The organism is Umezawaea sp. (assembly GCF_036375055.1).
In the GTDB taxonomy this organism is placed as follows: domain Bacteria; phylum Actinomycetota; class Actinomycetes; order Mycobacteriales; family Pseudonocardiaceae; genus Umezawaea.
The window spans coordinates 1-57,671 of record NZ_DASUSQ010000145.1 but is presented as its reverse complement, the minus strand read 5'-3'; the positions used below and the strand labels follow the sequence as shown (position 1 = coordinate 57,671).

54 protein-coding genes, 1 tRNA gene and 1 pseudogene (1 of these 56 running past the window's edge) are annotated in these 57,671 nt (G+C 70.4%); 40 read left to right on the top strand and 16 right to left on the bottom strand.

Annotated elements, in window-relative coordinates; translation table 11 throughout:
- On the top strand, positions 1-165 hold the 3' portion of the coding sequence (locus VFZ92_RS35570) for a DUF4229 domain-containing protein (RefSeq protein ID WP_330881210.1). Its footprint begins 93 nt before the window's first position; only the last 165 of its 258 coding nucleotides appear in the window; its start codon lies beyond the left edge, outside the window; its stop codon occupies positions 163-165.
- A 219-nt stretch (positions 166-384) separates the two neighbouring features.
- On the opposite strand, the gene VFZ92_RS35565 is transcribed toward VFZ92_RS35570, so the two are convergent.
- A complete protein-coding gene (locus VFZ92_RS35565; RefSeq protein WP_330881208.1) occupies positions 385-1,371 on the bottom strand; it encodes an ADP-ribosylglycohydrolase family protein in 987 nt (328 codons plus the stop codon).
- 33 nt (positions 1,372-1,404) lie between these two features.
- Between VFZ92_RS35565 and VFZ92_RS35560 the strand changes: the two genes are divergently transcribed.
- Entirely contained in the window at positions 1,405-2,493 is a 1,089-nt protein-coding gene (locus VFZ92_RS35560) for a PLP-dependent cysteine synthase family protein (protein WP_330881206.1), read from the top strand.
- A gap of 60 nt (positions 2,494-2,553) precedes the next feature.
- A complete protein-coding gene (locus tag VFZ92_RS35555) occupies positions 2,554-2,952 on the top strand; it encodes a hypothetical protein (protein WP_330881204.1) in 399 nt (132 codons plus the stop codon).
- Between the two features lie 259 nt (positions 2,953-3,211).
- Here the strand turns inward: VFZ92_RS35555 and VFZ92_RS35550 are convergent, their stop codons facing one another.
- The 4 genes from VFZ92_RS35550 to VFZ92_RS35535 form a co-directional block, all read right to left on the bottom strand.
- Positions 3,212-4,084 (bottom strand): 1,4-dihydroxy-2-naphthoate polyprenyltransferase, encoded by an 873-nt coding sequence (locus tag VFZ92_RS35550; protein WP_330881202.1) that lies wholly within the window; start codon positions 4,082-4,084, stop codon positions 3,212-3,214.
- Positions 4,085-4,250: 166 nt separating this feature from the next.
- Positions 4,251-4,997 (bottom strand): hypothetical protein, encoded by a 747-nt coding sequence (locus VFZ92_RS35545; protein WP_330881200.1) that lies wholly within the window; start codon positions 4,995-4,997, stop codon positions 4,251-4,253.
- Positions 4,998-5,039: 42 nt separating this feature from the next.
- Positions 5,040-6,134: an o-succinylbenzoate--CoA ligase gene (menE, locus tag VFZ92_RS35540; RefSeq protein WP_330881269.1), complete on the bottom strand. Its 1,095-nt coding sequence runs from the start codon at positions 6,132-6,134 to the stop codon at positions 5,040-5,042.
- A gap of 1,043 nt (positions 6,135-7,177) precedes the next feature.
- The gene (locus VFZ92_RS35535) at positions 7,178-8,092 is read right to left on the bottom strand and encodes a 1,4-dihydroxy-2-naphthoyl-CoA synthase (protein WP_330881198.1); all 915 of its coding nucleotides are present in this window, start codon (positions 8,090-8,092) and stop codon (positions 7,178-7,180) included.
- Between the two features lie 171 nt (positions 8,093-8,263).
- On the opposite strand from VFZ92_RS35535, the gene menD reads away from it, so the two are divergent.
- On the top strand, positions 8,264-9,907 hold the full coding sequence (gene menD / locus VFZ92_RS35530; protein WP_330881196.1) for a 2-succinyl-5-enolpyruvyl-6-hydroxy-3-cyclohexene-1-carboxylic-acid synthase: 1,644 nt from the start codon (positions 8,264-8,266) through the stop codon (positions 9,905-9,907).
- A 52-nt stretch (positions 9,908-9,959) separates the two neighbouring features.
- Complete coding sequence (locus VFZ92_RS35525; RefSeq protein WP_330881194.1) at positions 9,960-11,462, top strand: M1 family metallopeptidase; 1,503 nt, start codon at positions 9,960-9,962, stop codon at positions 11,460-11,462.
- A 67-nt stretch (positions 11,463-11,529) separates the two neighbouring features.
- Here the strand turns inward: VFZ92_RS35525 and VFZ92_RS35520 are convergent, their stop codons facing one another.
- Positions 11,530-12,759 carry an isochorismate synthase gene (locus tag VFZ92_RS35520; RefSeq protein WP_330881192.1) on the bottom strand — a complete coding sequence of 410 codons (1,230 nt, stop codon included), beginning with the start codon at positions 12,757-12,759 and terminating at the stop codon, positions 11,530-11,532.
- A 62-nt stretch (positions 12,760-12,821) separates the two neighbouring features.
- Here VFZ92_RS35520 and VFZ92_RS35515 point away from each other — a divergent pair, with 62 nt between their 5' ends.
- From VFZ92_RS35515 to VFZ92_RS35485, 7 genes are read left to right on the top strand one after another with little or no spacing between them, the layout of a single operon-like run.
- Complete coding sequence (locus tag VFZ92_RS35515; RefSeq protein ID WP_330881190.1) at positions 12,822-13,277, top strand: DUF3592 domain-containing protein; 456 nt, start codon at positions 12,822-12,824, stop codon at positions 13,275-13,277.
- 42 nt (positions 13,278-13,319) lie between these two features.
- A complete protein-coding gene (gene paaA, locus VFZ92_RS35510; protein WP_330881188.1) occupies positions 13,320-14,261 on the top strand; it encodes a 1,2-phenylacetyl-CoA epoxidase subunit PaaA in 942 nt (313 codons plus the stop codon).
- Positions 14,258-14,542, top strand: coding sequence for a 1,2-phenylacetyl-CoA epoxidase subunit PaaB (paaB, locus tag VFZ92_RS35505; RefSeq protein WP_330881186.1), 285 nt, complete (start codon positions 14,258-14,260; stop codon positions 14,540-14,542). Before paaA ends, paaB begins: the two co-directional genes overlap by 4 nt.
- A 31-nt stretch (positions 14,543-14,573) precedes the next feature.
- Positions 14,574-15,464, top strand: a complete 891-nt coding sequence (gene paaC, locus VFZ92_RS35500; protein WP_330881184.1) for a 1,2-phenylacetyl-CoA epoxidase subunit PaaC — start codon at positions 14,574-14,576, stop codon at positions 15,462-15,464.
- Positions 15,461-15,952 (top strand): 1,2-phenylacetyl-CoA epoxidase subunit PaaD, encoded by a 492-nt coding sequence (gene paaD / locus VFZ92_RS35495; protein WP_414720102.1) that lies wholly within the window; start codon positions 15,461-15,463, stop codon positions 15,950-15,952. Before paaC ends, paaD begins: the two co-directional genes overlap by 4 nt.
- The gene (gene paaE, locus VFZ92_RS35490; protein WP_330881180.1) at positions 15,952-17,013 is read left to right on the top strand and encodes a 1,2-phenylacetyl-CoA epoxidase subunit PaaE; all 1,062 of its coding nucleotides are present in this window, start codon (positions 15,952-15,954) and stop codon (positions 17,011-17,013) included. The genes paaD and paaE overlap by 1 nt, the downstream gene beginning before the upstream one ends.
- A 37-nt stretch (positions 17,014-17,050) precedes the next feature.
- Positions 17,051-17,674 carry a hypothetical protein gene (locus VFZ92_RS35485; protein ID WP_330881178.1) on the top strand — a complete coding sequence of 208 codons (624 nt, stop codon included), beginning with the start codon at positions 17,051-17,053 and terminating at the stop codon, positions 17,672-17,674.
- On the opposite strand, the gene VFZ92_RS35480 is transcribed toward VFZ92_RS35485, so the two are convergent.
- Entirely contained in the window at positions 17,671-18,489 is an 819-nt protein-coding gene (locus VFZ92_RS35480) for an inositol monophosphatase (protein ID WP_330881176.1), read from the bottom strand. The two genes, VFZ92_RS35485 and VFZ92_RS35480, sit on opposite strands and share 4 nt — an antisense overlap.
- Positions 18,490-18,643: 154 nt before the next feature.
- Here VFZ92_RS35480 and VFZ92_RS35475 point away from each other — a divergent pair, with 154 nt between their 5' ends.
- From VFZ92_RS35475 to VFZ92_RS35390, 18 genes are all read left to right on the top strand, one after another.
- Positions 18,644-19,744 carry a glycosyltransferase family 1 protein gene (locus VFZ92_RS35475; RefSeq protein WP_330881174.1) on the top strand — a complete coding sequence of 367 codons (1,101 nt, stop codon included), beginning with the start codon at positions 18,644-18,646 and terminating at the stop codon, positions 19,742-19,744.
- A gap of 58 nt (positions 19,745-19,802) precedes the next feature.
- Complete coding sequence (locus VFZ92_RS35470; RefSeq protein ID WP_330881172.1) at positions 19,803-20,492, top strand: demethylmenaquinone methyltransferase; 690 nt, start codon at positions 19,803-19,805, stop codon at positions 20,490-20,492.
- A gap of 71 nt (positions 20,493-20,563) precedes the next feature.
- Positions 20,564-21,859 (top strand): geranylgeranyl reductase family protein, encoded by a 1,296-nt coding sequence (locus VFZ92_RS35465; protein WP_330881170.1) that lies wholly within the window; start codon positions 20,564-20,566, stop codon positions 21,857-21,859.
- Between the two features lie 510 nt (positions 21,860-22,369).
- Positions 22,370-22,735, top strand: coding sequence for an NADH-quinone oxidoreductase subunit A (locus VFZ92_RS35460; RefSeq protein WP_106187047.1), 366 nt, complete (start codon positions 22,370-22,372; stop codon positions 22,733-22,735).
- A 21-nt stretch (positions 22,736-22,756) separates the two neighbouring features.
- Positions 22,757-23,308 carry a NuoB/complex I 20 kDa subunit family protein gene (locus VFZ92_RS35455; protein ID WP_259629824.1) on the top strand — a complete coding sequence of 184 codons (552 nt, stop codon included), beginning with the start codon at positions 22,757-22,759 and terminating at the stop codon, positions 23,306-23,308.
- 7 nt (positions 23,309-23,315) lie between these two features.
- A complete protein-coding gene (locus tag VFZ92_RS35450; protein WP_330881167.1) occupies positions 23,316-24,077 on the top strand; it encodes an NADH-quinone oxidoreductase subunit C in 762 nt (253 codons plus the stop codon).
- Between the two features lie 65 nt (positions 24,078-24,142).
- Positions 24,143-25,585, top strand: a complete 1,443-nt coding sequence (locus VFZ92_RS35445) for an NADH-quinone oxidoreductase subunit D (RefSeq protein WP_330881267.1) — start codon at positions 24,143-24,145, stop codon at positions 25,583-25,585.
- The gene (gene nuoE, locus VFZ92_RS35440; protein WP_330881165.1) at positions 25,582-26,331 is read left to right on the top strand and encodes an NADH-quinone oxidoreductase subunit NuoE; all 750 of its coding nucleotides are present in this window, start codon (positions 25,582-25,584) and stop codon (positions 26,329-26,331) included. Before VFZ92_RS35445 ends, nuoE begins: the two co-directional genes overlap by 4 nt.
- An 8-nt stretch (positions 26,332-26,339) precedes the next feature.
- A complete protein-coding gene (gene nuoF / locus VFZ92_RS35435) occupies positions 26,340-27,617 on the top strand; it encodes an NADH-quinone oxidoreductase subunit NuoF (RefSeq protein ID WP_330881163.1) in 1,278 nt (425 codons plus the stop codon).
- Positions 27,617-30,058: an NADH-quinone oxidoreductase subunit G gene (locus tag VFZ92_RS35430; RefSeq protein ID WP_330881161.1), complete on the top strand. Its 2,442-nt coding sequence runs from the start codon at positions 27,617-27,619 to the stop codon at positions 30,056-30,058. The genes nuoF and VFZ92_RS35430 overlap by 1 nt, the downstream gene beginning before the upstream one ends.
- The gene (gene nuoH / locus VFZ92_RS35425; RefSeq protein ID WP_330881159.1) at positions 30,055-31,344 is read left to right on the top strand and encodes an NADH-quinone oxidoreductase subunit NuoH; all 1,290 of its coding nucleotides are present in this window, start codon (positions 30,055-30,057) and stop codon (positions 31,342-31,344) included. The genes VFZ92_RS35430 and nuoH overlap by 4 nt, the downstream gene beginning before the upstream one ends.
- A complete protein-coding gene (nuoI, locus tag VFZ92_RS35420) occupies positions 31,331-31,858 on the top strand; it encodes an NADH-quinone oxidoreductase subunit NuoI (RefSeq protein ID WP_259629831.1) in 528 nt (175 codons plus the stop codon). The genes nuoH and nuoI overlap by 14 nt, the downstream gene beginning before the upstream one ends.
- Before the next feature lie 77 nt (positions 31,859-31,935).
- A complete protein-coding gene (locus VFZ92_RS35415) occupies positions 31,936-32,739 on the top strand; it encodes an NADH-quinone oxidoreductase subunit J (protein ID WP_330881265.1) in 804 nt (267 codons plus the stop codon).
- A complete protein-coding gene (gene nuoK, locus VFZ92_RS35410) occupies positions 32,736-33,035 on the top strand; it encodes an NADH-quinone oxidoreductase subunit NuoK (RefSeq protein ID WP_106187055.1) in 300 nt (99 codons plus the stop codon). The genes VFZ92_RS35415 and nuoK overlap by 4 nt, the downstream gene beginning before the upstream one ends.
- A gap of 10 nt (positions 33,036-33,045) precedes the next feature.
- Positions 33,046-34,983 carry an NADH-quinone oxidoreductase subunit L gene (gene nuoL, locus VFZ92_RS35405; RefSeq protein WP_330881154.1) on the top strand — a complete coding sequence of 646 codons (1,938 nt, stop codon included), beginning with the start codon at positions 33,046-33,048 and terminating at the stop codon, positions 34,981-34,983.
- On the top strand, positions 34,980-36,545 hold the full coding sequence (locus VFZ92_RS35400; RefSeq protein WP_330881152.1) for an NADH-quinone oxidoreductase subunit M: 1,566 nt from the start codon (positions 34,980-34,982) through the stop codon (positions 36,543-36,545). Before nuoL ends, VFZ92_RS35400 begins: the two co-directional genes overlap by 4 nt.
- Before the next feature lies 1 nt (position 36,546).
- The gene (gene nuoN / locus VFZ92_RS35395; RefSeq protein WP_330881150.1) at positions 36,547-38,112 is read left to right on the top strand and encodes an NADH-quinone oxidoreductase subunit NuoN; all 1,566 of its coding nucleotides are present in this window, start codon (positions 36,547-36,549) and stop codon (positions 38,110-38,112) included.
- A 19-nt stretch (positions 38,113-38,131) separates the two neighbouring features.
- A complete protein-coding gene (locus tag VFZ92_RS35390) occupies positions 38,132-39,139 on the top strand; it encodes a polyprenyl synthetase family protein (protein ID WP_414720101.1) in 1,008 nt (335 codons plus the stop codon).
- A 30-nt stretch (positions 39,140-39,169) separates the two neighbouring features.
- Here the strand turns inward: VFZ92_RS35390 and rarD are convergent, their stop codons facing one another.
- The gene (gene rarD / locus VFZ92_RS35385; protein WP_330881261.1) at positions 39,170-40,084 is read right to left on the bottom strand and encodes an EamA family transporter RarD; all 915 of its coding nucleotides are present in this window, start codon (positions 40,082-40,084) and stop codon (positions 39,170-39,172) included.
- 244 nt (positions 40,085-40,328) lie between these two features.
- Here rarD and VFZ92_RS35380 point away from each other — a divergent pair, with 244 nt between their 5' ends.
- The gene (locus tag VFZ92_RS35380; protein WP_330881148.1) at positions 40,329-42,590 is read left to right on the top strand and encodes a hypothetical protein; all 2,262 of its coding nucleotides are present in this window, start codon (positions 40,329-40,331) and stop codon (positions 42,588-42,590) included.
- Between the two features lie 58 nt (positions 42,591-42,648).
- Here VFZ92_RS35380 and VFZ92_RS35375 read toward each other — a convergent pair whose 3' ends face one another.
- The 4 genes from VFZ92_RS35375 to VFZ92_RS35360 form a co-directional block, all read right to left on the bottom strand.
- On the bottom strand, positions 42,649-43,719 hold the full coding sequence (locus VFZ92_RS35375; protein ID WP_330881146.1) for a 2-oxoacid:ferredoxin oxidoreductase subunit beta: 1,071 nt from the start codon (positions 43,717-43,719) through the stop codon (positions 42,649-42,651).
- Entirely contained in the window at positions 43,716-45,605 is a 1,890-nt protein-coding gene (locus tag VFZ92_RS35370; RefSeq protein WP_330881144.1) for a 2-oxoacid:acceptor oxidoreductase subunit alpha, read from the bottom strand. The genes VFZ92_RS35375 and VFZ92_RS35370 overlap by 4 nt, the downstream gene beginning before the upstream one ends.
- 262 nt (positions 45,606-45,867) lie before the next feature.
- Positions 45,868-46,620: an enoyl-CoA hydratase gene (locus VFZ92_RS35365; RefSeq protein WP_330881141.1), complete on the bottom strand. Its 753-nt coding sequence runs from the start codon at positions 46,618-46,620 to the stop codon at positions 45,868-45,870.
- Between the two features lie 27 nt (positions 46,621-46,647).
- Positions 46,648-47,088: an Lrp/AsnC family transcriptional regulator gene (locus VFZ92_RS35360; protein ID WP_330881139.1), complete on the bottom strand. Its 441-nt coding sequence runs from the start codon at positions 47,086-47,088 to the stop codon at positions 46,648-46,650.
- A gap of 75 nt (positions 47,089-47,163) precedes the next feature.
- Here VFZ92_RS35360 and ddaH point away from each other — a divergent pair, with 75 nt between their 5' ends.
- The 4 genes from ddaH (at position 47,164) to VFZ92_RS35340 (ending at position 51,847) form a co-directional block, all read left to right on the top strand.
- A complete protein-coding gene (ddaH, locus tag VFZ92_RS35355; protein ID WP_333783780.1) occupies positions 47,164-48,054 on the top strand; it encodes a dimethylargininase in 891 nt (296 codons plus the stop codon).
- Between the two features lie 1,405 nt (positions 48,055-49,459).
- Positions 49,460-50,251, top strand: coding sequence for an alpha/beta hydrolase (locus VFZ92_RS35350; RefSeq protein ID WP_330881137.1), 792 nt, complete (start codon positions 49,460-49,462; stop codon positions 50,249-50,251).
- A 254-nt stretch (positions 50,252-50,505) separates the two neighbouring features.
- Positions 50,506-51,465: a hypothetical protein gene (locus VFZ92_RS35345; RefSeq protein ID WP_330881135.1), complete on the top strand. Its 960-nt coding sequence runs from the start codon at positions 50,506-50,508 to the stop codon at positions 51,463-51,465.
- A gap of 232 nt (positions 51,466-51,697) precedes the next feature.
- Positions 51,698-51,847, top strand: a complete 150-nt coding sequence (locus tag VFZ92_RS35340) for a hypothetical protein (protein ID WP_330881133.1) — start codon at positions 51,698-51,700, stop codon at positions 51,845-51,847.
- Between the two features lie 60 nt (positions 51,848-51,907).
- On the opposite strand, the gene VFZ92_RS35335 is transcribed toward VFZ92_RS35340, so the two are convergent.
- Entirely contained in the window at positions 51,908-52,942 is a 1,035-nt protein-coding gene (locus VFZ92_RS35335) for a LysR family transcriptional regulator (protein ID WP_330881131.1), read from the bottom strand.
- A gap of 254 nt (positions 52,943-53,196) precedes the next feature.
- Here VFZ92_RS35335 and VFZ92_RS35330 point away from each other — a divergent pair, with 254 nt between their 5' ends.
- From VFZ92_RS35330 to htpX, 4 genes are read left to right on the top strand one after another with little or no spacing between them, the layout of a single operon-like run.
- Positions 53,197-53,640, top strand: coding sequence for an NADH-quinone oxidoreductase subunit NuoB (locus VFZ92_RS35330; RefSeq protein ID WP_330881129.1), 444 nt, complete (start codon positions 53,197-53,199; stop codon positions 53,638-53,640).
- Positions 53,637-54,209: an NADH-quinone oxidoreductase subunit C gene (locus tag VFZ92_RS35325; protein WP_330881127.1), complete on the top strand. Its 573-nt coding sequence runs from the start codon at positions 53,637-53,639 to the stop codon at positions 54,207-54,209. Before VFZ92_RS35330 ends, VFZ92_RS35325 begins: the two co-directional genes overlap by 4 nt.
- The gene (locus VFZ92_RS35320; RefSeq protein ID WP_330881125.1) at positions 54,206-54,685 is read left to right on the top strand and encodes a 4Fe-4S binding protein; all 480 of its coding nucleotides are present in this window, start codon (positions 54,206-54,208) and stop codon (positions 54,683-54,685) included. The genes VFZ92_RS35325 and VFZ92_RS35320 overlap by 4 nt, the downstream gene beginning before the upstream one ends.
- 18 nt (positions 54,686-54,703) lie before the next feature.
- On the top strand, positions 54,704-55,564 hold the full coding sequence (gene htpX, locus VFZ92_RS35315; RefSeq protein WP_330881122.1) for a zinc metalloprotease HtpX: 861 nt from the start codon (positions 54,704-54,706) through the stop codon (positions 55,562-55,564).
- Here the strand turns inward: htpX and rfbA are convergent, their stop codons facing one another.
- Together rfbA and VFZ92_RS35305 are read right to left on the bottom strand one after the other, a co-directional pair.
- Entirely contained in the window at positions 55,565-56,446 is an 882-nt protein-coding gene (gene rfbA / locus VFZ92_RS35310; RefSeq protein ID WP_330881120.1) for a glucose-1-phosphate thymidylyltransferase RfbA, read from the bottom strand.
- Positions 56,447-56,450: 4 nt separating this feature from the next.
- A complete protein-coding gene (locus tag VFZ92_RS35305; RefSeq protein ID WP_259627862.1) occupies positions 56,451-56,942 on the bottom strand; it encodes a YajQ family cyclic di-GMP-binding protein in 492 nt (163 codons plus the stop codon).
- A gap of 122 nt (positions 56,943-57,064) precedes the next feature.
- On the opposite strand from VFZ92_RS35305, the gene VFZ92_RS35300 reads away from it, so the two are divergent.
- Positions 57,065-57,147, top strand: a tRNA-Tyr gene (locus VFZ92_RS35300).
- 145 nt (positions 57,148-57,292) lie between these two features.
- On the opposite strand, the pseudogene VFZ92_RS35295 reads toward VFZ92_RS35300, so the two are convergent.
- Positions 57,293-57,671, bottom strand: a pseudogene (locus VFZ92_RS35295) (integrase); the annotation flags it as partial.

Sequence of the window (57,671 nt, the reverse complement as noted above, 5' to 3'; positions counted from 1 at the left end):
CTGCTCGTGGCGATGGCAGTAGGCGTGGTGGTAGCCCTGCCGCTGTCCCTCTTCGTGCTGCGCGGCATGCGCACCCGAGTGGCCGAGGGCCTCAACGAACGCGGAGCGGTCCGCAAGGCGGAACGCGACCGCCTGCGAGCCCAACTGAGGGGCGAAACCGCCTGAAGCCCCAACAAAGGCGACCCACGACAAAAGCGAGCCACGAGCTTTCCCTGAACCGAGGCCGATCTTGCTCGGGGGATCTGTCCCTTGCCCCGGTAGACCGGCAGGTGGCCACCACCTGCCCTTGAGTCCGATCACAGGGTCACATCGAGGGGTCCCCGAGTCACACCGGCCACCCCGCTGGGACCGGCAGCTACCCGATTCGCCGGAACCGCCCAGCCCTCACCCGTAAACCCCAAAGGTCCCAGCGGCCTCGTCAGCGGACCGGTGCAACAGGTCCACCATCTCCACCCCTTCCAGCCACCGCGAAGGAATGCCCTCCACCCCGTCCCGAGCCCCGAGAATATTCCCGCAAATAGACCCGGTCGAATCACTGTCACCGGATATGTTGACCGCGATCAACAACCCGTCCTCCAACGACTCCCCGGCCAACGCCGCCAACAACCCGATGGCCAGGGCCTCTTCCCCGACCCACCCCCCACCGAACAGGGTCTCGATCAACTCCGGGGTGGGCCGCTTCCCCCGACTCCCCAGCTGCACGGCCAGGTCCAACAGCTCCAGCTGCTCCTCGTGCTCGTCCCACCGGATCAGCTCCTCCCGCGCCTCGGCGGCGGCCTCCAGCACCGAAGCCCCGGCCAGCACCTGCTGCACGATCACCGCCAGCACCCCGGCCGACAGGAACCCGCTCGGATGCCCGTGCGTGATGGCGGCGGTGCCCGCGGCCAGCGCGAACACCTCGTCCACGTCCTCGGACCACAGGGCGACGGGCGCCGCCCGCATCACCCCGCCGCAGCCCTTGGAGTTGTTGATGTGGTCGCTGGTGGTCCCGAAGGCGTCCCTGTCGTACAGCGCCCCGAGGCACGTCGTACCCGGCGCACGCTGCGAGAACAGTCCCGGCTCGTCCAGCAGCCACCCCTCGGCCCGCACCGGGGGGCCACCCTGGGTGTGCAGCCACCGCCCGTACGCGGCCCGCACGTCCCACAGCGGGTCCGTCCCGTGCTTCCTGGCGATGACCAACCCCTCGAGGGTGAAGAGCGTCATCTGCGTGTCGTCCGTGATCGCGCCGACCTTGCCGTAGGCCGGGGCGAAGTCGGTCAGGCCGTCGGGGCCGAAGCGGGCGCGGATGGCGTCGATGTGCTCGAACTCGACGGCCCCGCCCAGGGCGTCCCCGACGGCGCCTGCGAGAAGTGACCCGCGAAACTTGTCCACGGCGGACCAGTGTCCTCGAAGTTATCGTGCGCCGTGACCATTTCCCTTGACCGATGTTGCAGCCGCACCAGGGACTGGGTCCGCGAGGCCGTCCGGATCATCGACGCCGACGCGAACCGCAGTGCCGACACGCACCTGCTCCACTTCCCGCTGCCCCTCGAATGGGGCATCGACCTGTACCTGAAGGACGAGTCGACCCACCCGACCGGCTCGTTGAAGCACCGCCTCGCCCGGTCGCTGTTCCTGTACGCGATCTGCAACGGGTGGGTCGTCGGCGGCACGCCGGTCATCGAGGCCTCGTCCGGTTCGACGGCCGTGTCGGAGGCGTACTTCGCCCGGCTGCTGGGGCTGCCGTTCATCGCGGTCATGCCCCGCTCGACCAGTCCGGAGAAGATCGCCCTGATCGAGCGCCAGGACGGCAGGTGCCACTTCGTGGACGAGCCGGGCGCCATCTACGACGAGTCTCGCCGCCTCGCCGCCGAGCTGAACGGCCACTACATGGACCAGTTCACGCACGCCGAGCGCGCCACCGACTGGCGGGGCAACAACAACATCGCCGAGTCGATCTTCCAGCAGATGGAGCTGGAGGCGACGCCGGAACCGGACTGGGTCGTCGTAGGAGCGGGCACCGGCGGCACCAGCGCGACCATCGGCCGCTTCATCCACTACCGCAGGCTGAAGACCCGCCTCGCGGTCGTGGACCCGGAGCACTCGGTGTTCTTCGACGCGTGGCGCGACAGCGACCCGACCCTCGTCGGCACCCGCGGTTCCCGCATCGAGGGCATCGGACGGCCGCGCGTCGAACCGTCGTTCGTCGGCCAGGTCATCGACCGGATGATCAAGGTGCCGGACGCCGCGTCCATCGCCGTCATCCGGCACGTCGAGGCCGTCCTCGGCCGCAGGGTCGGCGGCTCGACCGGCACGAACCTGTGGGGCGCGTTCCAGATCATCGCCGAGATGCGGGCGTCGCGGGCGCGCGGCAGCGTCGTCACGCTGCTCTGCGACGGCGGTGAGCGGTACGCCAACACCTACTACGACGACGGTTGGGTGGCCGCCCAGGACATGGACCTCGCACCCCACCTGGAGCGGTTGGAGAAGTTCCGCCGCACCGGTGCCTGGTAGCGGGAACGGGACGGACACCTGCTGCGTCGCAGCAGGTGTCCAGTCGGAAGGGGATTCTCGGTGAGTTGGCGGACCGCGGAGGTGTTGGCGGCCGAGGACGTCTTGGCCAGGTCGATCGCCGACGCCGAGAAGTCCATGCGCCAGGCGGAGAAACTGCGCGCGGCGGGCCGCGAACCCTCGGCGGAGGACATCCGCAGGGTGATCGCGTTCGCCAAGTCGCCCGCGGCGTCGATGGCGCTCCAGGCGTTGCAGCGCAGGATCGCGGGCGGCCACCTGAGCTGGCGCCAGGTCCTCAGCGGCGAAGCGGGCCACGACCAGGGCGTGCGCGCGGCCCTGGACGCCGACCGCGAACACATCGCCGCCCTCTGCCTGGGCGAAGCACCCCCGCCCCCGCCCGTGCGGCGGCGGCGTGACGATGACGACGACGAACAGATCGCCATCACCGAGGACGCGTGGTAGTTCATCGACAGCGACGGCCGGCTAGCTCGCGGGTGTGGGATCGGCCGGCGGTTCAGCTCTGCCGTGCCGCTGGTCGAGCGGCCAGCGGCACGGCGCATCCTCGCGGCCAGCGTTACGGCTCGACCTTGCGGCCAGCGTTACGGCTCGACCTCGCGGCCGGCGGCACGGCTCGACCCTGGCGACCCGCTGATCGCCATCCCGCCGCCAGCACGACCAGCGGCGCGGCTCAACCTCACCCGGCCTCGGGACGGTAGGCGGATCAGCTCACCATCAGCGCGCCACCGACCACGGCGGCCCACAGCAGCATCGCCAGACCCGTGTCCCGCAGCACCGGGATCAGGTGCAGACCGGTCATCCCCCGCACCACCCGCCGAGCACCGAGCACGGCGAGCGGCAGCGCCAGCAGCCCGAGCAGCGTGCCCGGCACGCGGACGCCGATCACCAGCGTGATGAGGAACGGCGCCACCACCAGCGCCAGGTAGAGCCGCCGGGTGTCCTTGTCGCCGAGGAGGACGGCCAGCGTCCGCTTCCCCGACTTCGTGTCGGTCGGGATGTCCCGCAGGTTGTTCGCCACCAGCACCGCCGTCGAGAAGCACCCGACCGCCACAGCGGCCCCGATGCCGATCCCGGTCACCTCACCGGTCTGCACGAACAGCGTGCCCAGCACCCCGGCGGGCCCGAAGAACAGGAACACCGCCACTTCCCCGAACCCGGAGTACCCGTACGGCTTCGACCCGCCGGTGTAGAACCAGGCACCCGCGATGCACAGCACCCCGAACGCCACGAGCCACCAGTACCCGGACATCGCGATCAGCACGATCCCCGCGAGCGACGCGACGCCGAGGCACGCGAACGCCGCGTTCCGCACCGTCTTCGGGTCAGCCGCACCCGACCCGACCAGCCGGAACGGCCCGACCCGGTGGTCGTCCGTCCCGCGGATGCCGTCGGAGTAGTCGTTGGCGAAGTTCACCCCGATCTGCAACGCGATGGACACCACCAGCGCCAGCAGCGACATGGGGAGCGAGAACGCGTCGATGTTCTGCGCGGCGCCCGCGCCGACCAGCACCGGAGCGATCGAGTTGGGCAGTGTGCGCGGACGAGTTCCCTCAACCCACTGGGTGACTGTGGCCATGGGGTCATCTTCGGCCATGACCCTCTGACCACTGCGGACGGGGGACCACATCGCACGCTCCCCACCACCGTCCCCCGCGCACGACCTCCTCACTGCCTGGGCCCCCACGAACCGCACGGCGGCCACCCGCGAGGAGCGGCGCGGTCCGTCGTGCGGCGAACCCGTGTCAGCACGCGTCCACGGCCGGTGCTCCGGCGATGTGCGCGGCACCCAGGTACTTGCCGGTCGACAGCCGGTACCAGGTGGTCGACGTCCCCTCGGTACCCGTGGCGCTCTCACCGTCCACGGAACACGCCAGCGGCACCCGCGCGTACGGGGCCGCCAACCCCACCTCGGTCGCGGAGTCGCGGGGCGCGTTGCGCACCACCGACAGCGCGCGCACGGTCCCGTGCGGCGCCGATCCGGTCCACAGGAACTGCACCGTGACCCACGAGTTGGTCGTCAACCGCAGCCCGTCCCAGAACGTGCCGTCGGCCAGGTCGATCGCCGCCGGGTTCCCGACCTTGCGCCCGAACTGGTCCTTCCCACCGTTGTGACCGTCCTCGAAGGCCGCCTGCGCCTGAGGCTTCCCGACGGGCAGGTCGGTCCACATCTCCCGGCTGTCGTTCCAGTAGTCGTCCTTCACGTTCCACGGCCCGACGTCCCAGACCGGTGCCCACTCGCAGCGGCCGTTGTTCGCGCACACGCGCACGGTGCGGTCGCCCGAGTCGCGCCCGGCCAGTCCCCGCCGCGACGGCAGGGCGACGAAGTGGTCGCGGTCCTTGATCACGTGACCGTTCGCCGTGGTGCCGCCGACCAGACCTTCACGAGTGGCGTAGACCCGGTGCAGGCTCGCCGCGGTCGCGGCCTGCGCGGGAATGACCTGTGCCACGGCCAGCAGCACCACGATGATCACCAGCAGGCGTCTCGTCATTCGCCAGAGCCAAGCGGGGCCCGACCGCCCGCGCAGGCGGAGTCACCCGAACGAGCGGGCCACCGCGGCGCGGTCGACCTTTCCAGGACCACGCGTGGGCAGTTCCGGCAGGAACAGCACGCGCTTGGGCACGGCCGCCCGTCCGACGGCCGCTCGCACGACCTCCCGCAACACCTCCTCGGACGGCGCCACCCCACCGGCAACCACCGCGGCCACGACCACCTGCCCCCACTCGGGGTCCGGCACCCCGACCACGCACACCTCCCGCACTCCCGGCACACCCGCCAGAGCCCGTTCCACCAGCACCGGGGGCACCTTCTCGCCACCGGTGACGATCACGTCGTCCGCCCGCCCCAGCACCTCCAGCGTCCCGTCCACCCGGAACCGCCCGAGATCACCGGTCCGGAACCACCCGTCAGCGAACCGCTCCCCCCGGTACCCCAACGCCAACGTCGGCCCGGCCACCTCGATCCGCCCGTCGACGAGCCTCACCTCAACCCCGTCGAGCGGCACCCCGTCGTACACGCACCCACCGGCGGTCTCGCTCATCCCGTACGTGGTCACGACCCGCACCCCGGCCGCCAACGCCGCGTCCAGCAGCGGTCTCGGTGTCGCCGCACCACCGAGCAGCACACCGTCGAACTCCTTCAACACCGACACGTCCTCGGCCACCAGCCGAGCCAGTTGGGTGGGCACCAACGCCGTGTAGTGCGGCCCCGACGTCGCCAACAACGGCCGCGCGACCTCGGCGAACCGCTCAGCCCGAAACCCCGGCGCGAGATCCAGCACGGCGGGCGACGTCCCCGCCACCAGCGACCGAACCAGCACCTGCACACCCGCGATGTGCGTCGCGGGCAACGCCAACAACCACCGCCCCGGCCCGCCCAACCGAGCGTGCGTCGCCTCGGCGGACGCCCGGAGCGCCGACGCCGACAGCAACACCGACTTCGGTACACCGGTCGACCCGGAGGTGGTGATCACCAACGCCGTCTCCCGCTCCCAGCCGTCCAGCGGAACGGGCGCCACGACCTGTCCGACCGGTACCGGCACCACGGCGGGTCCCGTGCCGTCCAAGGCCGCCCGCAGGGGTGGGATCAGTTCGAGCGCTTCGAACGAGACAGGGACTGCCTCGACCATGTCGGCCATCAGTTTTCCCAGCTGGTTGGGGGAGTGGGGGCGGTTGCAGGTGGTCAGGCTCGTGTTGGGGAGGTGGTGGGCGGGAAGGAGGGGGTGTCGTGGCTGAGCAGGCTTGCGGTGGGGAGGTGGGGCGGTGAGGGATGGGCCTGGGAAGGCGGAGAGCTTGAGGGAGGTGGTGGAGTTGTGATTGGGGTAGAGAAGAGGTTGGCCTCGGGGCAGTGTCGCGGCCGAGCCGTTTTGCTGCCGGAGAACGGGGCGGATGTGGTCTCGGTGTCCGAGGCGGGTTAGGACCGCTTCGACCGTGGTGGCGACTCGGTGGCTGTCTGTCGCCCTGGGAGCACTTCGATGCCCGAGGTCAGGGCTGTGGTTGAGGTGTCCCGAGCTTGGACCGCCTCAACCCTGGAGGCCACCGCGCCAGCCCTGACCACAGAGCAGCCTGGTTGCGCAGGCAGCCCCGCCTGAGATCGGCTGCGCCCGAAGCCGCTGGCTGTGGAGGCCGCTGGCTGTGGAGGCCGCTGGCTGTGGAGGCCGCTGGTTGTGAGGCCGCTGGTTGTGGAAGCCGTCCCATCGCTGAAGTAACCCGGTGTCTGTGGCTGGCTGCGTCCGAAGCACCCCGAGCCCCGCACGGACCTGGGCTGCCCCGGACCAGCCCTGAACGAGCCTTCGACGGACCCGAACGAGTCCTGGGCGGGCCTTTGACAGACCCGGACAAGCCCTGGACGGACCCGAACGCGCCCTGGACAGGCTCGAATGAGCCTTCCACGGACCTGGACGCGCCCCGCAGGACCTGGGCGGCCTCGGACGAGCCCTGGACGAGCCTTCGACGGACCCGGATGAGCCTTGGGCGGACCCGGCCGAGCCTTCGACGGACCGGATAAGCCTTGGGGCCCAGACCGAGCCCGGACCGAGCCCGGACCGAGCCCGGACCGAGCCTGGGCCGAGCCCGGACCGAGCCCGGACAGGCCTCGGACAAGGTCTGGGCGGGGTTTCGAAAAGAGGCCGGACTGGTTGGGCGCAGCGCGCGTCTGGGGTGCGTGCCGGTTTCAGAAGTAGTACGGGAAATCGGACCAGTCCGGCGCCCGCTTCTCCAGGAACGCGTCGCGGCCCTCCACCGCCTCGTCCGTCATGTACGCCAGCCTGGTCGTCTCGCCCGCGAAGATCTGCTGGCCCACCAAGCCGTCGTCGATGAGGTTGAACGAGTACTTCAGCATCCGCTGGGCCGTGGGGGACTTGCCGTTGATCTCCCGTGCCCACTGCAACGCCGTGTTCTCCAGTTCGGCGTGCGGGACGACCTCGTTCACCGCTCCCATCCGCTGCATCTCGGCCGCGCCGTAGGTGCGGCCGAGGAAGAAGATCTCGCGCGCGAACTTCTGGCCGACCTGGCGGGCCAGGTACGCCGAGCCGTAGCCGCCGTCGAAGCTGCCGACGTCGGCGTCGGTCTGCTTGAACTTCGCGTGCTCGGCGCTCGCGATGGTGAGGTCGCACACGACGTGCAGGCTGTGGCCGCCGCCCGCCGCCCAGCCGGGCACGACGGCGATGACGACCTTCGGCATGAACCGGATCAGGCGCTGGCACTCCAGGATGTGCAGCCGCCCCGCTCGGGCCGGGTCGACCGTGTCCGCGGTCTCCCCCGCGGCGTACTGGTATCCCGACCGGCCGCGGATGCGCTGGTCGCCGCCGGAGCAGAACGCCCAGCCGCCGTCGCGGGGGGACGGGCCGTTGCCGGTGAGCAGGACGCAGCCCACGTCGGACGACATGCGGGCGTGGTCCAGCGCCCGGTGCAGCTCGTCGACCGTGTGCGGGCGGAAGGCGTTGCGCACCTCGGGCCGGTTGAACGCGATCCGCACCGTGCCCTGGTCCACCGCGCGGTGGTAGGTGATGTCCGTGAGGGAGTCGAAGCCGGGGATCGGCTTCCACCGGGACGCGTCGAACAACTCGGAGATTTCCTGGTCTGCCACGCCCGCGACAATAAGGGGACCCGGTGCGGCGCTCGAACCGCAGGCAGGTGGGCCCCCGGGACGGTCATGATCAGGATCACTCCGATGGTGTAGTTCATGGGTTGAACTTAGAACACGTGTTCGAATGCGCAAGGGGAATCACCCCATCGTGCGCTGGGGGAGAATGGGGCCGTGAACCCGTCCACCGCGCAAGCCCTGGTGTTCGTCGACGAGCTCGTCCGCAACGGCGTGCGGCACGTCGTCCTGAGCCCCGGCTCGCGCAACGCGCCCCTGTCCTTCGCGCTGCACGAGGCGGAGGTCGACGGGCGGTTGACGCTGCACGTGCGCGTCGACGAGCGCGGCGCCGGGTTCCTGGCGCTGGGCCTGGCGAAGGCGGACGGGATCACGGCGGTGGTCTGCACGTCCGGCACGGCCGTCGCGAACCTGCACCCCGCGGTGCTGGAGGCCAGGCACTCGGGCACGGGGCTGCTGGTGATCACGGCGGACCGGCCGGTCGAGCTGTACCGGACGGGCGCGAGCCAGACCGTCGACCAGCACGGGATCTTCGGCGCGGCGGCGGACACCCTGCACTTCCCGGTGGCCGAGCGGCGGGCCGGGCAGAACGCGATGTGGCGGTCGCTGGTGTGCCGGGCGGTCTCGACGGCCAGGTCGGGCAGGCCGGTGCACGTCAACGTGCCGCTGCGCGAGCCCCTGGTGCCCGACCACGAGGGCGACTGGCCGGAGGCGCTGGACGGCAGGCACTTCGACGTGCCGTGGACGCGCGTCGAGCCGCGCACCACCAGGTCCGTCTCGACGGTCGAGCACCTCGGGCCGCGCACGCTGGTCGTGGTCGGCGACTCGCTGGTCGGGGAGACCGCCGAGCTGGCGTGGCACGCGGGGTGGCCGATCGTCGCGGAGCCGACGGCGGGCTCGGACGGCCCGGTGCTGCGGCACGGGACGCTGCTGCTGAACTCGGGTGAGCTGCCGTCCGAGCTGCGGCCGACCGCGGTGCTGGTCGTGGGCCGGGCGACGCTGTCGCGCGGGGTGCTCAAGCTCATCGCGCGGACGCCGGTCGTGCACGTGCTCACGCCGGACCTGGACTGGCCGGACCCGTCGTTCGCCGCGACGCACACCTCCACCGACCTGGAGGCGGGTGAGCTGGAGGTCGACCCCTCGTGGCTCGCGGCCTGGCAGGACGCGGACAAGGCGGCCGCCGGGCTCGTCGAGGAGGTGCTGCACGACGTGCCGTGGCCGACCGGGCTGCACGTGGCCCGCGAGATGGTCGCGGCGCTGCCGTGGGGCTCGATGCTGTTCCTCGGGTCGTCGAACCCGGTGCGCGACGTGGACCTGGTCGCCCACCCGCGCGCCGACCTCGTGGTGCACGCCAACCGGGGCGGCGCGGGCATCGACGGCAGCCTGTCGACCGCGATCGGCCTGGCGCTCGCCGAGGGGCCGGGGTTCGCGCTCGTCGGCGACCTGACGTTCCTGCACGACCTCAACGGCCTGCTGATCGGTCCGGACGAGGCGCGGCCGGACCTGACGATCGTCGTGCTCAACGACGACGGCGGCGGGATCTTCTCGCTCCTGGAGCAGGGCGCCCGCGAGTTCGCGCCGTCGTTCGAGCGGGTCTTCGGCACCCCGCACGGCGCCGACCTGGCCGCGCTGTGCGCCGGTTACCGGGTGCCGCACGTGCTGGCGGAATCGGCGGAGCAATTCCGCGACGCGCTCGCGCAGCCCTCCGGGATCACGGTTGTGGAGATTCGTGCGAATCGTTCCGGATTGCGCGATTTGCACGCCGCACTGCGCCTTGCCGTGTCAACGGGTTCCAGGTCGTAGGAGCCTACGTACGGGGGTGTTCGCGTCAGGGAGACCTGGCTAGTTTCCAGCCATGTCCATCAGAGCGAAGATCACGGTCGGGGCGGCGACGGCCTGCGCGCTCGCGCTGCTCGCGGGCCCCGCAGGCGCCGCCGCGGCGCCTGGAGCACCCGGTATCGGTGATCCGTACTACCCGAACTCGGGAAACGGTGGCTACGACGTCTCCCACTACGACATCCGGCTGAACTACCAGCCGTCGAACGACACCCTGTCCGGCACCACGACGATTCTGGCGAAAGCGACGCAGGACCTCTCGCGGTTCAACCTCGATTTCCTGCTCAAGGTCAGGACGGTGCGGGTGAACAACAGGGTCGCGTCGTTCACCCAGGACGGCGGTGAGCTGGTCGTCGACCCGAGGGGCACCCTCGCCAAGGGCGGCGACGTCACCGTGGTCGTCACCTACGACGACAAGCCGTCCACGAAGTCCGTCGACGGCTACACGGCGTGGAAGAGGACGCCGACCGGTGCGCTCGCGATCGACGAGCCCGACATCGCGCCGTGGTGGTACCCGAGCAACAACCACCCGACCGACAAGGCCACGTTCGACGTCTCGGTGGCCGTGCCGGACGGCGTCGAGGTGATCTCCAACGGCAGGCTCACCGGCACGACGAAGCAGATCAACGGCTGGACGCGCTGGAACTGGCGGAGCACCAAGCCGCAGAACACCTACTCGACGTTCGTGTCGATCGGCCAGTTCGAGGTCCGCCAGTCGACGTCCCCGAGCGGCCTGCCCGTGGTGAACGCCTACGCGGAGGGCCTCGGCGAGTTCGAGGGCGCCGCCAAGGCGAGCGTCGAGCGGACGTCGGAGGTCATCGACTTCGAGGACGACTTCTTCGGCCCGTACCCGTTCGAGGCGCAGGGCGGTGTGGTCACCGGCGGCATCGGCTTCGCGCTGGAGAACCAGACCCGGCCCAACTACGACACCGCGTTCTTCCGCCGCGGCACGAACACCTACGTCGTCGCGCACGAGTTGGCCCACCAGTGGTTCGGCGACTCGGTGTCGGTGCACGGCTGGAAGGACATCTGGCTGAACGAGGGCTTCGCGAGCTACGCCGAGTGGCTGTGGTCGGAGCACGTCGGCGAGGGCACCGCGCAGGAGAACTCGGACTTCACCTACGAGTCCTACCCGGCCGACTCGGACTTCTGGGACGTCCTGCCCGGCGATCCCGGTGCGGCGAACCAGTTCGACGGCGCCGTGTACGACCGCGGGGCGCTCACGCTGCACGCGCTGCGGTCGGCCGTGGGTGACGACGCGTTCTTCACGACGCTGCGGAAGTGGACGAAGCAGCACGAGTACGGCGACGCGTCGATCGACCAGTTCACCGCGCTGGCGGAGGAGGTGTCCGGCAAGCAGCTGGACGACCTGTTCACGACGTGGCTGTTCACCAAGGGCAAGCCCGCGACGGCGCCCGGCGCCGACGCCGCCGTGGCCGCGAGGAAGGCCCCCACCGCGGAGCCCAAGTCGCGGCAGAAGATCAAGGAGACGCACGAGCTGCTCGCGGCGGGCGAGCGCTGAGGCCGGGTGGGGCGCCCCTCCGCGCGAGAGGGGCGCCCCACCGAGCGCCACGGCGGTCTCGTCGGGTCTAGCGGCCTTCGAGCGCGTCCCGCATCGGCCGCATCTTGGCGTGCGCCTCGCACACCTCGCTGTCCGGATCGGACTCCGCCACGAGCCCGCAGCCCGCGAACAGCCGGGCCGTGTTGCCCTCCACCCTGGCGCACCGCAGCGCGATGCCGAGTTCGCCGTCGCCGTTGCCGTCGATCCAGCCGACCGGGCCGGCGTACCGGCCGCGGTCCATGCCCTCCAGCTCCTCGATGACGCGGATCGCTTCGGCGCGGGGCGTGCCGCCGACCGCGGCCGTCGGGTGCAGCGCCTCGCCGAGCCGCAGCAGCGACGGCGAACCGCTCAGCGTGCCGATCACGTCGCTGGACAGGTGCGACACGTTCGGCAGCCGCAGCACCGACGGGCCTTCCACGGACATGGTCGTGCAGAACGGCTTCAACGTGTCCGCGAGCGAGCGGATCGCGTAGTCGTGCTCCTCCAGGTTCTTCGCCGACGACAGCAGCGCCGCCTCCAGCTCCTCGTCGGACATGCCGTCGTGCGGCCACGTCGTGCCCGCGAGCACCCGCGAGTCGACCAGTTCGCCGGTGCGCCGCAGCAGCAGCTCCGGGGTGGCGCCGAGCAGGCCGTCCACGGCGTAGACCCAGCACTCCGGGTAGCGCCTGGCCAGGCCCTCCAGCACGAACCGGTGGTCGATCGGCACGTCCGCGACGGCCAGCAGGTCGTGCGCGAGCACCACCTTGTCCAGTTCGCTGTCGCGCATCCGCGCCACGGCCGTCGCGACGGCCCCGCGGTAGTCGGTGACCGAGAGCTGCCCGTCGGAGTAGCGGACCGTGGACGGCCTGCGGACCGGGGTGACGTCGGACGGGGTCGCGTGGCCGATCGTGGTGACCCAGCTGCGCCCGTCGCGGGTGCCGAGCACGACCTCGGGCACCACCAGGACGGAGTGGCCGGGTTCGTCGGCGAACGCCATGCTCACGAACGCGACCGGCCCGCAGCCGGGCTGGCCGACCTCGTCCTGGACGTCCACCGCGGCCGTGAAGTCCCGCCACCAGCGGTCGGCTTCGGCGAACCGGTCGGGGCCGGACGCCTCGAACCGCGCCGCCTCACCCCATCCCACCAGGCCTGATCCGTCCCTGACCCAGGCGAGCGCGTTGTCCGGGCGGGGGAGCCTGGCGAGCAGGTCCTCACCCGTCGCACGCGCGGTGCGGACGCGCAGACGTTGTCGGGTTCGCGACGCTGGTGCGGTGGTCACGCTTCGAGGGTATGGACTCACTCCTGAGATTCCTCCTCCAGGCGGCTCTAGACTCCTCAGCTGTGGTGGAAGACGCAGTGCAGACCAGTCAGCGGGCTCCCCTCGGGGTCCGGGTCCGGCGGGGCGTCGCCCGTGCGTTGCTGGTGGTCGGCGGGGTGGTGACCCTCGTGGCGGTCCTGCTGATGGCCGCGGTCTGGACCGACGACCGGTCCATCGAGGCGAACCTCGGCAACGCCACCGCGGAGGTGGTGTCCGTCGCCTTCAACCGCACGGTGATCAGGTTCGGGACCCCCGACGGCAAGGTGCAGAGCCCGTCGCAGGGCGTGCTGTACCCCGAGGGGCTGGAGGTCGGTCAGCTCGTGCGCATCGAGTACGACACGACGAACACCGAGCTGGCTCGGGTCTGGGGCCGGGACGCCTCGCTCGCGGTGCTGCCCGTCTCGACGTTCCTGCTGGTCGTGTGGGCCGTGCTGATCCCGGCGATGTGGTTCACCCGGAGAGGGCTCCGCCATTTGTGACAGTTTCTCCCGAAACGGTCGTTCAGGTGTAACATCGTCCACATGGTGGATGACCTGGTGGCGCGCTTCGAGCACGCGGTGGCGTCCGAAGCGCGGATCGAACCCCGCGACTGGATGCCGGACGGCTACCGCAAGACGCTGATCCGGCAGATCGCCCAGCACGCGCACTCCGAGATCATCGGGATGCAGCCGGAGGGCAACTGGATCAGCCGCGCGCCCTCGTTGCGCCGCAAGGCCATCCTGCTGGCGAAGGTGCAGGACGAGGCCGGTCACGGGCTGTACCTCTACGCCGCGACCGAGACGCTCGGCGCGGACCGCGGTGAGCTGACCGAGAAGCTGGTCGACGGCAAGCAGAAGTACTCCTCGATCTTCAACTACCCGACGCTGACGTTCGCGGACATGGGTGTGATCGGCTGGCTGGTCGACGGCGCGGCCATCTGCAACCAGGTGCCGCTGTGCCGCACCTCGTACGGCCCGTACGCGCGGGCCATGATCCGCATCTGCAAGGAGGAGTCCTTCCACCAGCGGCAGGGCTACGAACTGCTGATGACCATGATGCGGGGAACGCGGGCGCAGCGCGACATGGTGCAGGACGCGGTCGACCGCTGGTGGTGGCCGTCGCTGATGATGTTCGGCCCGCCCGATTCCGAGAGCTCCAACACCGAGCAGTCGATGGCGTGGCGGATCAAGCGCAACACCAACGACGAGCTGCGGCAGAAGTACGTGGACATGTCGGTGCCGCAGGCGGCGAAGCTCGGCGTCACGTTCCCCGACCCCGAGCTGAAGTGGAACGACGAGCGCGGGCACCACGACTTCGGCCAGCCGGACTGGGACGAGTTCTGGCAGGTCGTCGGCGGTCACGGGCCGTGCAACAGCCAGCGCGTCGCCCACCGCCGCAAGGCGCACGAGGACGGCGCGTGGGTCCGGGAGGCCGCCGCGGCGCACGCCGCCAAGGCCCGTCAGGCGCAGGAGGGTGTGGCATGAGCGCGTCGTGGCCGCTGTGGGAGGTCTTCGTGCGCGGCAAGCGCGGGCTGAACCACGTGCACGTCGGGTCGCTGCACGCGCCGGACGCCGAGATGGCCGTCCGCAACGCGCGCGACGTCTACACCCGGCGCAACGAGGGCGTGTCGATCTGGGTGGTGCCCGCCGAGGCCATCACCGCGTCCTCGCCGGACGAGAAGGACCCGTTCTTCGCGCCCAGCGGCGACAAGGTCTACCGGCACCCCACGTTCTACGCCATCCCCGACGACGTGCCGCACCTGTGAGCCCCGCCGCTCTCGCCGTGGAGGAGGCGCCATGAGCTTCGACAACGCCTACGAGTCCCTGATCGACCACGAGGACTCGCACTGGGCCTTCGGCACCGGCTTCAGCGCGCCGCTGGAGGGCGTGGACCGCGAGGTCCCGGCCACCGTCGACCGCGCCGACCTCGTCGCCTACTGCCTGATGCTCGGCGATGACGCCCTGGTCCTCTCCCAGCGCCTGGCCGAGTGGTGCTCGCGCGCGCCGGAGCTGGAGGAGGACATCGCGCTGGCCAACATCGCGCTGGACCTGCTCGGCCAGGCCCGCCTGCTGCTCACCCGCGCGGGCGAGGTCGAGGGCGAGGGCCGCGACGAGGACGCGCTGGCGTACCTGCGCGACGAGCGCGAGTTCCGCAACGTGCACCTCGCCGAGATCGACTGCGGCCCAGGGCCCGGCGGCGACTTCGCCACGACCGTCGTGCGGCTGCTGGTGTTCTCGTCGTGGAAGGTCGCCCAGTTCTCCCGGCTGCGCGGCAGCGCGGACCCGGTGCTCGCGGCCGTCGCCGCCAAGGGCCTCAAGGAACTGGCCTACCACCGCGACCACGCCGCCCAGTGGGCCGTGCGGCTCGGTGACGGCACCGAGGAGTCGCACCGCCGGATGGTCGCGGCCGTCGCCCGCGTGTGGCCGTTCGTCGACGAGCTGTTCCACACCAACGCCGTCGAGGCGCGGCTGGCCGGGGTTGCCGTCGACCCCGGCGAGCTGCGGTCCGAAGTGGACGGTGTGCTGGACGCCGTGTTCGAGGCGGCGGGGCTGGCCAGGCCCGAGCCGGTCCCGGCGGCGTTCGTCGCCGGACGGGCGGGCCGCGACGGCGTGCACACCGAGGCCATGGGCTTCCTGGTCGCCGAGATGCAGCACCTGCACCGGTCGCTGCCGGGAGCGGTGTGGTGACCACGGCCAGGGAGATCGCCGAGCAGGTCCGCGACCCGGAGCTGCCGGTGCTGACGCTGGCCGACCTGGGTGTGCTGCGCGACGTGTCGGAGTCCGACGGCCGCGTGCTCGTCACCATCACGCCGACCTACTCGGGCTGCCCGGCGATCGACGAGATGGGCGCCGACCTGCGCCGGGCCCTGACCAGCGCCGGGTACGCCGAGGTCGAGGTGCGCACCTCGCTGCACCCGGCGTGGACGACGGACTGGATCAGCGACGACGGCCGCCGCAAGCTCACCGAGCACGGCATCGCCCCGCCGAACCGCATCGGGCCGAAGGTCGCGGGCCCCGTGCCGCTCAACCTCACGCCGCCGTCGCGGCGCGTGCCGTGCCCCCGCTGCGGGTCGCCGCGCACCACCGAGCTGTCCCGGTTCGGCTCCACGGCCTGCAAGGCGCTGCGCCGCTGCGAGGACTGCGCCGAACCCTTCGAGCACGTCAAGGAGATCTAGTGACGGCCTCCGCGCCCACCCGCCGCCGCACGACGTTCCACGCGCTGACCGTGGCCGCCGTCGACCGGCTGTGCGACGACGCCGTCGCCGTCACCTTCGCCGTCCCCGCCGAGCTGGCGGAGGAGTTCGCGTTCACCGCGGGCCAGTACCTGACGATCAAGCGCGGCGACGAGCGCCGCTCGTACTCGATCTGCGCCGCCGTCGGCTCCGCGCCGCGCATCGGGGTCCGCCGCGTCGAGGGCGGCCTCTTCTCCGGCCACCTCGTCGACGAGCTGCGCGCGGGTGACGTCCTGGAGGTCCTGCCGCCGCAGGGGACCTTCACGCCGGACGGTGGTGAGCACCACGCGTTCGTCGTGGCGGGCTCGGGCATCACGCCCGCGCTGTCGATCGCCGCCACGGTCCTGGCGGGCGGCGCGCGCGTGACGCTGCTGTACGGCAACCGCCGCACCGACACCGTGATGTTCGCGGAGGAGCTGGCCGACCTGAAGGACCGCCACCGGGCCAGGCTCCAGCTCGTCCACGTCCTGTCCCGCGAGCCGCGCGACGTGGAGCTGTTCACCGGCAGGCTGGACGCGGACAAGCTCCGCGCCCTGTTCGGCACGGTCGTGCCCGCCGCCGACGTCGACCACTGGTGGCTCTGCGGCCCGTACGAGATGGTCCAGGACGCCAGGGCCGTGCTCGCCGAGCGCGGTGTCGGGCCGGAGCGGGTCCACCACGAGCTGTTCTACGTCGACGAGCCCCCGCCCGCCCCGCGCAGGGCGGAGGACACTGCCGTGCTCGCGGAGGCGGCCGAGGTCACCGTCATCCTGGACGGCCGCGTGACCACCGTGCCCGTGCCGCCGGACGTGGCCATCCTGGACGCGGCCCAGCGCGTCCGCTCCGACCTCCCGTTCGCCTGCAAGGGCGGCGTCTGCGGCACGTGCCGCGCTCTCGTCGTGGACGGCGAGGTCGAGATGCGCCGCAACTACGCCCTGGAGCCACGCGAGGTGGAGGCCGGCTTCGTCCTCACCTGCCAGGCCACGCCGACCACGACCGGGGTCACGGTCGATTTCGACGCCTGACTCCCGTCTCACGTGGCAGTATCGGGAGATGGGAGTCATGGCGAGATCGGTGCTCGGTGGGCTGGCGATCGGCATCGCGGTGATGTTCACGCTGTTCACCCTCATGCTGGTCGCGCCGTCGAACGAGAGCGGGAGCGTCGTCGCCTCCCTGGTGGCCGCGCTGATCGTCTCGGTCCCGCTGGGCGGCATCCCCGGCACGCTGCTCGGCCTGCTGGTGGGCAGCATCCGCAGGTCCAACCAGCGGGTCCTCCTGCCGCCCCCGCCACCTCCGCCGCAGCCGCGCCCCCTCTACGTGCCCGCCACCCCGGCCGACCAGTGGTCGAAGGTGGTGGCCCGCTGCGAGGAGTCCGTGCGCCGCGTGCTCGCCGTGGTGGACACGGTCCCCGAGTCACCGGCGAAGGAGTGGATGTCCCGGATCGCGGCCCAGTTCGAGGCCGAGCTGGACGACGTCCGGGGCATCGCCCGGCTGGCCAGGGCGATGGGCGCCGTCGAGGAGAACCACCCGGCGTCCCAGCGGCTCTTCGCGGCGGCCCGCGACTTCGCGGCGTTCGAGGCCGAGGTGGGCCGGGTGGCGCTGAAGATGTTCGACCGACCCGAACTGGACCGAGCCCGCACGGACCTGGAGTTCCTGGAGCAGCAGCTCCCCAGCCTGGGGGCCTAGGGCCGCAGGGCGGCCTGCCACCAGCCGAGCACCTCGTCCGCCACCTCGGGCGCGGCGACCAGCAGCCCGTCCACCGGCAGCGGGTCACCCTCGCCGCGCCGGTCCAGCACGGCGGCCCCGGACTCCACGGCCAGCGCCACGGCGCCTGCCACGTCCCACTCGTGGTACCCGTGCAGCACCGCCGCGGCGGCGTGCCCCAGCGCCACCTGCGCCACGGCCAGCGCCTTCGACCCCAGCACCCGCACGCCGGTGCCCGACGAGGCCGCGCGGGTGATGAACTCGCCCATCCCCGGCCACGGCCCGCTGCGGGTCATCTCGGTGCACACGATCGGACTGGTGGACTGGGTGCCCAGCTTCACGGGCTCCCCGTTGGCGCGCATCCCCCGACCGCGCGCCGCCGCGTAGATCTGCGACCGGTAGGGGTCGGCGACCACCCCGACGACCGGCCCCCACCGGTCCACCAGCGCCAGGCTGTAGGCGCACCACGGCACCCCGGCCACGTAGTTGGCGGTCCCGTCGATCGGGTCCACGACCCAGCGGAACTCCGCCTCGAAGGGCACGTCCACGTTCTCGCAGAACACCGGGATCCTCGGGAACTCCGAGGTCAGCACGCGTCGGGTGTGCCGTTCGAGGGTGTGGTCGGTGTCGGTCACCCAGTCGAAGGGCGACTCGTCGTCGTCCGGTCGCGCACCCCGCCCGGCGGTGGCCGTGATCACGTCGGAGGCGTCGTTCGCGAGGCGCCCCGCGACCTCCAGCGCGATCGACACGAGCGCGGGATCGACGGGCTGGGCGGGCCTGGACGACAAGACGGTCATGCCGAGCTAGTTTCGGCCCCGCGGATGTCCGACACGCGTCCACCAGGTGGCCGGACGACGATCACCTGGTCAACGGTGTCCGCGTCGGGAGACGTTCGGCGGGCGTTCCCCGCCGTGACACGCCCCGGTGGTGTTGGCCCGCCACGGTGGGCCGGTGCGCGTAGCGATCGTCACCGAGAGCTTCCTGCCCCGCGTCAACGGGGTCACCAACTCCGTCCTCCGCGTCCTGGAGAACCTGCCGGGTCCGGCGCTGGTGATCGCGCCGGGGGCGGGTGACGACAGCTACCGGGGGACACCCGTCGTGCGCGTCCCGGCCGTGGACCTGCCGAGGGTCAGTTCGCTGCCGGTGGGCGTGCCGACCCGCAGGGTGCTGACGGCGCTGGCCGAGTTCCGGCCCGACGTGGTGCACCTGGCCTCGCCGTTCGTGCTGGGGGCCCGCGGCGTGCAGGCGGCCCGGCGGCTGGGGCTGCCGACCGTCGCCGTCTACCAGACGGACGTGGCCGGGTTCGCGGGCAGCTACGGGCTCGGCCTCACCGCGCGGGCCGCGTGGCGGTGGACGCGGCGGCTGCACTCGCTGGCCGACCGGACGCTGGCGCCGTCGACCTGGGCGGTGGAGGCGCTGGAGTCGCACGGGGTGCCGCGGGTGCACCGGTGGGGCCGCGGTGTGGACGTGGAGCTGTTCCGGCCCGAGCGGCGCGACCACGCGCTGCGGCGGGCGCTGGCCCCCGCCGGTGAGCTGCTCGTGGGCTACGTGGGCCGGTTGTCGCCGGAGAAGGAGGTGGAGCGGCTCGCGGCGCTCGACGGCGTGCCGGGCGTGCGGGTCGTGGTGGTGGGGAGCGGACCCGACGAGGCCGCGCTGAGGAGGGCGCTGCCGGGGGCGGCCTTCCTCGGCTTCCGGACCGGGGTCGACCTCGCCGAGGCCTGCGCCAGCCTGGACGTCTTCGTCCACACGGGACCGCACGAGACGTTCTGCCAGGCCGTGCAGGAGGCGCTCGCCAGCGGGGTCCCCGTGGTGGCCCCGGACGCGGGCGGACCGAGGGACCTGGTCGAGCCGGGGCGCACCGGGTACCTGGTGTCCGGCGAGCCGTCGGACCTGCGGGCCGCGGTGGAGGCGCTGCGGGACCCGGTGCGCCGCCGCCGGTTCGGACAGGCCGCTCGGGCGTCGGTCCGGGGGCGGACGTGGCCGGTGCTGTGCGGGGAGCTCCTGGGGCACTACCGGGCCGTGGCGGGCGTCGAGGTGCGGCGGGCGGCGTGACGTCCGCGGGGGCGTGGGGTCCGGGTGGCGGTGGCCGGGCGTCACATACCCTTCTGGCATGTCGCGAGCAGGTCTGGACAAGAACCCGCGCGAAGTGGCCGAGATGTTCGACGGCGTGGCCAACGGGTACGACCGCACGAACTCGGTGATGACACTCGGGTTCGACCGCCGCTGGCGGGAGTGGAGCCGCCGGGTGCTCGACGCGCGACCCGGTGAGAAGGTCCTCGACCTCGCCGCGGGCACCGCCGTGTCCACCGTGGAGTACGCCTCCTCCGGCGCCTGGTGCGTGGCCGCGGACTTCTCGCTCGGGATGCTCCAGGGCGGCGCGCACCGGCCCGTGCCGAAGGTCGCGGCCGACGCGCTGCACCTGCCGTTCGCCGACGGCGTGTTCGACGCCGCCACGGTCTCGTTCGGGCTGCGCAACTTCACCGACACGGTCGCCGCCCTGCGGGAGATGGCCCGCGTCGTGCGCCCCGGCGGCAGGCTCGTCATCTGCGAGGTGTCGACGCCCACGCTCCGGCCGTTCCGCTTCGTCTACATGCGGTACCTCCTGCGCCTGCTGCCGCTGATCGGCCGGGTCGTGTCGTCGAACCCGGAGGCCTACCAGTACCTCGCCGAGTCGATGCGCGCGTGGCCCGACCAGCGCGCGCTGGGGGAGCTGATCTCCGAGGCCGGCTGGGACGACGTGGCCTGGTTCAACCTGACCGGGGGCATGGTCGCGCTGCACCGGGCCACCAAGCCCGAGTGACGGACCGGCGCCTCTCAGCAGGTCACGGTTAGACTCACAGGAGTTTGTGAACTGATGCACAAGGAGTCGGGATGACTACTCCCAGCCGCCGTCAGGCAGGCGAGGACGCCGAGGTGATCGTGGTCGGGGCGGGGCCCGCGGGCTCCACGGCCGCGACCTACCTGGCACGCGCGGGCCTGGACGTGCTGCTGCTGGAGAAGAGCAGCTTCCCCCGCGAGAAGGTCTGCGGGGACGGCCTCACGCCCCGCGGCGTGAAGCAGCTCATCGACCTCGGGATCGACACCCGCGAAGAGGCGGGCTGGCTGCACAACAAGGGCCTGCGCGTCGTCGGCGGCGGCGTGACGATGGAGCTGGACTGGCCGGACCTGGCCTCGTTCCCGCCCTACGGCGTGGTGCGGCCCCGGCAGGACTTCGACGAGATGCTGGCGAACACGGCCAAGGCCGCGGGAGCCCGGCTGCACGAGCTGACCACCGTCACGGGTGCACTGAAGGACGAGCGCACCGGCAGGGTCGTCGGCGTCACCGCGAAGGTCGGCCCGGAGAAGACGCAGGTCACCTACCGCGCACCGCTCATCCTGGCGTGCGACGGCGTGAGCGCCCGGCTGGCGCTGAGCGCGGGCATCGAGAAGCGCGACGACCGGCCGATGGGCGTCGCGGTGCGCCGCTACTACGCGAGCCCGCGCACCAAGGACGACTACCTGGAGTCGCACCTGGAGCTGTGGGACCGCAGCGACCCGGCCAACCCCCAGCTGCTGCCCGGCTACGGCTGGATCTTCGGCATGGGCGACGGCAGCGTCAACGTCGGCCTCGGCATCCTCAGCACGTCGAAGGCGTACGGCACGACCGACTACCGCGCGCTGCTGAAGAGCTGGCTCGACGGCACGCCCGAGGAGTGGGGCTTCCGCGAGGAGAACGCCACCAGCAAGATCGGCGGCGCCGCGCTCCCCATGGGCTTCAACCGCAAGCCGCACTACAGCAACGGCCTGCTGCTCGTCGGCGACGCGGGCGGCATGGTGAACCCGTTCAACGGCGAGGGCATCGGTTACGCGATGGAGTCGGCCCGCATCGCGGCCGAGACCGTCGTGCAGGCCCTCGCCCGCCCCGCCGGGCTCAGCCGCGAGCACGCGCTCGCGGGCTACCCGGCGCGCATCGAGCAGTCGCTCGGCAGCTACTACCGGCTGGGCAACATCTTCAGCAAGCTGATCGGCAACCCGACGATCATGCGCACGGCCACCAAGTACGGCATGCCGCGCAAGACGCTGATGAAGCTCGTCCTCAAGCTCCTCGCCGGTCTGTACGACCCGAAGGACGGCGACTCGTTCGACCGCATCATCACGGCGGCCACGAAGCTCGCGCCGAGCGCCTAGCACCCGCTGTCGAAGGGCCGGACCGGTGACCACCGGTCCGGCCCTTCACTCTGTGCAGCCCGAAGCCACCGTCTCGGTCCGGCACCTTTCCCTCGCTGTTCACCTGGGCTTTTGCGGCCGGGGTCGCGGGAAATACCTCCGAATAGCGCAAACTTAGGTAGTCCTAACCTGAGACTTAGGCATGCCTAACTCACGGAAATGCGTCACCCGTGTGTCGCAGTCATTTCGCGGGTTGCGCCCCGCCGTGCGCCCCGGCGTCTCAGGAGGTCTCCCGGCCCAGGTCAGCGCCCTGCGAGGGGGTGCCTGTGACACCTCTGTGTGACGTTCTACACTGGCCGATGGTCTTGTGAATCACTTCACAAGACCCCGAGCAAGCTTGTGAACTGTTTCACAAGCTGACCTCGGATTGTTAGGTGTGCCTTACCGGTAAGTCGGGCAAGAACACCCCTTAGGGTGCGGATCGGTCAGCGGCTCGCTCGTGTCGCGACAGCGAGGAAAGGACGACGGAGAGTGCTTCAGCCCTACCTCCCCCTCGTATTCATGTTCCTACTTGCCGGCGCGTTCGCGCTGTTCTCGGTGACGGCCGCGCCGTACATCGGGCCGCGGCGCTACAACCGGGCCAAGCTCGACGCCTACGAGTGCGGCATCGAGCCCTCACCGGCCCCGATCGTGGGCGGTGGCCGCATGCCGGTCGCCTACTACCTGACGGCCATGCTCTTCATCCTGTTCGACATCGAAATGGTGTTCCTCTACCCGTTCGCGGTCTCCGCGGACAAGCTCGGCCTCTTCGGGCTGGTGGAGATCGCCCTGTTCGTCGCGACAGTCGGCTTCGCGTACGCCTACGTGTGGCGTCGCGGCGGCCTCGACTGGAACTAAGCACCGGGGAAGGCGACAGTCATGGGCCTCGAGGAGAAGCTCCCGAACGGCATCCTGCTGACCAGCGTGGAGAAGCTGGTCAACTGGACCCGCAAGTCCTCGCTGTGGCCTGCCACCTTCGGGCTGGCCTGCTGCGCGATCGAGATGATGACGACGGGTGGGCCGCGCTACGACCTCGCCCGCTTCGGCATGGAGGTCTTCCGTGCCTCGCCGCGCCAGGCCGACCTGATGATCGTGGCGGGTCGCGTGACCAACAAGATGGCGCCGGTGCTGCGGCAGATCTACGACCAGATGCCGGAGCCCCGCTGGGTGCTCGCGATGGGCGTCTGCGCGTCGACCGGCGGCATGTTCAACAACTACGCCGTCGTGCAGGGCGTGGACCACGTGGTCCCGGTCGACATGTACCTGCCGGGCTGCCCGCCGCGGCCGGAGATGCTGATCGACGCGATCCTCAAGATCCACGCCAAGATCATGGACGAGCCGCTGGGCGCGGCCCGTGCGGCCGCCCTCCTGGAGAGCGGCTACGCCACGGACCTCATGCCGTCGTCCGAGCGTTTCGCGAAGAAGAAGTGAGCAGGCGATGAGGGAGCCAGGGGAAGAGAACTCCAGCGCGCAGCGACCCGCGGAGGACGGGCTGGAGGCCCGCCCGTCGGGTGGCCAGGAGCCTGCCGAGCGCAAGGCGCCGCTGGAGACCGGCAAGGCGCGCAAGGGCATGTTCGGCGTCACGGGCACCGGTGACACGTCGGGCTTCGGCGGTCTCCGCCTGCCCGCGTACGTCGCCGCCCCCGCCGAGCGCCCCTACGGCGGCTGGTTCGACGAGTTCGTCGACGAGCTGCTCGGCGCCATGCGGGAGAAGGACATCCCGGCCGACGTGATCCAGCAGGTCACGATCGACCGCGGCGAGATCACCCTGTACGTCCGCCGCGAGGAGCTGGTGGCGCTCTGCGCCGTGCTCCGCAACGACCCCGCCCTGCGCTTCGAGCTGTGCAGCTCGGTGTCGGGCGTGGACTACGGCGAGGCCGTCGCGGGCAGGCTGCACTCCGTCTACCACCTGACCTCGATGACGTACCGGCGGCGCATCCGCCTGGAGGTCTCGGTCGACGTCGACGACGCGCACGTCCCCAGCATCGTGTCGGTCTACCCGACGGCGGACTGGCAGGAGCGCGAGACCTGGGACATGTTCGGGATCGTCTACGACGGCCACCCCGGTCTCACCCGCATCCTCATGCCGGACGACTGGGACGGGCACCCCCAGCGCAAGGACTACCCGCTCGGCGGGATCCCGGTGGAGTACAAGGGCGCGGAGATCCCCCCGCCAGACCAGAGGCGGTCTTACTCGTGAGCAGCGAAAACCAGGCGAACGCGGCGGACAAGGCGTACGAGGAGTCCCTCGGCGGCGCGACCCGCGTGAACACGGGGTCGGTCGCCGACGCGTCGACCGGCACCGACACGAGCGCCGAGGGCAGCGACAGCCGCGACACCGACGCGCGGGCCACCGGCCAGGCGGACGCCGACGAGGCAGCGACGATCGCCGCGGGCCCCTCCGTCGACGTCGCGGACTCCCGCCAGACCACCGAGGGCACCGTCTACACGGTGACCGGCGGCGACTGGGACGAGGTGCTCGCGGACGCCGCGGGTGACGAGCGCATCGTCATGAACCTCGGCCCGCAGCACCCGTCGACGCACGGCGTGCTCCGCCTGGTGCTGGAGCTGGAGGGCGAGACGGTCACGCAGGCCCGGTCCGTGATCGGCTACCTGCACACCGGCATCGAGAAGAACCTGGAGTACCGCAACTGGACCCAGGGCGTCACGTTCGTGACGCGCATGGACTACCTGGCGCCGCTGCACAACGAGGCCGCCTACTGCCTCGCCGTGGAGAAGCTGCTCGGCGTGCAGGCGCCGCAGCGGGCCCAGGTCATCCGGGTCCTGCTCATGGAGCTCAACCGGATCAGCTCGCACCTGGTGGCGCTCGCCACCGGTGGCATGGAGCTGGGCGCGCTGACCGGCATGACCGCGGGCTTCCGCGAGCGCGAAGAGGTGCTGCACCTGCTGGAGCACCTCACCGGTCTCCGGATGAACCACGCGTTCATCCGCCCCGGCGGTGTCGCGCAGGACCTCCCGGCCGACGCCGTGGAGAAGATCCGCTCGTTCCTGAAGGTCATGGACAAGCGGCTCCCGGACTACGACAAGCTGCTCACCGGGCAGCCGATCTGGCGCAACCGCCTCGCGGGCGTGGGCTACCTGCCCGTCGACGCGTGCCTCGCGCTCGGCATCACCGGCCCGATCCTGCGGTCCGCGGGCCTCCCGTGGGACCTCCGCAAGGTCGAGCCGTACTCGGGCTACGAGACCTACGACTTCGACGTCCCCACGTCGAACGCGGCCGACAGCTTCGCGCGGTACCTGATGCGGGTCGAGGAGATCCACCAGTCGCTGCGGATCGTCCGCCAGGCCGTCGACCGGCTGGAGCCGGGTCCGGTCATGGTGGAGGACGCCAAGATCGCGTGGCCCGCGCAGCTCACGATCGGCTCGGACGGCATGGGCAACTCGCTCGAGCACGTCCGCAAGATCATGGGCCAGTCGATGGAGTCCCTGATCCACCACTTCAAGCTGGTGACCGAGGGCTTCGACGTCCCCGCGGGCCAGGTCTACGTGCCGATCGAGTCGCCGCGCGGCGAACTCGGCTACCACGTGGTCTCCGACGGCGGCACGCGCCCGTTCCGCGTGCACGTGCGCGAACCAAGTTTCGTGAACCTCCAGTCGATGCCCGCGATGTGCGAGGGCGGCATGGTCGCCGACGTCATCGCGTCGGTGGCCTCTATCGACCCGGTGATGGGTGGTTGTGACCGATGACTCAAACGCAGGACCCGTCCACGGTGGACCTCAGCGTCTTCGACGAGGACACCGTCGCGCGGGCGCAGGCGCTCGTCGCGCGCTACCCGGTGTCGCGGTCGGCGCTGCTGCCGATGCTGCACCTCGTGCAGTCGGTCGAGGGCTACGTGAGCCAGGCGGGCATCGCGTTCTGCGCGGGCCAGCTCGACCTGAGCAACGCCGAGGTCAGCGCGGTCGCGACCTTCTACACCATGTACAAGCGCAAGCCGTGCGGTGAGCACCTGGTCAGCGTGTGCACGAACACCCTGTGCGCGGCGCTGGGCGGCGACGCCATCTTCGCGAAGCTGCGCGAGCACCTCGGCAGCGAGGGCAGGCCGCTCGGCCAGGAGGAGACCTCGGGCGAGCCGGGCACGCCGGGCTCGATCACGCTGGAGCACGCCGAGTGCCTCGCGGCCTGCGACCTCGGCCCCGTCCTCCAGGTGAACTACGAGTTCTACGACAACCAGACGCCGGACAAGGCCCTGGAGCTCGTGACCGCGTTGCAGGCCGGGGAGAAGCCCGCGCCGACGCGCGGCGCTCCGCTCACCGACTTCCGCCAGGCGGAGCTCCAGCTCGCCGGGTTCTTCGAGGGCCGCGAGTCCGACCTGGACGGTCCGTCGGCCGCCGCCGAGACGCTGCGGGGCGCCCGCATCGCCGCCGACAACGGCTGGACCGCACCGTCCATCGCGGACGACGTCGCGTTCCCGCCCCTCCCGGAAAAGAAGTAGGGGGAGTCATGGTCGACAGCCTCACTCCGGTCCTCACGAAGCGCTGGCTCTCGCCGCGCTCGTGGACGATCAAGACCTACGAGCAGCTGGAGGGGTACACCGCGCTGCGCAAGGCCCTCGGCGCGCACCCGGACCAGATCATCCAGCAGTGCAAGGACTCCGGCCTGCGCGGCCGGGGCGGCGCGGGCTTCCCCACGGGCATGAAGTGGGGCTTCATCCCGCAGGGCGACGGCAAGCCGCACTACCTCGTCATCAACGCCGACGAGGGCGAGCCGGGCACCTGCAAGGACATCCCGCTGATGATGGCGGACCCGCACTCCCTCATCGAGGGCATCATCATCACCTCGTACGCGATCCGCGCGAACTTCGCCGCGATCTACGTGCGCGGTGAGGCCCTGCACTGCATCCGCAGGCTCAACGGGGCCGTGCAGGAGGCGTACGCCGCCGGGTACCTGGGCAAGAACATCCTCGGCACCGGCTTCGACCTCGACGTCGTCGTGCACGCCGGAGCCGGCGCGTACATCTGCGGCGAGGAGACTGCGCTGCTCGACTCGCTGGAGGGCAAGCGCGGCCAGCCGAGGCTGAAGCCGCCGTTCCCCGCGACCGCCGGGCTCTACGCGTCGCCGACCGTGGTGAACAACGTCGAGACCATCGCCAGCGTGCCGTTCATCGTCAACGGCGGCAGCGACTGGTTCCGCACCATGGGGCGCGAGCGCTCGCCCGGCCCGAAGATCTACTCGCTGTCCGGCCACGTCACGCGGCCCGGCCAGTACGAGGCGCCGATGGGCACCACGCTGCGCGAGCTGCTGGAGCTGGCCGGTGGCATGAAGGACGGCATCCCGCTGAAGTTCTGGACGCCGGGCGGCTCGTCCACCCCGCTGTTCACCGCGGAGCACCTCGACGTGCCGCTCGACTTCGAGGGCGCGGCCGAGGCCGGGTCGATGCTGGGCACCACGGCGCTCCAGCTGTTCAACGAGACCGTGTCGGTCCCGTGGGCGGTCATGAAGTGGACCGAGTTCTACAAGCACGAGTCGTGCGGCAAGTGCACGCCCTGCCGCGAGGGCACGTACTGGCTGGTCCAGATCCTCCAGCGGATGGTGGCGGGCAACGGCACCGCGAGCGACATCGACACGTTGCTCGACGTCTGCGACAACATCCTCGGCCGCTCGTTCTGCGCGCTGGGCGATGGCGCGGTCAGCCCGATCACCAGTGGCATCAAGTACTTCAAGGACGAGTTCCTGGCGCTGTGCGACAAGAACTCCGCTGTGTTGGCAGGAGCCCACTGATGACTTTGGCACCGGAGAAGAGCGAGGTCGAGGTCCCCGAGGGCCACGTCAAGCTCGTGATCGACGGCTTCGAGGTCGTCGCCCCCAAGGGTGAGCTGTTGATCCGCACGGCCGAGCGCCTCGGCATCGTCGTGCCGCGGTTCTGCGACCACCCGCTGCTGGAGCCCGCGGGCGCCTGCCGCCAGTGCCTCGTCGAGGTCGAGATGGGTGGTCGGCCGATGCCGAAGCCCCAGGCCTCCTGCACGATGACGGTCGCGGACGGCATGGTCGTGAAGACCCAGCTGACCTCGCCCGTCGCGGACAAGGCCCAGCAGGGTGTGATGGAGCTGCTGCTCATCAACCACCCGCTGGACTGCCCGATCTGCGACAAGGGCGGCGAGTGCCCGTTGCAGAACCAGGCGCTCAAGCACGGTCGCGCGGAGTCCCGCTTCCACGAGCACAAGCGCACGTTCCCGAAGCCCCTGCCGATCTCGACGCAGGTGCTGCTGGACCGCGAGCGCTGCGTCCTCTGCCAGCGCTGCACCAGGTTCTCCGCGCAGATCGCGGGCGACCCGTTCATCGAGCTGCTGGAGCGCGGTTCGCAGCAGCAGATCGGCGTGGCGGACGGCAAGCCGTTCCAGTCGTACTTCTCGGGCAACACCATCCAGATCTGCCCGGTGGGTGCCCTGACGAGCGCGGCCTACCGCTTCCGGGCCCGCCCGTTCGACCTCATCTCCACCCCGAGCGTCTGCGAGCACTGCTCGTCGGGCTGCGCCGAGCGCACCGACTGGCGGCGCGGCAAGGTCCAGCGCAAGCTCGCGGGCGACGACCCCGAGGTCAACGAGGAGTGGATCTGCGACAAGGGCCGCTTCGCGTTCCGCTACGCGACCGCCGCCGACCGCTTCACGCGCCCGATGGTGCGCGACGCGGGGTCCGGTGAGCTGCGCGAGACGTCGTGGACCGAGGCGCTCCAGGTCGCCGCGACCGGCCTCGCCGCCGCGCGCGACGGCAAGGGCGTCGGCGTGCTCACCGGCGGTCGCCTGACCGTCGAGGACGCCTACTCCTACGCGAAGTTCGCCCGCGTCGCGCTGAAGACCAACGACGTCGACTTCCGGGCCCGCGCGCACTCGGCCGAGGAGCTGGAGTTCCTCACCAGCACCGTCCTCGGCACGACGCCGGACAACGGCGGCGTGACGTTCAGGGCCATCGAGTCCGCGCCCGCCGTCCTGTGCGTCGCCTTCGAGCCGGAGGAGGAAGCACCGATCGTCTTCCTGAGGCTGCGCAAGGCCGCGCGCCGCAAGACCAAGGTGTTCCACCTGGGCCAGTACACCTCGCCCGCCGTGGAGAAGACCTTCGGCACGCTGCTCGCCTGCGTTCCCGGCCAGGAGCCCGCCGCGCTGAACGGCCTGGCCGAGCACGCGGCGGACGTGGCGGAAGCCCTGGGCGCCAGCGGTTCGGTGATCCTCGTCGGCGAGCGCGCGGCCGAGGTGCCCGGACTGTTCTCCGCGGTGGCCCGGCTCGCCGAGTCCACCGGTGCCAAGGTGGCGTGGATCCCGCGCCGCGCCGGTGAGCGCGGTGCGCTGGAGGTCGGCGCCGTGCCGAACCTGCTGCCCGGCGGCAGGCTCGTCAGCGACGCCGCCGCCCGCGCCGAGGTCGAGAAGGCCTGGGGCCTGCCGGACGGCGCGCTGCCGACCCGCGCGGGCCGCGACACCAACGGCATCCTCGTCGCCGCCGCGAGCGGTGGTCTGGACGCGCTGGTCGTGGCGGGCGTCGACCCGTTCGACCTGCCGGACCCCGGCCTCGCCGAGCGGGCGCTGGAGTTCGCCGGGTTCGTGGTCTCCCTGGAACTGCGCCCGAGCGCGGCGACCGCCCACGCGGACGTCGTCCTCCCGATCGCCCCGGCGGTCGAGAAGTCGGGCAGCTACCTGAACTGGGAAGGCCGCCGCCGCGACTTCGGCACCACGCTCGAAGGCACCGGCGCGCTGCCGGACTGCCGGGTGCTCGACACCCTGGCCGTCGAGATGGACGCCGACCTGTTCACCCAGACGCCGGCCGCCGCCGCGGCGGACCTCGACCGCCTCGGTTCGAACGTGGCGGCCGCGGCCGTGCCGACGGTGCCCGCCCCGCTGCTGGTGCAGCCGAAGGCGGGCCAGGCCGTTCTCGCGACGTGGCGCCGGATGCTGGACAACGGCTCGCTCCAGGACGACGAGCCGAACCTCGCGGGCACCGCCCGCCCGGTCGTGGCGAAGGTGTCCGCGAACACCGCGGTGAACCTCGGCCTCGAACTCGGCGCCGACATCACCGTGGCGACCGAGCGCGGGTCGGTGACGCTGCCCGTCGAGGTCGCGGACCTGCCCGACGGCGTGGTCTGGCTGCCCGGCAACTCGGGCCCGGTCACCGTGCGCCGCAACCTCGTCGCGGGCCACGGTTCCCTCGTGGCGGTAAGTGGAGGAAAGGCATGACCACCGCCGAACTTCTCGCGGACGACCCGATCTGGATCATCCTGATCAAGGTCGTCGGGATCTTCGCGTTCCTCGTCGTCATGACGCTGTTCATGATCAACTGGGAGCGCAAGGTCGTCGCGCGGATGCAGCAGCGACCCGGCCCCAACCGGGTCGGCCCCAACGGCTGGCTCCAGTCGTTGGCGGACGGCCTGAAGCTGGCGTTCAAGGAGGACATCCGCCCGGTCCTCGCGGACAAGTGGGTGTTCTTCCTCGCACCGGTCATCTCCTGCATCCCGGCGTTCGTCGCCTTCTCGGTCATCCCGATCGCGGGCGAGGTCTCGCTCTTCGGCGAGCGCACCAGCCTCCAGCTCGTCGACCTCCCGGTCGGCGTCCTCGTCGTGCTGGCCTGCTCCTCGATCGGCGTCTACGGCATCGTGCTCTCCGGCTGGGCCTCCGGCTCGCCGTACCCGCTGCTGGGCGCGCTGCGCTCGGCGGCGCAGGTGATCTCCTACGAGATCGCGATGGGCCTGTCGATCGTCGGCGTCGTGATGTTCTCGCACTCGATGTCCACCTCGGACATCGTGGCGGCGCAGCAGAACCTCTGGTTCGTGGTGCTGCTGTTCCCGAGCTTCGCGATCTACGTCATCTCCATGGTCGGCGAGACCAACCGCGCGCCCTTCGACCTCCCCGAGGCCGAGTCCGAGCTGGTCGGTGGCTTCCACACCGAGTACAGCTCGCTCAAGTTCGCGCTGTTCTTCCTCGCCGAGTACGTGAACATGGTGACGGTCTCCGCGCTCGCCACGACGCTGTTCCTGGGCGGCTACCAGGCGCCGTGGGGCGGCGACTTCATGAACACCGGCTGGTGGGGCCTCCTCTGGTTCGTCGCCAAGACGCTGTTCTTCCTGTTCCTCTTCATCTGGCTGCGCGGCACGCTGCCCCGCATGCGCTACGACCAGTTCATGCGGCTGGGCTGGAAGGTCCTCGTCCCGATCAGCCTCGTGTGGATCGTGGCCGTCGCCCTGGTGCGCGCGCTGAACAACTCGGGCGACTTCAGCCAGCGCCAGTTCCTGATCATCCTGGGCGTCGCGCTCGGCGTGCTGGTGCTGCTCTCGCTGCTCCTGCCGGACCGCAAGGTCGAGGAGGACCCGAACGCGGTGCCGATCACCGGCGGCGGTTACCCCGTTCCACCACTGGACCTGGAAGTCCCCAAGGCACCGACGCGGCGCACCCCGGTCGTCGCCCAGCTGCCCAAGGAAACCGTTGCGGTAACAGCATCGAAGGAGGCCAGCGATGGGGATGTTTGATCCCATCAAGGGCTTCGGCGTCACCTTCGGAACGATGTTCAAGAAGGTCGTCACCGAGGAGTACCCCGAGGTCAAGAAGGTCACCGCGCCGCGGTTCCACGGGCGGCACCAGCTCAACCGGCACCCGGACGGGCTGGAGAAGTGCGTCGGCTGCGAGCTGTGCGCGTGGGCCTGCCCGGCGGACGCGATCTTCGTCGAAGGTGGTAACAACACCGACGAGGAGCGCTATTCCCCCGGCGAGCGCTTCGGTGCCGACTACCAGATCAACTACCTGCGCTGCATCGGCTGCGGCCTCTGCATCGAGGCGTGCCCGACCCGTTCGCTCACCATGACGAACGAGTACGAGCTGGCCGACGACAGCAGGCAGAAGCTGATCTTCACGAAGGAGGACCTGCTCGCCCCGCTGCTGCCCGGCATGGAGCAGCCGCCGCACCCCATGCGGCTCGGCGACAACGAGCAGGACTACTACGTGAACGGGCCCGCGCTCGCGCGCCAGTCGGAGGCCGGGCAGTGAGCCTCCTCAACCTGGCGCAGGACTTCCTCGCCGCGGCTCAGCCCGCGACCGAGCCCACGGCCCCGGTCGCCGACACCATCACCACCGGTGAGGCCGTCGCGTTCTGGATCCTCGGACCGCTGTCGCTCGCGGGCGCGCTCGGCATGCTGTTCGCCCGCAACGCCGTGCACTCCGCGCTGTGGCTCGTGCTGACGATGCTCAGCCTCGGTGTCCTCTACATGGTCCAGCAGGCGCCGTTCCTCGGCTTCGTGCAGATCATCGTGTACACCGGCGCGATCATGATGCTGTTCCTCTTCGTGCTCATGCTCGTCGGGCGGGACAGCTCGGACTCGATCGTCGAGGTGCTGCGCGGGCAGCGGCTCGCCGCCGCCGTGCTCGGCGTCGGCTTCGCCGGTCTGGTCGTCGGCTCGCTCGCCCAGGCCTTCACCAGGGTCGACTCGATCGGCCTCGCCGCGGTGAACGCCGCGGGCGGCGGCAACGTCGCCAACATCGGCGAGTCGCTGTTCACGACGTACCTCTTCGTCTTCGAGCTCACGTCGGCGCTGCTGATCACCGCCGCCGTCGGCGCGATGGTCCTGGCGTACTCCGACCGCCACGGCAAGGGCCTGAAGAAGACGCAGCGCGAGCTGGTCGAGGAGCGCTTCAAGGGCGACCGCCCCGGCTCCCTCCCCGGCCCCGGTGTCTTCGCCACGGCGAACTCGGTGGCCACGCCCGCGCTGCTGCCCGACGGTTCCGTCGCGGAGGAGTCGCTGTCGGCCCTCATCGAGACGACCACCAAGGAGCGCCTCGCGGACGACGTCGCCGAGGTGTCGGGCACGGCCCACCAGGCCGACGCGCACGCGCTCACCGGTCCCGCCGCGTCGAAGGAGGGGGACAAGTGACCCCGACCTACTACCTGCTCCTGTCCGCGCTGCTGTTCAGCCTCGGCGCGGTGGGCGTTCTGGTGCGGCGCAACGCAATCGTCGTGTTCATGTGCGTCGAGCTGATGCTCAACGCGGTGAACCTCACGCTGGTCACGTTCTCCCGGATGCACGGGGAGCTCGACGGCCAGGTGATGGGTTTCTTCGTGATGGTCGTGGCCGCCGCCGAAGTCGTGGTGGGCCTGACGATCATCATGTCGATCTTCCGCACGCGTCGCTCGGCCTCGGTCGACGATTCCAACCTGCTGAAGTACTGAGAGGTCACCGGTGACGGAACCAGTTGCCGCCAGCGGGCTCGCGAGTCTCGCCTGGTTGCTGCTAGCCCTGCCCGCGTTCGGTGCGGCCGTGCTGCTGCTGGCAGGCAAGCGAGCCGACAGGTGGGGCCACCTCCTGGGCTGCGCCACGATCATCGCGGCGTTCGGCTACGGACTAGCGCTGTTCTTCACGACCATCGGCCAGAGCGGGGAGGAGCGGACCAGCGAGCTCCACCTGTTCGACTGGATCCCGGTCGGCGCGCTCGACGTCGAGTTCGGCCTGCGGCTCGACCCGCTGTCGCTGACGTTCGTGCTCCTGATCACCGGTGTCGGCTCGTTGATCCACATCTACTCGGTCGGCTACATGGCCCACGAGGACGGCAGGCGGAAGTTCTTCGCCTACCTGAACCTCTTCGTGTCGGCGATGCTGCTCCTGGTGCTGGGCAACGGGTTCGTGACCCTGTACTTCGGCTGGGAGGGCGTGGGCCTCGCCTCCTACCTGCTCATCGGCTGGTACCAGTACAAGCCGGAAGCGGCCTCCGCGGCCAAGAAGGCGTTCCTGATGAACCGGGTCGGCGACCTGGGTCTCGCCATCGCCATCTTCATCATGTTCAACGAGCTGGGCACCACCCAGTACACCGACGTGTTCGCGCGGGTGGACGAGCTCTCGTCCGGCTCGATCCTCGCGATCACGCTGCTGCTCCTGCTCGGCGCCTGCGGCAAGTCCGGCCAGTTCCCGCTCCAGGCGTGGCTCCCGGACGCGATGGCCGGTCCGACCCCCGTGTCGGCCCTGATCCACGCGGCGACGATGGTGACCGCGGGCGTGTACCTCATCGCCCGCTCGAACCCGATCTACAACCTCAGCGCGGACGGCCGCCTGGTCGTCATGATCATCGGTGGCGTCACGCTGCTGATCGGGTGCGTCATCGGCTGCGCGTACGACGACTTCAAGAAGGTCCTCGCGTACTCGACGGTCAGCCAGATCGGCTACATGATCCTCGCCGTCGGCCTCGGCCCGGTCGGCTACGCGCTGGGCATCATGCACCTGCTGACGCACGGTTTCTTCAAGGCAGGACTCTTCCTCGGTGCCGGTTCGGTCATGCACGGCATGAACGACGAGGGCAACATCCGCCGGATGGGCGGGCTCGCGAAGTACATGCCGATCACGTTCGCGACGTGGGCCCTCGGCTACCTCGCGCTCATCGGCATCCCGCCGTTCTCCGGCTTCTTCTCCAAGGACGCCATCATCGCGGCCGCCTTCGGCGAGCCGGGCTGGCGCGGGTACGTGTTCGGCGGTGTCGCCCTGCTGGGCGCAGCGCTGACCGCGTTCTACATGACCCGCCTGCTGATCCTGGTCTTCCTGGGCAAGCCGCGCTGGAAGGAGCTCCGGACCTCCGAGGACGGTCGCGAGTACCACCCGCACGAGTCGCCGTGGTCGATGAGGATCCCGATGATCGTGCTGGCCGTCGGCTCCGTCGGAGCGGGCTTCTTCCTGGAGAACGGCCACCGCCTCGCGGACTGGCTGGAGCCCTCGCTCGGCCCGCTGGAGGAGACCCACGGCGCGATCGGCCACACCACCGTCGCCATCCTGAGCGTCGCGCTCTCGGTGGTCGGCGCCGCGGTCGCGTTCCTGCTCTTCGGCCGCAAGCCGCAGCCGACCGAGCGCCCGCTGCGCGTGTCGTTCCCGGTCCGCGCCGCGCGCGCCGACCTGTACGGCAACGCGCTCAACGAGGCGCTGTTCGCGCGGCCGGGCACCTGGCTCACCCGCGCGCTCGTGTTCGTGGACAACAAGGGCGTCGACGGCCTCGTCAACGGGACCGCCGCGCTGCTCGGCGGTAGCTCCGGCCGGTTGCGCCGTCTCCAGACCGGTTTCGTGCGCTCGTACGCGCTCTCCATGCTCCTGGGCGCGATCTGCGTGCTGGGCGCGCTTCTGATGGTGAGGTTCTCGTGAGCTGGACGCTGATCGCGCTGCTCCTGCTGCCGCTGGTCGGCAGCGTGGTGGTGGCCTTCCTGCGGGGGAACGACCGGATCGCGAAGTTCGTCGCGCTCGGGTTCTCGCTCGTGGAACTCGCGCTGGCGGTCGTCGCCTGGGTGGCGTACGACCCGTCGTCGACCGCCCGGTTGCAGCTGACCAGTTCGGCCGAGTGGATCCCGACCTTCGGGGTGCACCTGTCGTTCGGCGTCGACGGCATCGCGCTGGTGATGATCGCGCTGATCGCCTTCCTGATGCCCGTCGTCATCGGCGGCGCCTGGTCGGACAAGCTGCCGGAGGGCCGCAGCGCGAGCGGGTTCTTCTCGCTCCTGCTCGCGATGCAGACCGGCATGGTCGGCGTGTTCGCCGCGACCGACGTGTTCGTGTTCTACGTGTTCTTCGAGGCCGTCCTCGTCCCGATGTACTTCCTGATCGGCCGCTTCGGCGGCCCGAACCGGCAGTACGCGGCGATGAAGTTCTTCCTCTACTCGCTGCTCGGCGGGCTGATCATGCTCGCGTCGGTGATCGGCCTGTACGTCACCAGCGCGGACAAGCTGGGCCAGGGCACGCTCGACTGGGCCACGCTCGTCACGGTCATGAAGGACGCGCCGACGTCCACGCAGATCTGGCTGTTCCTCGGGTTCTTCATCGCGTTCGCGATCAAGGCCCCGCTGGTGCCGCTGCACACGTGGCTGCCCGACGCCGGTGCCGAGGCGCCCGTCGGCGCCGGTGTGCTGCTCGTCGGCATCCTGGACAAGATCGGCACGTTCGGCTTCCTGCGCTACTGCCTGCCGCTGTTCCCGGCGGCCAGCAAGGAACTGGCACCCGTGGTGCTGTCCCTCGCGGTCGTCGGCATCATCTACGGCTCGCTGCTCGCGGTCGGCCAGACGGACATGAAGCGGTTCGTCGCGTACACCTCGATCGCCCACTTCGGCTTCATCGCGCTGGGCATCTTCGCCTTCAGCTCGCAGGCCGGGACCGGCGCGGTGCTGTACATGGTCAACCACGGCATCTCGACCGGCATGCTGTTCCTGGTCGTGGGCATGGTGATGTCGCGCGGCGGCTCCCGCCTCATCCAGGACTACGGCGGCATGGCGAAGCTGACGCCGGTGCTGGGCGGCCTGTTCTTCGTGGCCGGTCTGTCCTCGCTGGCGCTGCCCGGCACGAACTCGTTCGTGAGCGAGTTCCTGGTGCTCATCGGCTCGTACCCCAACCAGCCGGTGTTCACCATCGTCTCCACGCTCGGCATGGTGCTGGCCGCCCTGTACGTGCTGTGGGTCTACCAGCGGGTCTTCCAGGGCCCCGTGCGCGGCACGGCACTGCTGAGCGTGGCGGGCGGCCCCGGGACCGCGAAGGACCCCGAGCGCTCCGCGATCAAGGACCTGGACAAGCGGGAACTCGCCGTGCTGGCGCCGCTCGTGGCCCTGATCCTCGTGCTCGGGTTCTACCCGAAGCCGGTGTTGGACGTGATCACCCCGTCGATCGGGGCGACGTTGAGCGAGGTCGGCGTGATCGACCCGGTCGCGCAGGAAGGCAAGTGACGTGAAGTTCCTCGCCCAGATTCAGCCGATCGACCCGCCGGAGATCCTGTACGGCGCCATCGCACCGGTGCTGATCGTGCTCGGCGCCGCCTGCGTCGCCGTGCTGTTCGAGGCTTTCCTGCCGAGGCACCAGCGGTGGGCGGCGCAGGTCGTGCTGACCATGCTCGCCCTCGTCGCCGCCGGCGGCGCGCTCGGCATCTACGCGGCCGGTGACGACAACAAGCCCCAGGGCATCACCACGCTGTCGGAGGCCATCGCGGTCGACCGGCCGGTGATCTTCCTCTGGGTCACGCTGCTCCTGCTCGCGTTCGGCTCGGTCCTGCTGATCGCGGACCGGTCCGTCGAGCCCGGCGGCGCGTTCGTCGCCGACGCCGCGGTCCGCCCCGGCACGGTCCAGGACCGCGCCCAGGCGTCCCGCACGGGCATGCAGACCGAGGTCTTCCCGCTGACGCTGTTCGCGCTCTCCGGGATGATGGTGTTCGTCGCGGCGAACGACCTGCTGACGATGTTCATCGCCCTGGAAGTGCTGTCGCTGCCGCTGTACCTGATGTGCGGCCTCGCCCGTCGTCGCCGCCTGCTCTCGCAGGAGGCGGCGGTCAAGTACTTCCTGCTCGGCGCGTTCGCCTCGGCGTTCTTCCTCTACGGCCTCGCGCTGCTCTACGGCTACGCGGGCTCCGTGAAGCTGGCCGACATCGCGACCGCCACGGCGGGCAGCGACAAGTCCGACACGCTGCTGTTCGCGGGCTTCGGCCTGCTGGTCGTCGGCCTGCTGTTCAAGGCCTCCGTCGGCCCGTTCCACGCCTGGACCCCGGACGTCTACCAGGGCGCCCCGACGCCGATCACGGCGTTCATGGCGGCCTGCACGAAGGTCGCGGCCTTCGGCGGCATCCTGCGCGTGCTGACGGTCGCGTTCGAGCGGACCAACTGGGAGTGGCGGGGCGTCCTGTGGGGCGTCGCCGTGGCCTCGATGGTCATCGGCGCGGTCCTCGGCCTCACCCAGACCGACGTGAAGCGCATGGTCGCGTACTCCTCGGTGGCGCACGCGGGCTTCCTGCTGATCGGCTCGATCTCGCTGACCGAGCAGGGCCTGTCGGGCACGCTGTTCTACCTGCTGGCCTACGGCTTCACCACGATCGCCGTGTTCGGCGTGATCAGCCTGGTGCGCAACGCCGACGGCGAGGCGACCCACCTGTCGCAGTGGGCGGGGCTCGCGAAGAGGTCGCCGGTGCTCGCGGCCGTCTTCACGTTCCTGCTCCTCGCGCTGGCGGGCATCCCCCTGACGAGTGGTTTCGTGGGCAAGTTCGTGGTGTTCGCGGCGGCCATCGAGGACGGTCTCGCACCCCTCGTCGTGGTGGCCCTGGTGGCCAGCGCGGTGGCCGCGTTCTTCTACCTGCGGGTCATCGTGCTCATGTACTTCAGCGAACCCGCACCCGACGGCCCCACGGTGACCGTGCCCGGCGCGTTCACCACCGTGGCGATCACCCTGGGCGCGGCGATCACCCTCGTCCTGGGCGTTTGGCCCTCCTTCGCCCTCGATTGGGCGGGGGCAGGCGGCTTCATCTTCTAGTGGTACGTAGGCTTCAAGGGTGACCAGTAGCGAGCAGGTGGGGACAGGGTTCCAGTTCGTCGACCCTGTGCTGGCGGAGGTGGTGCAGGACGGCCTCGCCGAGGTGGAAGAACTTCTGCGGAAAGTGGTGCAGAGCGACTTCCACCCGGTGATGGAGACGTCCCTGCACCTCGTGGACGCGGGCGGCAAGCGGATTCGCCCGCTGTTCACCCTGCTCGCCGCCCAGTTCACCGGAACGTGGGACCGGGAGAACGTCATCAAGGCGGCCGCGGTCGTCGAGCTGACGCACCTCGCGACGCTCTACCACGACGACGTGATGGACGAGGCGACCATGAGGCGGGGCGCGGTCAGCGCCAACGCCAAGTGGGACAACAGCATCGCCATCCTGACCGGCGACTACCTGTTCGCGCACGCGTCGGCCCTCACCGCCGACCTGGGCACGGCGGCGGCGCGGATCATCGCGGAGACGTTCTCCGAGCTGGTCACCGGTCAGATGCGCGAGACGATGGGGCCCCGCGAGGGCGAGGACCCCGTCGAGCACTACCTCAAGACCATCAAGGAGAAGACGGGGTCGTTGATCTCGACCGCGGCGCGCTTCGGCGCGATGTTCTCCGAGATGGCCGAGGAGCAGACCGACGCGCTGCGCGTGTACGGCGACGTCATCGGGGCGGCGTTCCAGATCTCCGACGACGTCATCGACATCGCGTCGCCGACGGAGGAGTCGGGCAAGACGCCCGGCACGGACCTCCGCGAGGGCGTGAAGACGCTCCCGATGCTGTACGCGCTGGCGGAGCCGGGTGCCGGGAGCACCAGGCTCGGCAGGCTTCTGGCGGGCCCCATCACCGACGACGCCGAGGTCGAGGAGGCTCTCGCCCTGCTGCGCGTGTCGTCCGGCCTGGCGAGGGCCCGCACGACGTTGGACGAGTACGCCGACGAGGCCCGCGCCGCGCTGGGCAAGCTCCCCGCCTGCCCGGCCCGCGACGCGCTGGAGTCGCTCAGCGAGTACGTCGTCGCCCGTTCGCACTGATCCCGTGACGGCCGCTGGGACCCCGGGGTCCTAGCGGCACTCGGGAGCGGGGTCGACCGCCGCGCGGCGCGCCCGGTGCCCCGCGCGGGCCGCGTCGAGCGTGAACACCAGCAGCGCGACCCAGACCAGGCCGAAGCCGAGCCAGCGGACCGGCGTCATGGCCTCGTGCATCACGAACACGCCCCAGCAGAACTGGAGCACCGGCGTCAGGTACTGGAGCATCCCCAGGGTGCTCAGCGGTACCTTGCGCGCCGCCGCGCCGAACAACATCAGCGGCACGGCCGTGACGACACCGGCCGAGGCCAGCAGCAGCGCGTGACCGATCCCGTGCGACGTGAACGTGCCCGCGCCGGTGACGCCCAGCCAGACCAGGTAGCCGATGGCGAGCGGGGCCAGCACGATGCTCTCGCCGGTCAGGCTCGTGGTGGAGTCCAGCGGGACGGTCTTCTTGATCAGCCCGTACACGCCGAACGAGCAGGCCAGCGTCAGCGAGAGCAGGGGCAGCGAGCCGTAGTCGACGGCCAGCACGACCACCGCCACCACGGCGATGCCCAGGGCGGCGACCTGCGGCAGCCGCAGCCGTTCACGCAGCACCAGCACGCCCAGCACGACGCTGACCAGCGGGTTGATGAAGTAGCCGAGCGAGGCCTCGACGACGTGGGAGCTGTTCACGGCGTAGATGTAGACGCCCCAGTTGATCGCGATCAGCACGGAGGCGACCGCGACCATCAGCCAGCCCTTGGCGGACAGGCGGCGGAGCGCGCCCCACTGGCCGAGCACCAGGGTGGTGCCGACCATCACGACGAGCGACCACGCGACCCGGTGGGCCAGCGTCTCGACCGAACCGGCGGGGAGCAGGAGGGGCCAGTACGCGGGGACGACACCCCAGAGTCCGTACGCGCCCACCCCGTAGGCAATACCCCGATCGGGGCGGTGAACTTCCACCGAAGTGGTGGCGGGGTTGGTCAAAGAAGGCACTCAGCGCACTCTACGCCGCGACGCGGATCGCTTTGACCTGGTCAGTTGCGTCGAGTGGCCTACTATCGTCCCATCCGTTCGCCAGGGGACGGCCGACCGCGACTGACCACGGCGTCAGGGTAGTTTGGCACCGCTTCCACTACCGGGTGAACAGCCTGGCGCGCGGAGCGCGTCGGGGCGTATTTGGACTTGCCAGTTGGAGGAACTTCCAGTGGTGTCGCTCTTCGGGCAGGTCTGGCTGTGGAGCCTGCTGTCCTTCGTGGCCGGTGTGCTGGTGACCTGGCTGGTGCAGGTCCGACCGGCCAGGCAGCGGCTGGCCGAGTTGGAGGCGAACAGGCTCGGCGCCTCCGCGGGACCCGCGAAACCGCAACCGCAGACCCCGCCCTCTCCGGTGTCCTCGCCGATGCGCGACGAGGAGTTCGACGACTGGCACGTGGGTGCCCGCGCGAACGCCGACCCGCTGCTCGCGGTGCCGCCGCCCGTGCCGGACCAGGTGTGGCCGCAGAGCCCCGCCCAGGAGCCGCAGCGGCCCTACGAGGCGCCCCAGGCCTACGAGCCGCCGCGCCCCGCGGAGCCGCCCCGTCCGCTGGAGCCGCAGCGCCTGGTCGAGCCGCCGCGCCAGCCCGAGCCCTCGTTCCACGCCCCCGAGCAGTCGAACAACGACGTGGCGGCGTTCGTCCCGGCGAGCGCGTTCGGCAAGCCGGTGGAGCCGGAACCCGAGCCGGAGCCGGACCACGGCTACGACGAGCTGCCCCCGGCGCTCACCCGCATCCCGGAGAACGCCGAGCCGACCCGCGTCGTCGAGCCCGTCGAGGTGCCCGAGGAGGAGAAGCCGCGCAGCCTGTTCCAGCGGCTCACCCCCGAGGACGAGGTCCAGGCCGAGCCCGTGCCGCTGAACCCGGCCGAGGAGCCCGCGGTCTTCCGCCGCGAGGACCTGGACGAGCAGCCCGAGGTGCCCGAGGTCCCGGCGGACCGCACCCGCTACCTGCCGCCCGCCGCCCCGGACATCGCGCCGCCGGTGGAGGAGCCGACCGCTCCGCCGGAGGTCGAGGAGTGGCACCCGCGCGAGGTGTGGCGCGACGAGGAGGAAGAGGAGCAGCCCGAGGCCGACCAGCCCGCCGAGTCCGAGCACGAGGACGAGCTGCTGGACGACCGCGAGGAGGACTTCGCCGCCGACGACGCCGTTCCCGCCGAGCGCACCGTGCCCGCCGAGACGGCCGCCGAGGAGACCTCGGTGATCCCCGCGGGCGAGGTCCAGCGGGCCATCGACGCCGCGGACGCCGAGCGGGAGGCCGAACGCCAGCCGTGGCCCGAGCACAGCCTCACCGGCCAGTTCCCGATCGTCTCGGACGACATCGCCTCCAGCAAGGGTCAGCTCGGCGTCGAGCCGGACGACCCCGACTACCGCCGGGACGACCCGGACGAGCTGACGGTCGCCGCCTCCGAGGCCCCCGCCGCCGCGCAGCGGAATCCCGAGACCGTCGCGGCGCAGCGGAGTTCCGAGGCCGCCGCCGCGCAGCGGGACGCCGAGGCGCGCGGGGCCGAGTTCCGCGCCGCCCAGGCCGGTGGCGCGGGCTCCGGTGCCGTCCCGACCCGCGACGCCGAACCCGAGGTCGTCGACACCACGGTCGTCGACACCGGGTCCCCTGCTGACCGTGCCCCGGTGTCCGAGCCCGAGCCCGCTGCGGCGGAGCCGGAGTCCCCGGCCTCGCCCGCACCCGCCGAGCCCGCCGCCGAGCCGCACCCGGCCGAGACGACCGAGTTCTTCCCGGCCAAGCTGCCCCCCGTCGAGCTGCCCGCCGTCGAGAAGCGCCCCGCGGCCGCGAACTTCTTCGCCCCCCAGCCGGTGGAGCCCGAGCCTGAGCCCAAGCCCGCGGCGAAGCCGTCGAAGTCGGCTCCGGCACAACCGGCCGCCGAACGCCCCAGGTCGCTGTTCGAGCCCATCGTGGACGAGTCGGACGACGACCCGGAGCCCGCCGAGACCGTCCGGCAGCTGCCGCCGACGGACGACCAGCCGTTCGTGCCGACCCTGGCACCGGAGCTGCTGGCTCGGGGCTCCAACGGCCTCCCGCAGCGTCCGCAGCGCCCGGCGGGCGGCCCGCCGCCCATGACGTCCCCGCCGCTGCTGGGCCCGCCCCAGCCGGTTTCCCCGCCACCGCCCCCGCCGAAGCCCCTGCGGCCCCGTCCGGTCGGTTTCAGCCCCTCCACGGGCGGTCGCAGCGAGAACCCGCCGCCCGCCGCGCCGAGGTACCAGCAGCCGGAGGGCTTCAACCCGCGCTCGCCGTTCGGGCCGGGGTCGGTGCTGCCCAAGTCGGACGGCCACGCGCCCGCCGCGGACTTCGAGGTGAAGGCGACCCTGAGCGGCCGCCGCTACTTCCGGCCCGGCACCACCAGCTTCAACGACACCAGGGCCGACGTGTGGTTCCGCACCGAGGCCGACGCGCAGAAGGCGGGCTTCCGCCCGGCGCAGTAGCCCGGACGCGCGAGGGCCCCTCCACCGCGGTGGAGGGGCCCTCGCGCGTCGTGCCGCCTCAGTCGCCCAGCACGGTCCAGGTGTCCTTGCCGCGCAGCAGCGCCGCCAGGTCCGCCTTCTTGGCCGACTTCGCCTGCTCGACCTGGTCGCGCGCGGCGTCGTCGTACGTGGTCCGCTTGACGTTGCGGAACACGCCCGTGACGGTGTGCGAGAGGTCCTGCGTCGACAGCCGGGACAGCGCGAACGCGTAGGACGGGTCGTCGAGCGTGGCGTCGTGCACGACCACGTTCTCCATCCCGACCTCGGAGACCTTCGCGACCTCCAGGCCCGCGAACCCGGACCGCACGACGCCGTACTCGGCCTCGAGGCCGAACGTGATCGGCTTGCCGTGCTCCAGGTTGATGATCCGCCGCTTGGCGTCGTCGGCGTCCTTGAGCACGTCGAACGCGCCGTCGTTGAAGATCGGGCAGTTCTGGTAGATCTCGACCAGGGCCGAACCGCGGTGCTCGGCGGCCTGCCGCAGCACCTCGGTGAGGCCCTTCTTGTCCGAGTCCAGCGCCCGGCCGACGAACGTGGCCTCCGCGCCCAGCGCCAGCGACACCGGGTTGAACGGGTTGTCCAGCGAACCCGCGGGCGTCGACTTGGTGATCTTGCCGGTCTCCGACGTGGGGGAGTACTGCCCCTTCGTCAGGCCGTAGATCCGGTTGTTGAACAGCAGGATCTTGAGGTTCACGTTGCGCCGCAGCGTGTGGATCAGGTGGTTGCCGCCGATGGACAGCGCGTCGCCGTCACCGGTCACGACCCACACCGAAAGGTCTGGTCGGGCGACGGCGAGACCCGTCGCGATGGCCGGGGCGCGGCCGTGGATCGAGTGCATCCCGTAGGTGTTCATGTAGTACGGGAACCGGCTGGAGCAGCCGATGCCGGACACGAACACGATGTTCTCGCGCTTGAGGCCGAGGGTCGGCAGGAACGACTGCACCGCGTTCAGCACGATGTAGTCGCCGCAGCCGGGACACCAGCGGACCTCCTGGTCCGACTTGTAGTCCTTGGCCTTCTGCGGTTCGTCGGTCGTGGGAACCCCGTCGAGGCCGCCCAGCGCGGGCAGGCCCAGGTCGATCGCTGTCACGCTCCAACCCCCTTGATCACGTCGGCGAGCACGTCCTGGAGTTCCTCGGCCTTGAACGGCAGGCCCTGCACCTTGGTGTAGCTCTGCACGTCCACGAGGTACTTCGCCCTCAGGAGCAACGCGAGCTGGCCGAGGTTCATTTCCGGCGCGATCACCTTGTCGTAGCGGGAGAGCACGTCACCCAGGTTCTTCGGGAACGGGTTGAGGTGCCTCAGGTGCACGTGCGCCACGGGCAGTCCGAGCTTGCGCACGCGGCGGGCCGCGGCGCCGATCGGGCCGTACGACGAACCCCAGCCGACCACGAGCACCTTGGCGTCGCCGGTCGGGTCGTCCACGACCGCGTCCGGCACCTCGATGCCGTCGACCTTCGCCTGGCGCAGCCGCACCATCCGGTCGTGGTTCTCCGGCTCGTAGGAGATGTTGCCGGTGTTCTCGGCCTTCTCCAGCCCGCCGATGCGGTGCTGGAGACCGGGGGTGCCGGGGATCGCCCACGGGCGGGCCAGCGTCTCGGGGTCGCGCACGTACGGCCAGAACTCGCCGGAGCCGTCGGTCGCGTTGGGCTCGGTCGCGAACTCGACCGACAGGTCGGGCAGCTCGTCGACGTCCGGGATCAGCCACGGCTCGGAGCCGTTCGCGATCGCGCCGTCGGACAGCAGCAGCACCGGCGTGCGGTAGGTGAGCGCGATCCGCACCGCGTCCATCGCGGCGTCGAAGCAGTCGGACGGCGACTGCGGCGCCACGATCGGCACCGGGGACTCGCCGTTGCGGCCGAACATGGCCTGGAGCAGGTCGGCCTGCTCGGTCTTGGTCGGCAGACCCGTCGACGGGCCGCCGCGCTGCACGTCGATGATCAGCAGCGGCAGTTCCGTCATCACCGCGAGGCCGATGGTCTCCGACTTCAGCGCCACACCGGGACCGGACGTCGACGTCACGCCGAGCGCGCCGCCGTAGGAGGCCCCGAGCGCCGCGCCGATGCCCGCGATCTCGTCCTCGGCCTGCAACGTCGTGATGCCGAAGTTCTTGTGCTTGCTCAGCTCGTGCAGGATGTCCGACGCGGGCGTGATCGGGTACGTGCCGAGCACGATCGGCAGCCTCGCCTGCTGCCCCGCCGCGACCAGGCCGTACGCCAGCGCCGTGTTGCCGGTGATCTGGCGGTAGGTGCCGGTGTTCAGCTTGGCGGGGGCGACCTCGTAGGTCACCGCGAACGACTCGGTCGTCTCGCCGTAGTAGTAGCCCGCGCGGAACGCCAGGACGTTGGCCTCGGCGATGTCCGGCTTCTTCGCGAACTTCTCGCGCAGGAACCGCTCCGTGCCCTCGGTCGGCCGGTGGTACATCCACGACAGCAGACCCAGCGCGAACATGTTCTTCGCGCGCTCGGCGTCCTTCTTGCCGAGCCCGGTCTCCTCCAGCGCGCCGATGGTGATGGTCGCCATCGCGACCTCGTGCACCTGGAAGTCCGCCAGCGAGTCGTCCTCCAGCGGGTTCGCGGCGTACCCGACCTTGGTCAGGTTGCGCTTGTTGAACTCGTCGGTGTTGACGATCAGGATCCCGCCCTTGGGCAGGTCCCTGATGTTCGCCTTGAGCGCCGCCGGGTTCATCGCCACGAGCACGTCGGGGCGGTCGCCGGGGGTGAGGATGTCGTAGTCCGCGAAGTGCAGCTGGAACGACGACACGCCGGGCAGGGTGCCTTGGGGTGCCCGGATCTCGGCGGGGAAGTTCGGCTGTGTCGCCAGGTCGTTGCCGAAGGCGGCGGCCTCGGAGGTGAAGCGGTCACCGGTGAGCTGCATGCCGTCACCGGAGTCCCCGGCGAACCGGATCACCACTCGATCCAGCTTGCGTGTTTCGGGGGCTCCAGGCGCAGCGCCGTTACCCAGGTCGGTAGTCATCTCCTACGCCGATCCCTCTCTTCGTGGACAGGCCGAACTGTTGTCCCGCATCACATGTGCAGTTGCGAGGGTAGTCGTTTGTGTTAAGGCAACGGTCGCCCGCGTACCACTGGGCGGGAACCCCTGACTCACCCGGTGGACCGCCGGTGCTTTCGACGGTAGGCACGGCGGCACCCGCCCGAGGTCAAAGGCGGTGCAGGTCACAGCAGGTACGCCCGATTGGCGTACCGCCGGTAACAGGTACTGGTGGTAACAGGCGAATTTAGGGGCGACCGCTGATCCTGCTCTTCAGCGCGGCCAGCCTCGCGGCGAACTCCGGTGACTCGATCGACACGACCTGGGGGCCGAGTTCGGTGGTCACGGCCTCGGCGTGGTCGTCGAGCACCGCCGTCGTCCGCATCGACGCCTTGATGGTCCGGACCAGCTCCCTGGGCCCGTCCGCGGCGGCTCTGGCCAGGTCGCGCGCGGCGGCGACCACGTCGCCGTCCGACCTCGAGTGGGCGAGCCCGGTCCGCACGGCCTCGTCTGCGTCCACGACCTGCCCGAACAGCGTCATCGCCGTGGCGGTCTGCGGCCCCACCAGGCGTTGCAGCATCCACGTCATCCCGCCACCGGGGTGGATGCCGAGTTGCAGGAACCGCGCGTCGAACCGCGCCTTCGGCCCGGCGATCCGGACGTCGCAGGCCAGGGCCAGGTTGAGACCCGCCCCGACCGCCGCGCCGTTGACGGCCGCGATCGTCGGCAGCGAGCAGCCCGCCATGGCCAGGAAGCCCGCGTAGATCCGCCGCAGCCCCTCCTCCTTGGCCTCGCCCAGCGCCGTCAGGTCCGCTCCCGCGCAGAACGCGGGATCGGCCCCCGTCACCACGACCGCGTGCACCTCGGGGTCCCGCTCGCACGTCGCGACGGCGTCGGCCAGCTGGTCGGACAGCTCCAGCGTCAGCGCGTTCCGCCGCTCGGGGTCCCGGACGGTGATCACCGCGACGCGGTCGGAGCGCTCCAGCGAAACCTCAGCCATGCCCCGACTCTACGGAGCGGGCCGCGCTCACGGGGCCGGTGGACGGTCGAGCAGCCGGGACAGCACCACCGTCGACACCGTCCGGTCGATGATCTCCACCGCCCGCAGCCGCTCCAGCGCCGACTCCAGGTGGTGGATGTTCGCCGCCCGCAGGTGCACGATCGCGTCGGCCGCGCCGGACACCGTGTAGGCCGCCATCACCTCCGCCATCGGTTCGAGGCGGTTCTGGATGTCGCTGGGCGACACGTTGCCCCGGCAGTGCACCTCCACGAACGCCTCGGTGCCCCACCCCAGCTGCTCCGGGTCCACCACCGCCGTGAAACCGCGCAGCACACCCGTGTCGAGCAGCTTGTCCACGCGCCGCTTCACCGCGGGCGCCGACAGGCCCACGACGTTCCCGATGTCCGCGTAACTCGATCGTGCGTTGGCCATGAGGCACGAAATGATTCGATGGTCGATGGTATCCACACGCAACATAGTGCCCTAAAAGACGCAATATTGTGGCGTTGATCGAGGGTCAGCCGGCCATCTACATTTCGATCCATGACCTCGGTATCCATTCTGGGCCCCGGCGACGAGCCGCTGGTACTGGACCTAGGCGCGCCCGCCGCGCCCCTGCGCGTACCGACCACCCGCAGGTACCTGATGTGCCCGCCCGAGTACTTCACGGTCGAGTACTCGATCAACCCGTGGATGGACCCGACCCAGCCGACCAGCACCGACCTCGCCATGGCCCAGTGGACCGCGTTGAAGGACGCCTACGAGGCCGCCGGGCACCGCGTCGAGGTCATCGAGCCCCGGGTCGGCCTGCCGGACATGGTCTTCGCCGCCAACTCCGGCACCGTCGTCGACGGCCGCGTGCTGGGCTCCAGGTTCCGCGCCGAGCAGCGCGCCGCCGAGGCCGACCACTTCCGCCGCTGGTTCCTCGACAACGGCTACCGCCACGTCGTCATGCCGGAGCGCACGAACGAGGCGGAGGGCGACTTCGCCTGGACCGGCACCCTCCTGCTCGCCGGAACCGGCTTCCGCACCGACCCGGCCGCCCACGCCGAGGCCCAGGAGGTCCTCGGCGTCCCGGTCGTCTCGTTGCAGCTCGTGGACCCCCGCTACTACCACCTCGACGTGGCCCTGGTCGTCCTGGACGACCAGTCCGCGACCCCGCTGGTCGCCTACTACCCCGACGCGTTCTCCGAGGGCTCTCAACGGGTCCTCCGCCGCCTGTTCCCCGACGCGATCATCGCGACGGCGGCGGACGCGGCCTGCCTGGGCATCAACGCGGTCTCGGACGGCCGCCACGTGTTCCTACCGGTCGAGGCGACGGACCTGGCGGAACAGGTGAGGTCGCGCGGCTTCGAGCCCGTGCTGGTCGACATCTCGGAGCTGAGGAAGTCCGGCGGCGGTCCGAAGTGCTGCACGATGGAACTCCGGGGCTGACTCGTCACTCTGAGTGGATGTTCTGAAGTGCTGGTGACGGGCCTGAAAGTGCCTGCTAGCAGCGAAGATCAGAGTTCGAATGTCACCAGGGGTCCGTCACTGTCCGGCAGCGAAGGGCAGTGATTGTCGGGCTCTGCGGGACAGGCGCGGGACAGAACAGGCCCCCGGCGAGTGATCACCGGGGGCCTGTTGACCTGCAAGGAAACTCTACCGTCTAGCCGTCCAAGGTCTCATCGATCTTGCTGTTCGAGGCCCCGCGCTGGCCGTCGAGGCATCGGGCGTAGACCTTGACCGTGTGGCCCGCGCGTTCGGCGACCTCAGCCGCGGGGACACCGGCGGTGAGTCACGTCGACACGGCGGCGTGCCGGAGGTCGTAGGGGTCGGCACCCAAGGGGGAGTCGTACTGCGCCGGGCTCAGGCCGATCTTCCGAGCCCTGTCCCACGCGTCGGTGACGGAACTGCGCTGCTCAGGCGTACGCGGTGAGGACTTTTCTCTACTTGGTCAAGACGGCCCCTGCGGGGCCGCTCGGCCGCACCCTGCTGATCCCGTCCAGCAGGGTCTAACCCGGCCGGACGGGGCAGCGGCCGACCGACCCCACAGGGTCCGCAAACGAAGAAGGACATGTCCTCGCCGGACGGCAGGTCTCCGAGATGGTCGAAGCCGTCGACAGCTCGCGTTCGGCGGTGGGACCGGGATCGCGCCATCCCGTCGACCTCCACGAGGGCAACCACACGCGTCAAGGGGGCAGACCCAGCGCACGTGTCCGGCATGGAGGGATGAGCCCCCTTGACCCGCGCGGTTGGGGCGGGGCCAGGTCGACGAGATGGCGCGACGCCCCTCTGTTGATAGGGGCGCGATGCGTGCAGACTTAATGGCATGGCGATGCGCCTGCGACCAATCGGTGCGGGGATCCTCCTCGCAGGGTCTGGCATGTCTCAGGTAGCCGCTGGTCTAGCTGGGACCGTGACGATTTGGCAGGCAGCTTTCATGGCAGCCACGGGGTTGACGGCGCTGGCTGCTGGCGTCCTTAGTGCTACCCCTTCGGATCCGTCATCCGATCGTGACTCTTCTTTTAAAAAAGAGCACCCCCGGTATGCAACAATCCCCGGCTCCTTCTTGCGGTCTCGTCAGCTCGGACTGGTGACGGGACAAGATGTGGTCCAACCCTGGATAGAGGGTTGTTGTCGCAGGTAGGCCGCGTGGAGGTCAATCACCAAACTCCGCACGACGGAACGCCGGGGCTGATCCGTCGATCGAGCTTGCGCGGGCAGGCCCTCTGATGAGTGATCATCGGAGGGCCTGTACTCCGTGGGAATTGGCGTGCCCGAATGTTGACGGGCTATGGCTGGCGTGCCTCGATCAATGTGATCCGAACGTTGTGGGTGCTTCCTATAGTCTCGAACCGTGTTTGCGCATGAGGCGGGTTCCGGGACCCCGGTGGTGCTTCTCCACGGATTCGGTTTGGACCACCGGAGTCTGCTTCCGCTGGAGTCGGCGTTCGAGCGCTCCGGGCGGTGGCGGCGAATCTACCTCGATCTTCCCGGCGCGACCGGGACGCCGGTGGGGGCGGTGAGCAGTTCGCAGGAGGTCGCGGACGCGGTGGTCGAGGAGGTTCGGGCGCGTGTCGGTGAGCAGCCGTTCGCCGTTCTGGGGAATTCGTTCGGCGGGATGATCGCTCGTTATGTCGCGCACGAGCTTCGTCCGCAGGTCCTCGGACTCGCCACCGTGGCCGGGGTCTTCGTCGCCGCGCACGGTGGGCGAACCGTGCCGCCCCGGACGGTGTTGAGGCGGGAACCCCAGGTCGTGCCGGTCCTCGGGGCTGCGCTTGAGCAGTACCGGGAGGATGCCGTGGTGGAATCGGTGGAGAGTGCGCGAGCGTTCCTCCAGTACGTCCTGCCCGGTCTTGAGGGTGCGGATCAACGCGCCCTGGATCGCATCTCGGAGAGCTACTCGCTCGATCGCGAACCCGAAGACGCGCATCCCGAGCCCTTCTCGCAGCCGACCCTGCACATAACGGGTCGGCAGGACGACGTTGTGGGTTTTTCCGATTCCTGGAGTCGGATCGGGCACTACCCGCGGGCGTCGTTCATATCGCTCGATGGAGCTGGCCACAGCGTTCTTCTTGAGCAGTCGGAACTGTGTTCGGTCCTGGTTTTCGACTGGTTGGGGAGAATTCGGCAGGAGTTTGCTGGGTGAGGTCGTGAAGGGGCGAAGGATGCGCCCGCCGCGCGGCAGGCCTCCGAGGTGGTCGGGCGTCGTCGGCAGTTCGCGTTCGGTGGTCGGTCGGGGCTCGCGCCATCTCGTCGACCTCCGCTAGGGCAACCACGCGGGTCAAGGGGCCGTCCCAGCGCGGGGTTCCGGTGTGGGGTCCGAACCCCCTTGACGGCAAAATGGATAGTGCTACATTCCATTATGGCTAGTGTAGCTATCCATCTTGAGGGGGAACGGTCATGAGAGCTCTGTCAGCGGTAGCCGCCAGAACCGCGGGGTGGAACCGGCCGATGCTGGTCGCCGCCTGGGCGATGGTGCCGGTAGTGCTGGTCAGCCTGGTTGGGCTCGTCGTTGACGACCGCGTCCTCACGGGGGCGCCCATCTGGTTGAAGCCGCTCAAGTTCTCGATCTCGATCGCGGTCTACGGGATCACCTGGGCCTGGCTCATCTCGTTGCTCGGCGTGGGTGCGCGGCTCGCGCGGCGGGTGTCGCTGGTGCTGGCCGCGGTGCTGTTCGTGGAGCAGGCGTTGATCGTCATGCAGGTGGTGCGCGGGCGGGGCAGCCACTTCAACGTGATGACGCCGTTCGACTCCACCGTGTTCGTCGTCATGGGGATGTCGATCGCGGTCCTGTGGACGGGCACGTTGGTGCTCACGGTGCTGGTGCTGCGGACGGCGTTCGCGGACCGGGCCACGCGGTGGGCGTTGCGGATCGGCGCGGTGGTCTCGCTGGCCGGCATCGCCACGGGGGCGTTGATGACCTCGCCGACCTCGGCGCAGCTCGACTCGATGCGGGACGGCACGTTCAAGGGGGTCGTCGGGGCGCACACGGTCGGGATGGAGGACGGCGGTCCGGTCATGCCGGTCACGGGCTGGAGCACGACCGGTGGTGACCTGCGCGTCCCGCACTTCGTCGGGATGCACGCCCTCCAGGTGCTGCCGCTGCTCGTCCTGCTGATGGCGGTGCTGGCCGCGCGCGTGCCGGTGCTGGCCCACGAGACCGTGCGCACCCGCCTGGTGGTCGTGGCGGGGGTGGGCTACGGGGCGCTGTTCGGGCTCGTGCTGTGGCAGGCGGAGCGGGGGCAGCCGCTGCTGGAGCCGGACGCCCTCACGCTCACCGCGGCGGCGGTGATCGTGGTCGCCGTGGTGGTCGGTGCCGTCGTGGCCGTCACGGCCGAGGAGCGGGTGGCGGCTCGCTGACCGTCGCGCGTCCCTGCCAGCCCTGCCGCGCCGCGGTCGGTCCTGGCGGGGCGGAGGCTGGACGCCGTGGACCCGGCACCAGCGGCGGCGTGGAAACCTACGCCGATCCGACACCCGATCTGCTCTGGTCATCTGTCTGGGTTCACCCAGAGGGCTGATCGGTCTAGCGTCGAGCACCCCCTCGATGCTCCGATCGACGGCACCTGTTGTCGACCAGGTAGGGAGCGTGCCCGTGAACGACCTCGACGCCCAAGGTCCGTCGCCAGTGCAGGAACCCGCCGAGGAGCAGGTGAAGCCCCAGGCGCAGCGGCCGAAGAACGGCCTGGAGTGGTTGGTCAAGCAAGCTGAGCGCAAGCGCCCCAACCCGGCTCAGCCCGAGTAGTTCAGCACCGCGCGAGGGCCGCTCGTCATCGGCGAGCGGCCCTCGCGGCGTTCCGGGGGCTCAGCCCGCTTCGGCCTGGAAGGCCGCCCAGAGCAGGTTCAACGGGTGGTCCTCGGGGAACTTGGCCCGCTCCTCCCGGCGCGCGAACACGCCCACCAGCCGCTCCAGCACGGGCTCCCGGTCGTTCTTCAGCTCCACGACCCGCAGCCCGGTGCCCTCGCGCAGCTCCTGGTTCGCCGCGACGACGCCCAACCCGGACGTGACGATCATGCAGCCCTGCACGAGCCCGGACCGCAGCAGCGACATGCCGTACTGGATCTCGTCGATCTCCGCCGCGATGTCCAGCTCGTTGCGGTAGTCCGGCCCGAACCAGCCGCGCAGGAACTCGGCGATCAGCCCGTCGCCCGGCACCACGAGCGGCAGCCGCGGCAGTTCGCCGACGCCCGCGCTGCCGCCGAGGCGCTTCTCCGGCAGGTTCGTCAGCAGCGCCAGCCCGCCGCGCCGCCACTCGATGACGTCGAACTCGTCGAGGTGCCCGGTGTGGCCCGCGTGCGTCACGACGCTGCCGCACACCACGTCCACCTGCTTGCTCTCCAGCTTGGACCAGATGTCCCGCGTGCGGATGTGCACGACCTTCAGCTCGACGTCGCGCTCCTTGAACTCGTCCGCCACGTGGTGCCACGCCTTGGCCAGCGAGTCGAGCATGAACCGGGTCGTGCCGACGGTGAGGGTGGTGCCGAGCTTTCGGCGGCACTCGTGAATAGAGTCGAGCCAATCGCCCAGCGTGGTGCGCGCCAATTCCACCAACGCCTCACCGGTTTGCGTGATCAGCACATCTTTTCCGCGACCCTGCTTGACGACGAGAGGTTCGCCGCACAGCGATCGGAAGTTCCGGTTCAGCGTGTCGATCTGCTTCTGCACGCTCGACTGCTCACGGCCGAGCACCCGCGCGGCCCGGAGCGCGGAACGGGTCTCGTGAACGGCCAGCAACGTCCTGAGCTGGTCCAACGTCGTGTCCAACAGCGCGTTCGGGGAGTGCAGGAGTCTGCTGAGCTGGTTTCCGGCCGGAAGCAGGAGCTGAGCCGAGCTGGACATGGAGGCCTCTCAGGTCGTCGCGTCGGGGCCGCGAGATGTTCTACCGATCAGTTGTACTGAACCTGACCACAGTTCGGCTACAAATAATCCTTAGATTCTGTCCCATTTCTCTGGACACGTATAGACGTTCCGTAAGAGACTTGCCAACGCGACCGGCGCTTGTTCGCGGGTCGCAATCCTGTGGGGGGATTAGGGGGGTTGGGGGCTCGCCGGGCGCAAGCTTGGCGGGCCCCCACGTATTAGCCTTCCGGACCGTGACCGTTTCCATGTTCGCCGAGCGCGGGCTGCGCCTCGACTGGGGTATCACCTTCCGGATCACCGTGCTGGACCTCGGGCTCGCGTGCTGCGGCGTCGAGGTCATGGCCGCCTTCGACGGCCGCGGTGTCGACGATCTCACGGCGCTCGGGGTCGACCCCGTCCGCGACGGGGGAGAGGCGCACGTGCTGGTCGTGTCCGGCACGGTCACCGACGTGATGCTGCCCGCGGTGATCGCCACCTACGAGGAGATGCCGGAGCCGCGGTACGTGCTGTCCGTCGGGGCGTGCAGCAACACCGGCGGCCCGTACTGGGACTCCTACAGCGTCACGAAGGGCATCGACCAGGTGCTGCCCGTCCACGTCGCCGTGCCCGGCTGCCCGCCGCGGCCCGAGGCGCTGCTGGAGGGCCTCGTCGCGCTGCACCGGCTGGTCGCCTCGTGAGCGCCGCCTCCGCCGAGCTGGCCGCCCAGGTCCCCGGAGCCGTGGTGAAGGCGGCGTTCGGCCAGAGCACCGCGCACGTGCCGCTGGACCAGTGGTCCACGGCGGCGCGCTTCGCCCGCGACGACCTCGGCTGCCTCGCCTTCGACTGGCTCGGCGTCGAGGACGCGGGCCGCCCCGGCGCCAGCGGGGTGCGGCACGCCGTCCTGCTGCACGTCCTGCACCCGGACACCAGGTCCGGGTTGCTGCTGCGCACCGAACTCGGCGCGGGCGAGGTGCTGCCGAGCGTGGCGGGCCTGTGGGCGGGTGCCGCGTGGCACGAGCGCGAGGCCGCCGAGATGTTCGGGATCGACCTGGCCGGACCCACCCCGCGCCTCCTGCTGCCGGACGCGTTCGCCGGCCACCCGCTGCGCAAGGACTTCGTGCTGGCGGCCCGCGTCGTGCGACCGTGGCCGGGCAGCCTGGAACCGGGGGAGGACTCCACGTCCTCGCCCAGCCGTCGCCGCACGTTGCCGCCCGGCGTCCCCGATCCGTTGACCTGGGGTCCACGACACGAGGAGAACCAGCAGTGACCGCCGAACTCCCGCCCCGGACCCGAGGCGTGATCGCGCTGCTGGAGTCCAACTGCACGGTCTGCATGATCTGCGCCCGCGAGTGCCCCGACTGGTGCATCCACATCGAGTCGCACACCGAGACCGTGGAAACCCCCGGCCACGCCCGCCCCCGCGCGCACAACGTGCTCGACCGCTTCGCCATCGACTACGGCCAGTGCCTCTACTGCGGGATCTGCGTCGAGGTCTGCCCGTTCGACGCCCTGCACTGGGCGCCCGAGTTCGGCTACCCCGGCACGGGCAGCGCCGACGGCGAGGGCGCGGTCGCCGAACTCGTCCACGAGCGCGACGTGCTGGGCACGTGGGCCGCCGAGGTCCCGCCGCCACCGCCGCTCGACCAGGCCGCCGAGCCGGCCCCGGAGACGACCGCCACACGTCCGGTACGGGGCGGTTCAGGAACCGCGCGCAGGCCGGGAACGTTGAGGGGGAGGACGTGAACCCGGAGGCGAACCAGCGTGCACAAGCACTACAACGGGTTGAAGACCGCGCTGCTGCTCGGCGCGATGAGCGGACTGATCCTCGTGATCAGCTCGTTCTTCGGTCGCACGGCGCTCTACTTCGGCCTGCTGCTGGCGCTGGGCGTCAACGCGTACGCGTACTTCAACTCCGACAGGCTCGCGCTGCGGGCCATGCGCGCCCGGCCGGTGTCGGAGGTCGAGCAGCCCGCGCTGTACCGGATCGTCCGCGAGCTGTCGATGGCCGCGCGGCAGCCCATGCCGAGGCTCTACCTCAGCCCCACGCAGGCGCCCAACGCGTTCGCCACCGGCCGCAACCCGCGCACCGCCGCCGTCTGCTGCACCACGGGCATCCTCGACCTGCTGGACGAGCGTGAGCTGCGCGCCGTCCTCGGCCACGAGCTGTCGCACGTCCACAACCGCGACATCCTGATCTCGTGCGTCGCTGGCGCCCTCGCGTCCGTGGTCAGCACGGTCGCCAACATCGCCCTGTTCGCGGGCATCTTCGGCGGTGGCGACGACGACCGCCCGAACCCGTTCGCGCTGCTGCTGATCGCCGTGCTCGGGCCGGTCGCCGCGGGCATCGTGCAGATGGCCGTCAGCCGGTCCCGCGAGTTCCAGGCGGACGCCTCCGGTGCCGAGCTGACCGGCGACCCGCTGGCGCTCGCGTCAGCCCTGCGGAAGCTCGACGTCGGCACCAGGGCGGCACCCCTGGCGCCGGAACCGGCCGTCGTGGCGCAGTCGCACCTCATGATCGCCAGCCCGTTCCTGCCGGGCGAGTCGCTCAGCAGGCTGTTCTCCACGCACCCCCCGATGGTGGAGCGCATCCGGCGCCTGGAGGAGATGGCAGACCGCCGCTAGCTAGACGGTCGCGCCCGCCTCGCGTGCGACGTTCATCACGTACTGGCCGTAGCCCGACTTCGCGAGCGCGGACCCGAGCCGGTAGCAGGCGTCCGGCGTGATGAACCCCATCCGCAGCGCGATCTCCTCGAGGCACGCGATCCGCACGCCCTGCCGGTGCTCCAGCACCTGCACGAACTGGCCCGCCTCCAGCAGCGAGTCGTGCGTCCCGGTGTCCAGCCACGCGAAGCCGCGGCCCAGGTCCACCAGGTTCGCCCGACCCTCGGCCAGGTAGGCGAGGTTCACGTCGGTGATCTCCAGCTCGCCGCGCGGCGACGGCTCCAGCGCGCTCGCGATCGACACGACCCGGTTGTCGTAGAAGTACAGGCCGGTGATCGCCTTGTTCGACCTGGGCTTCGCGGGCTTCTCCTCGATGGAGACGAGCGTCCCGCCAGCGTCGACCTCGCCGACGCCGTACCGCTCCGCGTCCTTCACCGGGTAGCCGAACAGCACGCACCCGTCGAGCTTCGCGACCTGCTCCTGGAGCATCCGCGAGAAGCCCTGGCCGTAGAAGATGTTGTCGCCCAGGACCAGCGCCACCGTGTCGCCGCCGATGAAGTCGGCGCCGATCACGAACGCCTCGGCCAGCCCGTTCGGCTCGGCCTGCTCGGCGTACTCGATGCGCAGGCCGAACTGCGACCCGTCACCCAGCAGCCGCTGGAACTGCGGCAGGTCGTTGGGCGTGGAGATCAGCAGGATCTCGCGGATCCCGGCGAGCATCAGCACCGAGATCGGGTAGTAGACCATCGGCTTGTCGTAGACGGGCAGCAGCTGCTTCGAGACCGCTTGCGTGATCGGGTGCAGCCGCGTGCCGCTGCCACCCGCCAGGACGATGCCCTTCACGGCGCTACCGGTAGTTCGTGAACTGGAGGGCGATCCCGAAGTCCGACCCCTTGAGCAGCGAGATGATCTCCTGGAGGTGGTCCTTCTTCTTGCCGGAGATCCGCAGCTGGTCGCCCTGGATCTGCGCCTGCACGCCCTTCGGGCCCTCGTCGCGTACCTTCTTCGCGATCTCCTTGGCCTTCTCGGACGTGATGCCCTGCACCAGCGTGCCGGTCACCTTGTAGACCTTGCCCGAGATCGACGGGTCGCCGATCTCGAACGCCTTCATCGAGATGCCGCGCTTCACCAGCTTCTCCTGGAAGACGTCGATCGCCGCCCGGCACCGCTCCTCGGTCTCCGACTGGAACGCGATGGCCTCCTCCCCGGACCACGACACCTCGGTACCGGTCCCCCGGAAGTCGAACCGCGTACCCAGCTCCTTGGCCGCCTGGTTGAGCGCGTTGTCGACCTCCTGCCGATCGACCTTGCTCACCACGTCGAATGACGGATCTGCCACGTGCTCGGTACCTCCGCGTAGATGGGCTTTTGACGAGCCACGATGTTACCGGGGTATCCCGGTTGCGAACCCCTCCACGGGGTTATGTAGTCTCTTGTTCGCACCCGGCACACCGGGCGCGAGGCGGGTTGCCCGAGCGGCCAATGGGAGCGGACTGTAAATCCGTCGGCTTACGCCTACGTAGGTTCGAATCCTACACCCGCCACACCTGGGAAAACGCCCCCGTGACCTGCGCAAACAGGCCACGGGGGCGTTCTTGTTTGTGTCCGGCTATGTCCGGCTGAAACCGGCGTTATCCGACCCTCTGTACCGAGGACGTACCGAAGTTATGGGCAGCGTGTTGCCAGCCCCTAGCGGCCTCCTAGAGCCTCTTGGACGCGTTGCATGGCTGTCTGCTCCCCGCCGTCGATGCACTTCGCGTAGACCCGCATGAGGACCGTCAGGCTGTTCCCCGCCCATTCGGCCACCCGCGTTGCCTCCACACCCGCGTTGAGCCACATGGATAGGCAGGCATGACGCAGGTCATAGGGACGTCGAGCGAGCGGTGAGGCGACTACCTCGGCAGTGAACACGGCTTCCCGCGCCTGCGCCCACACGCGACCGTAGGTAGAGCTGCCGATCCGACCTCCGCGCTCAGCCACGAACAGGCGCCCATCCGACCCGGTGCCGAACGCGTCCAGGTGCTCGTACAGGATCACGGCCAGTTCAGGACAGCAGGGGACAAGGCGT

Coding starts and splice junctions, on each gene's coding strand:
- VFZ92_RS35550 (WP_330881202.1), bottom strand. CDS start 4,084: ATGGCCACAGTCACCCAGTGGGTTGAGGGAACTCGTCCGCGCACACTG.
- VFZ92_RS35545 (WP_330881200.1), bottom strand. CDS start 4,997: ATGACGAGACGCCTGCTGGTGATCATCGTGGTGCTGCTGGCCGTGGCA.
- menE (WP_330881269.1), bottom strand. CDS start 6,134: ATGGTCGAGGCAGTCCCTGTCTCGTTCGAAGCGCTCGAACTGATCCCA.
- VFZ92_RS35525 (WP_330881194.1), top strand. CDS start 9,960: ATGTCCATCAGAGCGAAGATCACGGTCGGGGCGGCGACGGCCTGCGCG.
- paaA (WP_330881188.1), top strand. CDS start 13,320: ATGGTGGATGACCTGGTGGCGCGCTTCGAGCACGCGGTGGCGTCCGAA.
- paaB (WP_330881186.1), top strand. CDS start 14,258: ATGAGCGCGTCGTGGCCGCTGTGGGAGGTCTTCGTGCGCGGCAAGCGC.
- paaC (WP_330881184.1), top strand. CDS start 14,574: ATGAGCTTCGACAACGCCTACGAGTCCCTGATCGACCACGAGGACTCG.
- VFZ92_RS35485 (WP_330881178.1), top strand. CDS start 17,051: ATGGCGAGATCGGTGCTCGGTGGGCTGGCGATCGGCATCGCGGTGATG.
- VFZ92_RS35480 (WP_330881176.1), bottom strand. CDS start 18,489: ATGACCGTCTTGTCGTCCAGGCCCGCCCAGCCCGTCGATCCCGCGCTC.
- VFZ92_RS35470 (WP_330881172.1), top strand. CDS start 19,803: ATGTCGCGAGCAGGTCTGGACAAGAACCCGCGCGAAGTGGCCGAGATG.
- VFZ92_RS35465 (WP_330881170.1), top strand. CDS start 20,564: ATGACTACTCCCAGCCGCCGTCAGGCAGGCGAGGACGCCGAGGTGATC.
- VFZ92_RS35455 (WP_259629824.1), top strand. CDS start 22,757: ATGGGCCTCGAGGAGAAGCTCCCGAACGGCATCCTGCTGACCAGCGTG.
- VFZ92_RS35450 (WP_330881167.1), top strand. CDS start 23,316: ATGAGGGAGCCAGGGGAAGAGAACTCCAGCGCGCAGCGACCCGCGGAG.
- nuoE (WP_330881165.1), top strand. CDS start 25,582: ATGACTCAAACGCAGGACCCGTCCACGGTGGACCTCAGCGTCTTCGAC.
- nuoF (WP_330881163.1), top strand. CDS start 26,340: ATGGTCGACAGCCTCACTCCGGTCCTCACGAAGCGCTGGCTCTCGCCG.
- VFZ92_RS35430 (WP_330881161.1), top strand. CDS start 27,617: ATGACTTTGGCACCGGAGAAGAGCGAGGTCGAGGTCCCCGAGGGCCAC.
- nuoH (WP_330881159.1), top strand. CDS start 30,055: ATGACCACCGCCGAACTTCTCGCGGACGACCCGATCTGGATCATCCTG.
- nuoI (WP_259629831.1), top strand. CDS start 31,331: ATGGGGATGTTTGATCCCATCAAGGGCTTCGGCGTCACCTTCGGAACG.
- VFZ92_RS35370 (WP_330881144.1), bottom strand. CDS start 45,605: ATGACTACCGACCTGGGTAACGGCGCTGCGCCTGGAGCCCCCGAAACA.
- VFZ92_RS35365 (WP_330881141.1), bottom strand. CDS start 46,620: ATGGCTGAGGTTTCGCTGGAGCGCTCCGACCGCGTCGCGGTGATCACC.
- ddaH (WP_333783780.1), top strand. CDS start 47,164: ATGACCTCGGTATCCATTCTGGGCCCCGGCGACGAGCCGCTGGTACTG.
- VFZ92_RS35345 (WP_330881135.1), top strand. CDS start 50,506: ATGAGAGCTCTGTCAGCGGTAGCCGCCAGAACCGCGGGGTGGAACCGG.
- VFZ92_RS35335 (WP_330881131.1), bottom strand. CDS start 52,942: ATGTCCAGCTCGGCTCAGCTCCTGCTTCCGGCCGGAAACCAGCTCAGC.